Raw genomic sequence first — 57,671 nt, forward strand, 5'->3', positions numbered from 1 at the left:
AGAAGATCGTCTACGAAAACGAGGAATTCAACCTCCTCCAACACGCTTTGAATATTGAAGACGGTCTCGAGGGCCTGCGCTACCAGAAAATCGTCATCGCTACCGATGCCGATGTCGATGGGATGCACATCCGCCTCCTCTTACTGACCTTCTTCCTACAGTTCTTTCCTGAGGTTGTGCGCGAAGGCCACGTCTTTATCTTGCAGACGCCACTCTTCCGGGTGCGCAACAAGAAACACACATTCTATTGTTACGACGAGCAAGAACGCGAAGAAGCGATGCAAAAGTGTGGTAAAGCCGCCGAAATTACTCGATTCAAGGGGCTTGGTGAGATCTCACCAGACGAGTTCGCCTTCATGATCGGTGACGACATGCGCCTCGACCCCGTCACCATGGAAGAAGGTAAGAGCCTCAAAGAAATGCTCAACTTCTACATGGGCAAGAACACTCCAGACCGCCAACTCTACATCATCGACAACCTCCGTGAGGAAGTTGTTAGGGAAGAGATTGCTTAATTAATATCTATCTGGTAGTGGTTTCTCAATGAGAAATTTATGCCTGATCGTATATTCATTAGTTAATCTAACGCTAGTTGGTCCACTTTGGTCGAACTCTCTTTCCTTAGAGGCTATCGATCATGTAATTACATTGGATCAGTCTGATGACATTTCGGTTCACTATGTGGAAAATGAGCATGGCTACTCAGATGTATACTGCGTTTTTAGTGATAAAGTCTACGTGTGCCGTGTTAATTCAGACGGACAATTATTAAGTAGAGAATTATATGCAGCTTGTTTCGATCCTAATGATGAACTTGTAAGCTTACAATATCTATTTTGTAAATGGTGATGGCGATTTAGAAGAAGAGCCATTTGATATACTGTCCAGTTTTAGATCTCCCAACTCAGTGGGCGATATTGATGGCGATTACGATACTGACTTTATCTACTCTCAAAACGGTTTCACCTTTGTGGCTCGGAACCAACTCGTTGATAGTTCGAAAGATGAAGTGAAGCATGCGCTGGAGAATGGTTTGCATGCGGAAGAAGCGGCTCCTGAAGCAGATCCCGATGGCGATGGTCTCAATAATCTAGAAGAATATTTATTTGGTGGCAGCTTGGTACGTGGTGACTCGCGCGCTGATCTTTTGCCCACCTTATCCATTGATCGCACAGGAAAAACATTCAGCTTAGACGCTGCATTGCGTGACTCGATTGCCGATCGCTTTTGTGTGGAAGTGAGTGATGATCTCACGAATTGGCAAAAGGTCGACTGGAGCTCGGAGCCACTGACACCTATTGATAGTGATTTTAGTGCACTTGAAGTTGATGTGGATCCATCAGAGATCTTTCAAAGTAATGGTAAAGCTTTCATTCGATGGTGTATCGAGGATTAAGGTTTGTTAGTTTTTAGAACCTTATTGTGACTTAGGGTATCGAGTACCTCATTCCTGAGCCTCTCTAGCTTGTCTAGATAGTGATTGTGTGTCTTGATTAGTTCGGCGATGTGAGCTGCTGTGTTTGCTAACTTACCTTGGATCTCAGATTTTTTTGTGGCTTCGCGCTGGATCTCTGCGCTTTGGATGGCGTGGGCGAGCTCGGCGTCACTCTTCTTCCTGTCGACATCGATAATCGATTGTTCGAGCTCCTGGACTATCGATTTCCATTGTTCGATTTGCTTCTCTGGAGCAACCCTTGTGGGTAGATCGTCGAGAATCTGCAGCATCCGAATGCGTGCTGTGGTGTGAGCGCATCCGAGCCGCTTGGATCGTATCGCATTGGAGCAGTATTGGAATCTCTTAAAACCCTCACCGGATAATGAACAGGGGAGGGGATCGATGCCGTTGTTAGAACGCTGCACCTTCTCATGTTTCATTTCACAGCGGGTGATGTCAAAGGCTCTGAGTTGTGAGTCTAACTCTGCGAAATACTCAGATGCTGTCGGGGAGTGATTTGATGCCTCGCCCTTAACGGTTATGGAGAAATCAGTGGAATCAAGCATAAGCATAGAACTATGCGATTCATTGTGAGAGCGGTAGTAAATAGTTTCAAACTCAGAAGATTTTAGTATCTATTATGATGACTATCAGAAAGTTCTCGCCATACGACACGCATTAGGTATTGTGTTAGGTGATCTATCAATTTTTGTAAATTGTTAGAAAATCCTCATAAAGTTATGAAATTACGACAAGTACCCCTACAATGTGTTAGTCTAGTTGCAAGTATCGGGATGGCAGTGGCCGCGCCGTCTGTAGAGCAACTCCAAAAAGTGGCGGAAGCTGCCCATGCTAAATTCAAGGACCTCGATGAGGGCAAGAATGCAGATTACATTCCAGCATTGGCTGAGGTGCCGAGTGAGCTCTTCGGCATTGCGATTGTGACGAATAATGGTGATGTGATTAAGGTGGGGGACACGGATGCTGTGTATTCTATCCAGTCATGCTCCAAGGTGTTTACGATGTGTTTGGTGATGAATGAATCGGGTGCGAACTCAGTACTGACGAAGATCAACGTAGAGCCTACAGGCGAGGCTTTCAACTCAGTGCGAGCGATCGAAGAGGGGGACGGCCGAGCGGACAACCCTTTTGTGAATGCAGGAGCAATTGCCACAGTCAGCATGATCAAGGCAAAGGATGCTGAGGAGCGCTGGCAGAAGATTATTGATACTTATGAGGCGTTTGCTGGAAGCAAGCTCACGGTGTTGCCAGATATCTACAAGTCAGAGGCTGAGACCAATTTCCGCAACCGCGGGATTGCACACATTCTTTACAACTCAGGCAATTTGTTTTGTGACCCGCTCGAGGCGACAGAAGTTTACACCAAACAATGTTCGGTTGGGGTGAATACGGAACAGCTAGCCGTGATGGGGGGAACTCTGGCCAATGGCGGTGTCAATCCTGTTACGAAGAAGCGTTGTTTGCCTGAAGAGATGGTTCCTCAGGTGCTCGCGGTGATGACAATGAATGGATTTTACGATGGCTCTGGCCAGTGGGCTTGGAAGGCTGGTCTTCCAGCGAAGACTGGTGTGGGCGGCGGCATCGTTGCTGTGGTGCCAGGGGAGATGGCCATTGTTGGATTTTCTCCACCGCTCGATGAGTACGGCAATAGCATCCGTGCGCAGAAAGCGATTGAATACATCTCACAGGAGCTCGGTGTGAGCATCTTTGAAGATTAATAGTCAAGCCTACGGAGAATATACATGAATAAATTACTACCGATCCCAATCAAACATGCTGCGATGCCTTTGGTATTGTCGGCGGCCCTTTTACCTGCCGTGGTGCGAGCAGACGATGCTGCGGAAATTGCCGACTTACGCCAGTCCGCCGCGCAGATGCAGGAGATGATGAAGCAAATGCAGGCACGCATTGCCGAGCTAGAGCGCAAGCAAAGCCAGACCGCCTCGATGGCGGCCACTGCGGCAGCTGCCTCATCATCGATAAAGCCTAAGACGGTGACCCGTATGGAGCCTAATGTGATCCCTCCCAGCAACTTGGCTGAAGCCATGCGGGCGCCGCGTCTTAGTGGTAAGAGGAGTCCAGTCACTTACCGTAAGACGATGAACGATAGACAGGCTCCGGTGGCGCGTCCATTGGACTTTACCGTTGATCCAGACTACCGAGGTTTCTTTGCGATTCCGAACACTCCGGCAATCATTAAGTTGAATGCCAAGGCGCGCATTGATGCGACCTACGACAACAAGAATGCCGGCTCCAAGGCACGCTTCATTCCAGCCAAGTTTCCACTGGCTGGTGACCCTAGTGCTGGAGGAGGTGGGCAGTTCAATTTGAATGCCAATGGCACGACCTTGATGGCAGATGTGCGTGCTCCAGATCAACCAGGCAACTTCCGGTTTTACTACCAGAATGACTTTTTTGGCAGTGAGGAACGTATGGCCTACCGGATCAACCACATCTATGGTCATTACTTTGGCTTGAAGATTGGTTACACCACGAGTGCGTGGGAGAATGCCGATATCTGGCCGGATACTGTAGATTTTGAGGGTCCAAACTCGGTGATTTATGCTCGTCGTGCAGTGGCACACTATACCCATTCGTACAATGAGAACTGGAACTCTACTTTTGGTATTGAGCAACCAGATTTCTATGTCGACCTACCATCCTCAGATGGCTCGTTGAAGCAGACCCGCATGCCGGACTTTACCTTCAATACCCGATGGGAGAATGCAAAGTGGGGGCACGTGCAAGCCAGTACCATCCTACGTGATATCGGTGCGCGCCGCGATGGTGGCGAAGACCAACACGTCTTTGGTTGGGGGCTCAACCTAGGCTTCAACCTCAACCTCAGCGAGAACGATACCTTCCAGTTCCTCGGAGTTTATGGTGAGGGTGTGGGCGGTACTGGTAATGATACCAGCTTCCTCTCGAGTGATGCAGGTTACAATGCCAATGGCAGCCTCGAAGCGCTACCGTATTGGAGTTTGATGGGAGCCTATACCCACCGTTGGAACGAGAAGTACCGTTCGAGCCTTGTCTTTGGCCACGCCGACCTCTCGCCAAGCAATGGTATGGATGCTGATTTCTTCTCCTACAGTAATTACGGAGCTGTGAATACAATATGGCAAATTCGTGACCGTTGGTCCCTTGGTGCCGAGCTACTCTACGGATACAAGGAGGCTCAAAGTGGTAGGGATAGTGGCGACATTTTCCGATTCCAAGTCGGGATGGTCTATTCACTATTCTAGTTTTATAGCAACATTCTTGGTAATGTGTGCGGTCACCCAGTCGATGGGTGACCGCTTTTTTATAGTGAGTTCTTGAGCTCTCATCCAGCGACTGGCTGGCGGACTCTATGAGCAGCGCATGATCAATATGTAGGGTTGAATCTCTAGCATATGATGCTTCAATACCGTCAATGAGCGATACGACCATAGGGATCATTGCGGGAAACGGGATTTACCCAGAAACATTCATCGAGGCTGCTAGAAAAAAGGTCCCGGGCGCGAAGCTCGTGGTGGCAGGGTTCCATGATGAAACCAAAGCAGAGGTTGCTGATATTGCTGATGCGATGGAATGGTTCCGCGTTGGTCAGCTCGGTGGATTGATCAAATTTTTTAATAAACAGGGGGTGAATCAGGCCATCATGGTGGGGCAAATCGCACCGCGAAATCTGTTTGATCTTCGTCCAGATATGCGCACCTTGATGATGTTGTCTAAGGTCAAAGAACGTAATGCGGAGAGCCTGTTCGGTGCCGTCGCGAATGAACTTTCCAAAGATGGTATCGAGCTGATCGATGCCACCACCCACCTCGAAGAATTGCTGCCCGAGCCAGGTCATGTCTGCGGTCCGAAACTCAAGAAGCGCGCTGTGGAAGATGCCGAGTTCGGCTTCCGCACGGCCAAGGCCACCAGTGCCATGGATATTGGACAGAGCGTGGTAGTGCGTCACGGCACGGTGCTCGCAGTGGAGGCCTTTGAAGGAACCAATGCCTGTATCAAGCGCGGCGGAGAACTAGGTAGGGGTAAAAGCTGTACCCTCGCGAAGGTTTCCAAACCGAATCAAGATTTCCGTTTTGACGTTCCTTGCTTGGGGGCACTCACGATCGAGGCCTGTCTCGAGGCGGGCGTGACGGTGATCGTTTGTGAAGCTCGCAAGACATTGATGTTAGGGCGTGCGGATGTAGAGCGCCTTTGCGAAGAACAAGGAATCACGATTTATGCCTTGGAGGCTTAAATTGATACGCGGGAGCATCGGGTGATATTCGCAATCATCGAGCTTGCTTCGCTCCAGATCCTCACCTATCACTGAGCCCATGAAAATTAAGGCAGGCGTTGCTGGTACTGGATCGATGGGGCGCAATCACGCGCGAGTTTACTCAATGCTCGAAGATGTCGAGCTGACTGCTATTTATGATCAGGATCTTAGCCGAGCCGAAAAAGTGGCTGCTGAATATGGATGCAAGGCGGTGTCCTCACTCGAGGAATTGGCCGAACATGCCCAAGCGATCTCTGTCGCTGTCCCAACGGTAGTGCACCGCGAGGTGGGGTGCAAGTTGATGCAACTTGGCTGCGATGTGCTCATGGAGAAGCCAATCGCCAATAGCCTCGATGATGCCAAGGCCTTGATTGAGACTTCAGTGTCCGAAGACCGCATCCTACAAGTGGGACATATTGAACGCTTCAACCCAGTGATGCGCTCGCTCGAACAACGCCTGAATAAGCCTAAATTTATCGAAGCTCACCGTCTATCACCATTCCCGAACCGCAGCATGGATATTGGTGTGGTTCTCGATGTGATGATCCACGACCTAGAAATCATCCTCCACTTGGTGAAGAGCCCAGTGAGTAGTATTGATGCCGTGGGGGTCAATGTTCTCACACACCGTGAAGACATCGCCAATGCGCGTATTCGCTTTGAAAACGGCTGCGTGGCGAATGTCACTGCGAGCCGAATTTCGCCTGAAAAGATGCGCAAACTTCGGGTGTTTCAAGACGATTGTTACCTCTCGCTCGATTACCAAGAACAATCCGGCGAGATGTACTGGAAGGAAGGAATGCAGATCATGAAGAACGAGGTAGAAATCGAAAAAGACGAGCCTCTCAAGCTTGAACTCGCATCTTTCGTTGACTGTGCAGCCAAGGGGGAGACTCCTGCTGTCACTGGTCAGCACGGGGCCGAGGCTCTCAGTGTCGCTCTCGAAATTACCAACCTCATCGCTCAGGCAAACCAAGCCTAAGCTGGTTCTACTCATAACTCCCAACGATCAAACTCAGTGGATAGAATCGAGATCCCGCGTAAGGCCATCTACCGTATTTCCATCTACAGCCGTTGTTTACGCCGGCTGCAAGAGAAGGGAATCGAAACGATCAGCTCGACCGCGCTGGCTGCCGCCGCAGGGGTGAAGCCTGCCCAACTACGCAAGGACCTTGGCTATTTTGGTCAGTTAGGAACACGTGGGCTAGGGTACTCAGTGGAGTTGTTGCTCACCACGATCAGCAGCGTGCTAGGGGGCGCACGGTTGCACCCAGTGATTCTAGTGGGTGCGGGAAACCTCGGACGCGCCTTGCTACGCTACACTGGCTTTATGAAGGAAGGCTTTGAACTCATCGCAGCCTTCGATAAGTTCCCGGAGTCTATCGATACCTCACGCGTGCCCGTGCCATTGCACGGCGAAGAGGGGATGGTTGAGTTCATTGAAAAGCATCAGGTGCGCATGGCGGTAGTCTGTGTACCAGCTGAGCAAGCTCAACAAGTTGCTAACACCTTGGTAGAGGCTGGAGTGCAGGGGATCTTAAATTTCTCGCCTACCATCCTACAGACACCAGAGCATGTGGTGGTTACCCGCGTTGATCTGGCCATGGAGCTTGAGAACTTGAGCTTCTTCATCGATCAATAGATCGTTTCAGTTCATCAATTCAATTTTTGAATAATTCATCTAGCACAATCTATCTGCAATTAACTTAGCGTTAGGTTAGTGATGCTTCATTCCGATAGAATATCGATGTTAGTATTACATACTTTTGTACCGCGACTGCTTGACTTTATGTTCGGTTGTGTAAAAATTCCTATGTCGTTGCTTAGATCGACGAAATAACTACCCTTGTAAATTAGCCTAGCCACTATGAAAATTTCTGTTTTCGCCCTGCTGACAGCTGTATCTTGTGCACTGGTGACATCATGTTACCCGCCTGCACCACCGACACCGTCTTCTGCTCCTGTAACCTCTGCTCCTAACGAGCAACAAGTGATAAATGATGAAGGTCAGCGTCAGCTAGAAGCAGCACGCCAAAACATGGGCCTCGAATCTCAGTTTCCTGATTACCAGCAGCCTGCGCCAAATCAACCTACAGTCAACCGTGGTGGCACTGTGACATACCCATATGCGACTAAGGTACCTAACCGACCAGGCTTCGTCTTTAACCCATACACACAGAACCAAGTAGACGTACGTGGTATCCCATCCGGCACCTTGGTTCTTGATCCAAACGACAACAACACAGCGAACAAGTTCCGTGTGCCGTAAGTCAAGGATCTCGTAAAAAACGAAATTTCCTGCGCCAAGCCTTGCAAAATGGGCTTGGCGCTTTTTATATCGGTGCAGATGATCAACAAGCTTGCGATATTAGGACCAGGACTACTGGGGGGCTCCATCGCTCTGGCGGTGCAGCAGCAATGCCCAGAGCTTGAGCTCTCGCTCTGGGGGCGACGTGAGCAACCGATCGCGCTGGCGAAGTCGCTAGGCATCGCAGGTGCAACAAGCTCTCTGCAAGAAGCACTCGAAGGGTGTGACTTGGTGATTCTGGCGACTCCGGTAGGTGTGATGGCTCAGATGGTAGAGCAGATCAAATCTATCGTGGGGGATCGCCGCGTTCTTCTGACAGATGTCGGTAGCGTGAAGCGTTTGCCGCATGCATCGATAGCGCCGATTATAGAAGGTTCTCAAATAGAGTTTATTGGTAGCCATCCGATGGCCGGCTCTGAGAAGGCTGGAATGGAAGCCGCCACTGTGGGGCTGATCCAGGGGGCCACCTGTCTTCTAACGAATGACAACAAAGTGGCTGAGGAAAAGGTTGCAGCCTTGGAACAATTTTGGCGAAAGCTTGGCTGTAGCACTCGGCGCATGACAGCGGAAGACCATGATTACGCAGTGGCGCGAGTGAGTCACTTCCCGCACGTGCTAGCTTCTGTTGGGGCCTCAGTCGGGCTTTCTTTTGAAGATATCACTCCATTGTGCGGAGGGGGGATGCGTGACACGACACGCGTGGCTGCTGGTGATCCAGATCTCTGGACTGAGATTCTAATGGAGAACCGCGACGCCCTTCAGCGTTCGATGCGCGAGAGTATTGCTGACTTGTTGCGCTTGATGGACTGCCTGGAAAAGGAAGACCGTGAACAGCTCTATGAATACCTTGAGACTGCGAAGAAGAGGCGCGCGCTCATCTAAGACACATTTACTGAAACATTTTTTATATGGAATCTATCACATTGGAACCAATTACTCGCATCGATGGCGAGGTGAATATGCCGGGCTCAAAGAGCCTCTCTAACCGTGCTCTGTTATTAGCAGCGCTAGCCGAAGGCACTACAGAGATCACCAATTTGTTGCATAGCGATGACGTGGAGCGCATGCTCGAGGCACTTGCTGCCCTCGGTGTGAAATACGAACTTTCTGACGATGGCACGCGTTGCGTGATGCAGGGTCTGGGGCGTCCACTTGGTGCAGGTGAAAAGCTTGAGCTTTTCCTAGGTAATGCTGGCACCGCCATGCGTTCGCTAGCTGGCGCGATGACTTTGGGGCAGGGTGAATTCACCCTAACCGGTATTGAACGCATGGAAGAGCGTCCGATCGACGCATTGGTCGAAGCGCTGCGTTCGATGGGCTGTGACATCACATGTTTGAAGAATGAAGGCTACCCTCCGCTATTGATTAAAGCCAATGGTCTTAAAGGTGGTAAGGTTCGGGTTGATGGTACAATTTCTAGCCAGTTCCTCACTGCCCTGCTATTAGCTGCGCCCTATGCACAAGAGGATATGGAGATTGAGATTGTGGGGGAGTTGGTATCTAAACCTTACATCGACATCACCACCGACATCATGCAGAAGTTTGGTGTCGAAGTAGAGAATGACAATTACCAGCGCTTTGTGGTGAAGTCTGGTCAGGTGTATCAATCACCGGGCAAATTTATGGTAGAGGGAGATGCTTCATCGGCTTCCTACTTCCTCGCAGCAGGGGCGATCAAAGGCGGTCGCATCAAGGTGACTGGTATTGGTAAGAAAAGCATCCAGGGGGATGTGGCCTTTGCCAAAGTGCTCGAAGACATGGGCGCTAAGGTGGAATGGTATGATGAATACCTCATCGTGGAGGGCGCTGAACTCACAGCTGTGGATCAAGACATGAACCACATTCCTGACGCTGCCATGACCATTGCCACTACCGCGCTCTTCGCCAAGGGCACCACGGCGATTCGCAATATTTATAATTGGCGGGTTAAGGAGACTGACCGCCTCTTCGCCATGGCGACTGAGTTACGCAAGGTGGGGGCAGAGGTCGTGGAGGGTGAAGACTTTATCGAAATCACACCTCCTCAAAGAATTCAGCACGCTGCGATCGATACCTATGACGACCACCGCATTGCCATGTGTTTTTCACTGGTAGCTCTCGACCCAGAGTGTGGTGTCACTATCAATGACCCTGGTTGTACAGCCAAGACATTCCCAGATTATTTCGAGCGACTTGCCTCAGTTAGTAAGTAACATTAGAATCCAACAAAGAGCCCTATCATGAGCAATCATCACATCGCCGTCGCTATCGACGGACCAGCAGCCTCCGGTAAAAGTACAGTCGCCAAGCGATTGGCAAAGCAACTCGGACTTATCATGGTCAACACTGGAGCCATGTATCGCGCGGTGGCCTGGGCTACCATTCAGAAGGGTGTGGATCCATCTGATACGGCCGCTGTAGTAGCCATGCTATCGAGTGTGGAGTTCCGCTGTGGGGTGACTGAGATGCTGTCGACGGTGCTCGTTGATGGTGCCGACCCTGGCGAGGAATTGAGGCAAGATGCGGTGAATGGCCGTGTGTCCAAAGTAGCTGCAATTCCCGAAGTGCGAGCCTTATTGGTGAAGATGCAACGTGACTACCTTGAGCTCGGTTCGGTGGTGATGGAGGGGCGCGATATTGGCTCGGTAGTTTTTCCGGATACGCCATTCAAGATGTATATTGATGCTTCAGAATCGGTGCGTCGTATGCGCCGCGCTGCCGAGGGTATTATCGATGATCCAACGGCTCGTGATAAGGAAGATAGTGAGCGCAAGAGCTCACCCTTAGTGATTGCTGAGGGCGCGGTGGTGATTGATTCCAGCGAGCTGACCATTGAGGAAGTGGTGGAGCAAGCCGTCGGCGTTTTGGCTGAACGTGGTGCTCCTCAAGAAATTCTCGACCGCGTGCGTTAAAACGAAGTTTCAAGACAATGAAGACAGTTTACTGGGTAGGATACACATTTTTTCGCGCTGCGGGCAAAGCCTTCTTTAACCGCCGCATCGTCAACGAGCACAAGCTTGTTCAAGATGGAGGTGTCTTAATGTGCGCGAATCACGAGAGTTTTCTAGATCCTCCATTGATCGGGATTTCTTACCCAATGAATGTCACTTATCTTGCACGCAAGACGCTATTCAAGGGGTTTTTCAAGTGGCTTTACACGCAATGGGACGCGATCCCGATTGATCAGGAGAACCCGGATATGACTGGGCTCAAGAACATCATCAAGGCGGTCAAGTCAGGCAAGAAAGTGGTGATGTTTCCCGAAGGTGAACGCACCCTTCACGGTGGGCTCAACCCAGGCTTACCAGGTGTCGGGCTCATCGTTGCTAAGGCTCAGGCAACAGTTCAACCGATGCGGATTTTTGGGGCATTCGAAGCATTGCCTCGAGGGTCAGGTAAGATGAAATGCAATCAGATTGATATCGTTGTTGGTGATCCGATCCATTTCACCAAAGAAGAGCTCAAGGAATACCGTGGCAAGGACGGTTACCAAAAGATCTCTGATCGCATCATGCAAGCGATCAGTGAGCTCACTCCTGAGGGATAGGTTGTACCCTTGAGGAGGCGGTGCGTTCAAGCATGGTGCGGCTAGACATCAATAAAGGGTTCATTGTCGAAGCGTTTTTCTTTCTCGCCCATGTTCTGAGGCATCTCCTTGAGTTGCTTGAATTGTTTCCTCAAGTTGAGGGCAAGAGCGGTGAGTGAGAAGCCGATGATGATGGCGAAGATGGAGAACAGGCGTAGCATGGTAGCTGCAGCCGCTGCTGGATGGCTGATGATCCAGTAGCCGAAGAAGAAGCTCGCGATTGCGGCGAAAAAGAGAAACAGGCCACCGCGGTTTTTGAAGCCAATGTTGAGCCCAATGGAGCCGAAGACGAAGCCTTTAAAGATAAGAATCCAGCCGAGCATCATGATGATGAACTGGGCGATGAGTTGTGGGTTCAGCAGGAATAAGAGACCGATGCCGATGGAGAGGATGCCGGTGCCTTTAGTGATACCTCGTCCAGGGCTAGGCTTGCCACTCAGCGTGCTGGCTAGGCTGATGCCGCCATCGAATAAGAGGTAGATTGCCCAGTAGGTGATGAGGAAGCCAATGGTGAGCAAGGGCGTGGTGAAGGCGAGCAGTCCAAAGGCTAAAAATGCTAGACCTCGTATGAGGATAAGCCACCAGGTACTGGCGAGTAGGGTAAAGATCATCGATTGCATGGTTGTCAAAAGTAGTCGGTTAGTGGGCAATGCCAATCAGGGCGCTTGAGTTTCAGGCTGGCATGGGCTAGTAGCATGGCATGACTCAAGCACAACTAGGAATCCTCATTGGTGGGCTCTTGCCAGCAGTATTCTTCGGTATTTCTGGGATTTGTCAAAAGATCAGTAGCCAGTACGGCGTGGGGCCGGGTGCATTCTTAATCGGCACTGGTGTTGGTGTGATACTTGTTGGGGTTGGGGTGACTGTAGTGCAAGCTAGGCAAACGATCAACCTTGCATCTGGGTTGGCAGCGGGAAGCATGGGGGTGTTTTGGGGGCTTGGTGTGATGTGCGTGGTCACAGCGCTCAATCAATACAAGGCGCCATTGGCGGTTTTGGCTCCGCTGTACAACATGAATACTGTGGTGACGGTCCTGGGCTCGTTGATTCTCTTTTCTGAGTGGGATCAAGTGCATCCATGGAAGTTGGGAATGGGGGTGTTGATGATCATTGCTGGCGGGGTCTTGGTGTCGAATTGATTCCTCACTCTGATCTTGAGTGACTTAGCTTTGTTACGGTGAAGGGGTCATTTGATGAGCAATTCCATAGCAGAAAAAAATCTCACATTCCTCACAAAAAAGATCTTGCGTCGTGGGTAAATTTCAACATACTCCGCCCGCAGCGACAAGGTGCCTTGTCAAGTGGCCGGATTAGCTCAGCTGGTAGAGCAGTTGATTTGTAATCATCAGGTCGTCGGTTCGAGTCCGACATCCGGCTCCATTTTTCATTCACCACGTTGCATATGATCAGGTTCACCATCACGGTGGCACCACGATCGGCCGGATTAGCTCAGCTGGTAGAGCAGTTGATTTGTAATCATCAGGTCGTCGGTTCGAGTCCGACATCCGGCTCCATTTTTTAATCAATGAAGGTCAGTAAGCTCCCACGCTTGCTGATTTTTTTTGGTCTCTTGCCAGGCCTTTTGGCTCATCACTCATGCACGATGAAGTCGCGGATCCAAGACCTTGAGATGGATTGCATCTGCTTGAGGAGTGGGTCGCGTGGCTTGACGGATCGCGCCTTATCATAGCCTACCCAGAGCACAAAGGTGATGCTTTCGTTAGAGCCAAACGACCATAGTGCGCGCCCTCCAAAGGCGTGGGTGGTGATGCTGAAGTCGCTACGCTTTTTCTTTTTGCGCAGTAGCTTTAGTGATTGTTTGGCAGTTCCAGCTTGTAGCACCTCGTTGAGCTGCGGCGTGTGTTCATAGCCTTTGCTGTGATCGGAATAGCTGATGCTATCGATGGTGAATGGCTTGGCGAGTTGGCCGTCATTGGAGAGAGTGGCAAGTGCTGAGGCGAATTGTAGCGGGCTGGCTGTCAGTGAGCCTGAGAAGAAATCGCGTTTGTTGATGCTGGTGCCGAGGCCTAAGTGCTTGGTGAGCTCGATGCAGGCATCGGTATTGAGTTGCTTGCTTGTGAGCTGGGGCTTGCCGAGGATTGGGTGTTTTCCGTGCTCGAGTGCGATGGTGTAGATGAATGGGTAAAAGGCTGCTCCGAGATCCATGCGGCCATCGATGGCGCGGTTGAATTCTGAGGTGTCGGCATTGATCCCGCCGATGATGGAGCGGATCGCACCTGTGTTGTTATCGAGCACGACGCATGCAGCTTGGAGGTCTGGTAGTTTGGATTGTTCGATGAGAGATTGAATGTCTTGGTCACAGCGATCGAGGATGGCGAGGTCGAGGCTGCTGTGGATGGTGAGCTCGCCTGAGGTGATTGCGTTGTCGCGGAGAATGCTTGGGAGTTCTCGATCGATAGCCTGGATAGCGTATCCATTGGTGAAGGCGATCATGGCGCGTTTCTTCTGACCATCTTTGGCGAGGCCTAGAGGTTTAGACTTCTCGGCATCTGCGGTGCTGGCATTGATCATGCTTTCGTTGAGCATACGATCGATCACTTGATTGCGTTGTTCGACGGCGCCCACTGGGTTGCGCAATGGCGAATAGAGGTGTGGGCCGCGCACAATTCCTACTAGGGTGGCAGATTCAGCGAGGTCTAGCTGGCTGGCTGGCTTGTTAAAGTATTTGTGTGCTGCGGCATTGATCCCGTAGCAGCCAGAGCCGAAGTAGATTTTGTTGAGGTAGAAGAGGAGGATTTCTTTCTTGGTGTATTGTTCTTCGATGCGCAGGGTAAGCGCGATTTCGAGTAGTTTTCTGTGGATCGATTTGGCGCGAATGTCGTAGGTGTTGCGCGCTAGCTGCATGCTGATGGTGGAGGCACCTTGGGTGAAGGATAGGTCTTTGACGTTGCGCAGGGTGGCGCGTGCGAGTCCCAGGAGGTCGACGCCTGGGTGCTCGTAGAAGGACTGGTCTTCACGAGCTGTGAGTGCATCGAGCAGGTGCTGAGGTAGCTCGTCAGGGTTAGACACCAAGCGGGTGTTGTTGGTGTTGCCGATGAGTGGGATGCCGTGGCGGTCGACCAGCTTGGCTTTATGTTGCACTTGCTCCACCTTGTGGATGTCGTAACTTTGTGCCAGTTGGCGGTAGTAATATGCAGCACCGGCAATGGCAAGGCCCGCGACAACCGCCAAGACGAGGCTGAGCTTGATCAAGAGACTGAGGAACTCTGAGCGATGGCCACGGCGTGAGTCACGCCTGTTGAGGTGTTTGTTCGGCATCTGGTGGGTAGACGGGGGAATTAGCGGACAGGGACGGCGCGTGCGGGTGCTGGAGGTGTGTCTTCGACGACCGTGGCTCTTACTGGATGGTTGTCACAGGTGTGGCGTGGCACGAGATCGAGTGGAACCATCGCGGAGTAGGCCGAGCGTGCTTGGCGGCAGCCTGGGGTGGCGAGCTGAGAGCTGTAGCGGCAGAGGCTGACTTGCTGCATTTGCATGGTGGGTTCGAGTGAGAAGGCGGGGTAGAGTTGGCTGTCTGCTGACTTCATGAATTTGGCCCAAATCGGCATGGCGAGGGTGGAACCATACCCGCGGTTGAGTGTCTTCTGATTGTTGTCCATCCCGACCCAAACGGCGCAGGTTAGAGAGCTGCTGTAGCCTGCGAACCAAGCGTCGCGGTAGTTGTCCGTGGTGCCGGTCTTGCCACCGCAGGGATCTTTGTAGCCATATACAGAGCGGAGGCTGGCAGCGGTGCCGCGTTGGGTCACATCCTGTAAGGTTTTAGAAACGTTCCAGGCTGAACCTTCTTTGGCGGCCTGGTAGGAAATGACACCCGAGCCAGGGTAGACGATATTGCCTTCGCTGTCGGTGATTTCAGAGATGATGAATGGGCGTTGAATTTTGCCAGTATTCGGGAAGACCGTGTAGGCTTGAGCTACCTGAAGTGGTGTGGCTTCGAAAGCTCCTAGGTAGGTTGCGGGTGTGGTGGGGATTTTCTGGTGGAAGCCGACCAGGCGCGCGGTGTTGAGCACATTGTTGATACCAGCGTAGTTACCGATGCGGACGGAAGAGGTGTTTCGTGAGCGTGAGAGCGCCTCAGTCACGGTCATCATGTTTTGGTAGGTTTTATCGGAATTGGCAGGCGACCAAGAAGCCGGGGCGCCATCAATTTCACCAGGGCGGATGCGCGAGTCGCGTACCCAGCCACCTGGCTGAAGACCTTTATCGAAGGCAGACATATAGACAAAGGGTTTGAAGATTGAGCCGATCTGGCGGCGCCCGTGCATCGCACGGTTGAATTTGGATTCATCGGCATTGCGTCCGCCCACGATGGCTTTGATTGCGCCACTATGGTTTTCGATACAGACGAGGGCACCTTGGATGTAGGCTGGTGCTTTGTTCTGCTTGCCACTGAGGAACTGCTTGCGTGTTTGGTGGCGGTAGCCCGAGCGTTTCTCGATTTGACTGAGGTGACTCTCGACAGCGACTTCGGCGGATTTTTGAAGTTTTGGGTCGATGGTGGTGATGATGTGTAGGCCGCCCATGCTGATGTTGTGTTCCTCGAGGATGATATTGAGGTCGCGGCGGATTGCGTCCATGGCGTAGGAATCATGGATGATTCGGCGCGATTTCGGGCGTAGCACGACCTCTTCAGCCTTGGCCGCATCAGCCTGCGTTTGGCTGATGAATTCATAGTGCACCATGCGTGCGAGGGTGACATCGCGTTGGTTGATTGCCGCGGGGAGGTCGACAAATGGAGAGTAGGTGTTTGGGCCGCGGATGATGCCGGCAAGCATCGCCGATTCGGACAGGCTGAGGTCGGCCGCGGATTTTTCAAAGTAGGTACGCGAGGCGGCTTCGATGCCTTGGATTGAATGGCCCCAGAAGATCCTGTTCATGTAGTGCTGCAAGATCTCTTCCTTGGAAAAGTTGCTTTCAATGCGAAGAGCGATCGCCATTTCAAGGAGCTTGCCGTCTATCGTCTTGCCTGGGTAGGAAAACGAGTTGTCTGCGAGCTGCATGGTGATTGTGGAGGCTCCTTCTTTTTTGCCACGTGTGGCGTAGCGCATGATGACGCGGGCGAGCGAACGGATGTCGATGGCTCCGTGTTCGTAGAAACGGGCGTCTTCACGAGCAATGAGCGCCATGATAAACCATTCTGAAATGTCGTCGAATTCCAACATCAAGCGATTGTCGCCATGCACGGTGCCAATCTCGGTGCTGCCATCGCTTGCATAGACGATCGACCGCGCAGGCATTTCCTCGATCTGTGCAAGATCGTAGCCTTGGGCTCGGATGCCGTAAAAGAGGGTGGAAGCTAGTGAAAAAAAGATGCCAGCGAAGCCGCAGAAGACGATGCTGGACGCACAGAAACGCTTGAACGGGTGCCACTTTCTGGTGAAGTGTTGGGTCAAGTGGTAGGGCCAAAAACACAGCTTCCAGAACCAATGCACCTGCTTTTGAGGCTTTTTGGCTGGCTTGCGGGATGTTCGCTTTTTTGCTCTCTTGCGCGTTGTTTTTTTTGCTGCCATATTGATGCGTAGAAAATCGATCCAGCCCGCATGGTGGGAGGCAATCTCGACATGTATGCTATGTTCGATACACCGTGACTCTTCAACGCTTAATTCATAAAATTGCAAAAATTAAATAAATCTAAACGATTAGAATCGCTCTATCGGTATCGCACTATGATTAGATATAAATACACCGTATTGATGATGATTATTGCAGTGCTGGGTGTGAATTTCACTCAGGCTGTCATTGGCGCACCAGCGCCCCGGGGAATCGAGGACCTCAAGGCCCTTCAGAATAGGGTGCAGCAGGTGGTGGAAAAGAATCAAAAAGCGACTGTGGCTTTAAATTCCAATGAGAATGGCGCTTGGGGGAGTGGTGTTGTGGTGTCAGCGGATGGCCGCATCCTCACTGCTGCGCATGTGGTGCAAGGCGCCGAATATGTTTCTGTGATTTTTCCTGACGGTTCTGAAACCAAGGCGAAGGTGCTCGGTGCGAACCGCAGCAAGGACACAGCGATGCTGCAGATAGTCCGAGGTGGCGAATACCCATATGTCGAGATTGGCAATTCAGATTCTCTGGAGGTTGGGGATCTTTTGGTGGCAATGGGGCATGCGGGTGGTTATGACCCGTTGCGTCGCCCGCCGGTTCGCTTTGGGCGATTGATCTCACAAAATGTGGCTGACTTTTTCACCAGCGATTGCACCCTGATCGGGGGCGACTCAGGCGGACCTATTTTTGATATTAGTGGCAAGTTGGTGGGAATCAATTCTTCGATTGGATTTGATCTGAAGGCAAACAACCATGCAGGCATCAGTGGGATTAAGGCCGACTGGGACAAGTTGGCGGCATCAGAAACGTGGGGGAGCTTGAGTGCGAACCCATTTGCAAATAATGACTCACCCGTGCTGGGTGTCGTGATAGCAGGCAGCAACGCGCAGGGCGTGGTGCTCTCTGCGGTGGTGCCGGGTAGCCCCGCTGAGCATGCAGGTGTGCAACGAGGAGATGTGATCCGCTCGGTCGCGGGCATCCGCGTGCGCGACGGTGGCGAGTTGCTGGTTGAGATCAATCGTTTTCGGGCAGGACAAGAATTAGAAATTGAAGTGGTGCGCGGGCGCCGTGTGATCCCAATGTCGATCATGCTGACTCGCCGGGGTGAGCTTTATAAGCAATAAGAAAGGAATGATTTGATGATGGATTTGAAGCAGATAGTTGGAATCGGGTGGATGGCCACATTGCCATGGCTGGCTCAGGCGCAAGAACCTCGCGACCTCGCAGAGCGTGGTTTACCCTTTGTGCGGCCTTCCGATCAGCAAAAGTTGGTGGAGCAGGCAGATTCTTTTTTTCAGGCATTGGACCCCATTTCTGAGAGTCTTGGCAAGTACGCTGTGAATGTCTTTAGCAATGGCAAGATGGTGGCTCGTGGCACGGTGGTCGATGATGGAGTACTCACAAAGTGGAGTGAATTGGTCGCACGTGGTTCGGATATTTGGGTGCTTGGCCATGACGGTGTGAAGCGTGAAGCGCGCGTGGTTGCGGTGTATTTGGATTACGACTTCGCCTTACTGGACTATGGTGGTGGCTTGGACTCGGTGACTCAGGCTGAATTGAATGAATCCCTTGACTTAGCTTCCTTTATGATGGCGGTCGGGCCATCGGGGAAAGCGCATGGGTTTGGGGTCTTGAGTGTTGCTGAGCGCAGTCTGCGCGAGACGGATAAGGCATTCTTAGGGGTGCGGATGAGTATGAACCCAGTAGAGGGTGGTGGGGTCTTGCTCGAGTATGTTGAGCAGGACTCAGGAGCTGGCCGAGCTGGTTTACAGCAAGGCGACGTGGTCAAACGAATCAACGAAACCATGATCCATGGGATGCATGAGATGGGGGGGTATTTGCAGAAATTGACTCCGGGCACTCAGGTCGATATTGAAGTCATGCGTGACGGCCAAAACCAAGTTGTTGAAGTTTTGTTGGGAGCCCGTCCTGATTTAAAGCGTTTTTCACCGGAGCGGATGAAGCAAATGAAACGCATGGGTGGTACCATCAATGGAGTGGCTGAAGGCTTCCCTGATATTCTTCAAAGCGACATGCAGGTGGAGGCTCGGGATGCTGGGAGTCCGGTCTTTGATATCGATGGGAAATTTGTGGGAGTGGTGGCCGCGCGCTCGAGTCGCATCAAAACCTATATTGTGAGTGCTGATGATATGTTTGCTGAATTGGCTGGGGAGCCCGACAAACGCGTCGAGGGATTCACCAGTAGCCAGCAGCCGCTAAGCCCCACGGTAATGAATGCTGGCGAAAACCAACAACTTATCGAGGAACGCAACGAATTGCTGCGCTACATTGAAAAGGCGCAGCAACGTCTCCGTGAAATTGATGCGGCTATGAAGGAGTAACTTTTTCTCAACTTTTGCTTGAATATTACAGCAAATATTGCAGCTTGCTGCCGCGCAACGCGAAAGCGATGACGCAAAACGTTCCGGCATAGCTCAGCGGTAGAGCGGGTGACTGTTAATCACTAGGTCCTTGGTTCGATCCCAAGTGCCGGAGCCATTAATAAAGCTCATTTCCTCACAGGAAATGAGCTTTTCCTTTTGATGGATGTCTCACGCTTGCAATATGCTTGGCTGAGGCAGCGACCACCGAGCCAATTTTGTTATAAAAAATTAGCAACTCTCGTGATTTAATTACAAGAATTGCGGGGTGTGAGACGTAGCTATGCATGGCCCAAGTATGCTAGATCTTCCGCGCGTTGTGCAGCTACTGCATTTCTGCGATCGACGGCCAGATGAAAACTAGGATGATAAACAAAGCCCAGGCGGCTCAGCCTCAAGCCTCTAGAACAAGACCCATGACTATATCAACGCATCGCACCACAACCTATCGCCCCGCTGTTCATGTCAGCAGCTTGTTGGCGCTCTTTAGTTCATTGTTTCTGACTACCTTGTCCGCTGAGGAAGCCAAGCCAAACATCATATATGTACTTGCGGATGATCTAGGCTATGGCGATTTAGGGTGCTACGGGCAAGAGGTCATCCAGACCCCGCACATTGACCAGATGGCAGCTGAGGGGATGCGTTTCACCCAGCATTATTCAGGCAGCACAGTCTGTGCTCCATCACGCAGCACCTTATTGGAAGGAAAGCACACCGGGAATACCTACGTGCGAGGTAATGGCCGATTACAGATGCGAGAAAACCCAGATGAGATGATCTTTCCTGAGGCGCTGCAGCGAGCTGGCTACCACACGGCCATGATTGGTAAGTCCGGGCTAGGCTGTAATACTGATGATGCGACCCTACCCGCCAAGAAGGGCTTTGATTATTTCTTTGGTTACACATCACACACTGGGGCGCACTTTTACTATCCCGATTACCTTTGGAGGAATTCCAATGGTAAGGTGGAGAAAGTGGAATACCCGAACAACACACTGCATGAGGGGGATCAATATAGTTCCGAACTGGTGATAGACGAAGCATTGCAATACATCGAGCAACAACAAGATGGGCCATTTTTCCTCCACCTCGCGTTCCAGATCCCGCATGCGAGCCTCCGAGCAAAAGAAGAATGGAAGGAAAAATACCGCCCTATTTTAAAGGAAACACCTCTAGAGAATCCGGTGCAACAATACCATTACTCGATCGAGCGCGAACCCAAAACCACTTTCGCGGCGATGGTTTCCCATATGGACCACAACATGGGGTTGCTGCTCGCTAAATTACGTGAACTCGGGATTGCAGAGAATACCTTGGTCATGTTCGCAAGTGACAATGGGGCGATGGAGGAAGGGCAACATAAAATGGCGACATTCAATTCCAATGGGATTCTTCGCGGAGGTAAGCGAGATATGTGGGAAGGAGGCATCCGCACTCCGATGATTGCGTGGTGGCCAGGCAAAATTGCATCAGGCTCTGAAACTGACCACCTCTCTGCCTTTTGGGATGTTTCTCCAACTGTCCGTGAATTGTCTGGGGCCGATCCACAAGCTGACACTGACGGTATTTCTTTTGTGCCCACATTGTTGGGGCAGGGGGAGCAAGGCGAGCACGAGTATCTGTATTGGGAATTCTACGCTCATGGCGGGATCCAAGCGATTCGCCGTGGTGATTGGAAATTCATCCTCTACCACGGCAAAGGCGATAGGCCTCGAAAGGTTGAGTTATTCAATCTCGCTGAGGACATTTCAGAGACGACAAACCTAGCCCAGCAATATCCCGAGAAAGTCTCAGCTTTCTCAAAGGAACTCATGAATGCGCGGAGCAAACCAGAGTCACCTCACTATAAGTTTTCCACTGAAAGGGCAGCTCCAGCTGCCAAGTAACATAGTCTCGAACTACCTCATCAACGTTGAATTGGATATGAATAGAAAAAAATGGAATTTCATGCATGGCACTTGCGTGGCTGGCCCTCGATTGCAGCATTTGCTTCCATGGCACGCGACGCTGATCAAGTTAGTTTGTGCTTTGGCATTGGCCAGTCTGCCGGGTCAGTTGCTAGCAACTGATAGCAAGCAGCCAAATATCTTGGTTTTCTTGGTAGATGATCTTGGCTTCATGGATGTGGGTGCTAACAATCCTGATTGTTTTTATGACACTCCAAATATCGATGCATTGGCTGCTTCAGGGATGCGATTTACCGATGGTTACGCGGCCAATCCAGTTTGTTCGCCGACGCGCTACAGCTTGATGACTGGGAAGTACCCGACGCGAGTTGCGGCAACCAATTTCTTTTCAGGGAGGCGTGCTGGAAAATTTAAGCCAGCACCACTGCACGATCAGATGGATCTGGAAGAAGTCACTCTAGCGGAGGCATTGAAGACGAAAAATTACGCCACGTATTTTGCGGGCAAATGGCATATGGGACCCACGCGCGCTTTTTTCCCTCAGGCTCAAGGCTTCGACGTCAATGTAGGAGGCCACAAGGCTGGCGGACCATACACGGGAAATAAGTACTTTTCTCCCTTTGAGAATCCAGAACTCAAGCCCGATAGCCCTGAGGGGGATCACCTGCCTGATCGGCTTGCGCGTGAGACCGTGAAGTTTATCCAAGACAATAAGGATCGCGCATTCTTGGCGTACCTTTCCTTTTACTCAGTGCACACGCCATTGATGGGCCGGCCGGACTTGGTGGAAAAATATGAAGAAAAAGCGCGTTCGGTTCGGGGGAAAGAATTTGCCGAGGAAGAGCAGGTTCTGCTTATTGAGGAGAAGCGTGAAGTGCGGGTTTTACAAAAGCACGCGTCGTATGCCGCGATGGTCGAAGCGATGGATGAGGCCGTGGGCAATGTACTCGCTGGTCTGGATGAGGCGGGCGTCGCCGACAACACCATCGTTTTTTTCACCTCTGACAATGGTGGGTTATCCAGCTCTGAAGGCTCGCCCACTAGCAATATGCCGCTGCGCGGGGGAAAAGGATGGATCTACGAAGGTGGTATCCGTGAGCCGTGGATTGTGCGCTACCCAGGGGTGACCACACCTGGCTCAGTCAGCGAACAAATGATTTGTTCCATCGACCTTTTTCCTACCATCATGGCTGCGGCTGATATTGATGCAGGGGTTGCGGTGGATGGGATTGATCTTACTCCCGCCCTCGAGGGGAAGTCGCTAGACCGCGATACTTTATTCTGGCATTACCCGCATTACTCGAACCAAGGAGGCATGCCTGGTGGCGTCATTCGAGTTGCAGATTACAAACTCGTAGAACGCTATGAAGACGGCAGCGTGCATCTCTATAATCTCAAAGACGACATTGGCGAACAGCACGACTTAGCAGCAAAAATGCCAGAAAAAGTCTCGCAGATGCGCCGTCAATTGCATGCCTGGTACAAGGAAGTCGGGGCGATGTTTCTGCAGGAAAAAGATGGTATCAAACCATGGTCTCCTACGCTTGATTGAGTGGCGAGATGGAGCGAAGATCAATGTCCTGTATCGTTTGATAGCGTCGCAGCATGCTGTTGGAGATCGGGATAGAGGGCCAGAAAATGCTCTTCAAACTGCGCGTAGTGCCTGAGGAAGTCGTCGTAGCAATTTGCTACTGGGCTGATCCAGGATCGATTGCGCCTCGATATCCTATTGAGTGTGAGTTGGATCCCGTCCTTCTGCAGGTAGCAGCTCAGCCAGTCTTCGTCTCGCAGCATCTGGTAGACATTGCCAAATCCTCCAACCCACCATTGAGGGTGGGCTTCTAGAGTCTGGTAAAACTCGCCGATGAAGCTTTGTCGGGGCTCGTGATGAAAGCGGCTCCAGTGTTGACTCAAAAAGTGGTCGTAGAAGATGTCTATGGCAATGCCTCCGAGTCTTCTTCGGGAGGGATCGATCAGTTGCTTGGAGGCGATAAAGCTAGGGTGTGAGTCGGTGAAGGAGTCGATAGCGCGGTGCATCATCAGGCCATCCACGAGCTCATCAGGCCACTCTGCCCTGAGTGCTTCGCGAGTACCTTTGGCAAAATCGCCCAAGAAATTTCCCATCTGTGAGGCGGGGCTTGGGTGAGCTAGAGCAATGTGGGCGAGATAATTCATCGACATCCCACTCTTGCATTGATGCTGGGAATTGCAAGGTGTGAGCGCCGGACATCACCACATCATAGATCGCACCTTGGCTGAGCTTAGATCCATTCCTTACGTTCCAAGCTTGTAGTCGTTAGCCCAAGCTTGGTTTGCGACTGAAAGCATGTGGGGTATAGTAGCGTAGTAATGGTAAGGATGAGACACAGATGGATGAACTTGGTTGGCCTCGTGTGTGGGGTGGCATGGATGCCACTGGCCGCCACCGAGTTTGACTTGGGTCCCATCTATTACACGGACTCTGAAGACCACAATAAAGTGCACGACCTTGAACGTGATCTTCCCAAGCTTTTTTCAGAGAATGATCCTGAGAAATGTCTGGAGCTTTTGCTCGCGCACCTCGGGATTTCCGAGCATTCCCAAGTGTTGGTTTTTTCAAAGTCAAGCGAGCAAAATAGCCTGATCAGCCCGAAGACACCTCGTGCGATCTATCACTCAGAAGACTACTACGTGGGCTATGTAGCAGGTGGGATGATTGAGCTGATAGCAGCTGACGACCCAGTGGGGATGAAGTTTTACACCTTTGATCCACGCGCTCCGGAGGGAGAAAGAAAGGTGACGAGGGACAACACCTGCCTACGTTGCCATGCCACAGCACGCACCCGTGAGGTGCCCGGTGTGCTCGTCCGCTCGCTATCCACGCAGAAGGATGGACACCTAGAAATTTTTGGTGACACCTACCTGACGAGGCCTTCTAGCCCGATTGAAGAACGCTGGGGCGGGTGGTACGTGACCGGCCGTCATGGAGACGTGCCGCACTTGGGGAACCAATTTTCAGATGGTGACAGGGATGCTGAAAAGGTGATGAATCTGCAGAGCCTTGATGGGCTGGTAGATCTCTCGAATTACGCCCAGAAAACCAGCGATATCGTGTCGCTCATGGTGATGGAGCATCAGGTCGATGTGCACAACCTTCTGAGCTGGGTGCGCATGGAGTATGAGCGAGCGAAGTTTTTGGCACTCGCATTTGATCCCGAGCGCGACCTGAGCCAGAGTGCGCTATTGCAGCGCTTAGAGCAGGATTTTTCAGAGAAGTTGCTGAAGGCATTATGCTTTGATGGGGAGGCCAAGCTACCTGCGGATGGTATCGATGGCTGCGACGCATTTGCTCAAAGCTTTGAAGCACGAGGACCGCGAAGTAAGGAAGGGTGGTCACTTTATGATCTGCGCTTGCAGAAGCGCCTCTTCAAGTATCGCTGCAGCTATATGGTATACAGCAAAGGCTTTGAATTCTTACCACCTGAAATCAAGAGCCGAACTCTCAACTTATTGCATCAGCACCTTACTGCGGATGCTTTTGATGGCTTGCCGAAGATGAGTAAGCGAGAGAGAGAGCGTGTGCACGCCATCCTCAGTCAGACGCACCCCGACTACGCCAAGCTTTCCGCAAGCGCCTCGGTGTATTGAGTATTCTTCGAGGGTCTCTGGACAAATTTAGGCTGATTTGCTAGTGGTTAGCCCTTATGAAATCGTTTGCATATCAATCTGCCTTCAGCCTCGATTCTGGGCAGACCTTACAAGAGCTTGATCTACCACAACCAGTCGCTCAAGGGCATGACCTTCTGGTGGAAGTGAAGGCCATTTCAGTGAATCCAGTGGATGCCAAGGTGCGTCAATGGATGTCTGCAGAGCCAGGCAAAGCCAAGGTTCTCGGTTGGGATGCCGCTGGAGTGGTGAAAGCAGTTGGCGATAAGGTAAGTGATTTCAAAGTAGGTGATGAGGTTTGGTACGCAGGGGATCTCACCCGCCCGGGAAGCAATGCTGAGTTCCAGCTCGTGGATGCACGGATTGTAGGGCGCAAGCCAAGTTCCTTGGGGTTTGCTGAGGCTGCAGCAATGCCGCTCACCACGATCACAGCGTGGGAGATGCTCTTTGACCGCTTGGAGGTCGAACGCGAACATTCCGATAAAACGATTTTAGTGATTGGTGCAGCTGGCGGGGTTGGTTCGATCATGGTTCAGTTGCTCAAGCATTTCACCGCACTCAAGGTCATTGGCACCGCATCACGTGCGGAAACTGTGGCCTGGCTCAAGGAGCTAGGAGTCGATTATTTGGTGAACCACCGTCAGCCCGTTGCTGAACAAGTCCGAGCGCACGGGATCAAAGAGGTCGACTATGTCGTTAGCCTTACCAATACCGAAGATCACTACGAAAATATCGTCGATATTCTCAAGCCTCAGGGAAAGCTAGGTCTGATTGATGATCCCAAGGAACTCGATGTCGTGGCGCTCAAGCAAAAGTGCATCTCGCTCCACTGGGAGTTTATGTTCACGCGCTCGATGTTCCATACCGATGACATCAATGCTCAACACGAGCTGCTCAATCAGGTTGCCGAACTCGTGGATCAAGGGAAGATCAAATCCACATTGGGTGAGCATTTTGGCGAGATCAATGTCGACAATTTGATGCGCGCGCACGCATTGCTAGAATCCCAAGCTGCGAAGGGAAAGATTGTCTTAGAAGGCTTCTAGATTGAGCTGTCATTCGCAGCCTGCAGGAGACCCTAGGCATGATGCATTACGCTAATACTATCTATCAGTGAGGATCCTTGTTATTTCGAGTTGCGGGCATAGCATTCCTAGGCATACTTCTCCCATCAACGGAATGATCCCTATATGGAAAACGTAATTATTATTGGAACTGGGCCTGCTGGATACACGGCGGCAATCTACTCAGCACGTGCTGATTTCTCCCCATTGGTTCTCACTGGCGCGCAGCCAGGTGGCCAGCTGACCACGACGACCGATGTAGAAAATTTCCCAGGATTCCCTGAAGGTGTGATGGGGCCTGAGCTCATGCAGAAGATGCAGCAACAAGCTGAGCGCTTTGGTGCTCGCGTGCAGAACAGCGTGGAAGTGACGAGCGTGGAACACAATGAAGACAAATCCTTCACCGTCCATGCTAAGCAAATCTTTGGCTCCGAGACAATGAGTTGGGACACCAAGACCGTGATCATTGCTTCTGGCGCTTCTGCCAAGTACCTCGGTATCGAAGGTGAGATGGACCTCGTGAAGAGTGGTGCCGGCCTCACAGCCTGTGCTACCTGTGACGGTGCATTCTACCGCGACGTCCCGGTTGCTGTGATTGGTGGTGGCGACACTGCTGCTGAGGAGGCAACCTTCCTGACCAAATTTGCCAGCAAGGTGTACCTCATCCACCGCCGCGACGAGCTACGCGCCTCTAAAGTGATGGCACAGCGCGCATTGGACAACGAGAAGATCGAGCCAGTGTGGAATTCACAAGTGACGGACTACCTTCTCGATGACAACGGCCGCATCCGCGGAGTCAAACTGGAGAGCACCGTCGACGGTTCTGAGTCCGAGCTTCCAGTAGAAGGTGTGTTCATGGCGATCGGTCACAACCCGAACAGCAGCTTCCTCAGCGAGGAGCTAGTGGACAAAGACGAAAGCGGCTACTTGCTACAGATTCCTGGCAAGACAGCGACCAAGACTCCTGGTATCTTTGCTGCTGGCGACATCGCTGACACAGTGTACCGCCAAGGCATCACTGCTGCAGGCCAAGGTTGTGCCGCAGCACTTGAAGCTGAGCATTACATCGCGGCTCTCTAATTCGAGTAGAATAGATCCTTTTCAATCATCGCGCAGTTGGGCATTCCAGCTGCGCGATTTTTTTATGCCTCCGCTTTTCCTGGCTCCTTCTGCTCAAGTTCGCGCTTCGGGAATCTCTGCAGGTAATGATCGAGCCTCTGGCGCATCATCTCGAGTTGCTTCTCATACTCGGGGGACTTGGCGCGGTTGACCTTTTCGTTGGGGTCGTTTTTCAGATCGTAGAGGCATTCGTAGGGTTTTTCTTGGTCGTAATAGACGGCGTACTTGTAACGCTCGCTACGTACTCCATGCCAGTTTTCGAAAAGCTTAAAGTGGTGTTCTACAAAGGTATCTTGGCGCCATTGCTCAGGGGCTTGCCCTTTCAAAAATGGGGTGAGGCTTTTGCCTTGGTACCCTTCGGGAATTTCTAGCTCAGCCAGATCGACAATGGTGGGTGTGAGGTCGATGTTATTGACCAAGTGCTCGACCACATTGCCACGACTTTCTTGTGGTACACGTGGGTCGTAAATGATCAATGGCACGCGAAGTGATTGTTCGTAATGGTTCCATTTGCCCGCCATGCCGCGATCGCCCATCATCAATCCATTGTCGGCGGAGTAAATGATGATGGTATTGTCGGCGAGACCTCGTTGCTCTAGCACCTCGAGGACGCGTGTCATGGCATTGTCGATACCTGTGACCATGCGGTAGTAGGCGCGCATGTTTGCTGTGTACTTTTCAGGAGTGTCCCAGCGCCAGTAATAGCGTTTTCGATTCAGCTGGTCTTTGTCTTTGAGGAAGTCGGGTGCTTGGTCGTAGTATTCTGAAGATGCAAGTTTGGGAGCCGGAATCTCAATGTCCTCGTAGAGCCCGTCGGCTGATTCGGGCCATTGAAAGTGAAAGCCTGGGCGGCGGTCGCCATCTTCCGCATGGGTGGCATTGAAACCAATTGATAGGCAGAAGGGAGTGCCCTCGGGGACCGATTCAATAAAGGTGATTCCAGAATCCGCACAGAGGTCGGTTTCATGTCGTTTACTCCCATCGGCGAGGGTCTTAATAAACGGGTTGCGGTTGATTGAATGGTAAAAATCTAGGTAGGAATTCATCGTGGCACCTTCGAACTGCACCCCTAATTTTCCTGCGACTCCAATTTGGTATCCTGCTTCCTTCAGCAGGGCCGGGTAGCTTTGTTGCACAAGAGCCTTGGATACGGGATCCTCTAGAAAGTTATAGCCATGGGTGCGTTGGCTCACACCGGTAAGGATGCTAGCGCGGCTCGCGGCGCAGATGGGTACTTCGCAAAAGGAATTCTTGAAGCGTGTGCCTTGCATCGCCAAGCGGTCAATCGTCGGGCTCTGCACAATTGGGTTGCCATAGCAGGCTAGGGCGTCGTCACGTTGGTCGTCTGCCAGAAAAAAGATGATATTGGGGGGAGACGCAGCAGTGCTGATGGAGGATAATGAGAGCAGTGCCGGAAAAATAAGGCAGTGTGAGAAGTCTAAAAAATGACGAAGAAGTGGCATAGAGGTACTTATCGTATACGTCTATTCTGACCTTGTGTTTCATATGATTATGGAGCTTAGCGTGAAGTTGGCTTTTTGTTCGTTGATAGTACGAACATACGAACTTGATCGACCTTGCTTCTAGACTAGGCTGCGGTTACCCTGATAGATATGTTAGTGCGCCTATTCTCAGCGGCCTTGCAGGGGGCGGATGCGATCGAAGTCGATGTCGAAGTGAATCATGTGAATCGTGATAAGTCGTCGATGCAGATTGTTGGGCTGCCTGATGCTGCGGTGCGTGAGAGTGCCCAGAGAGTCACCAGTGCGGTGGTGAATACGGGCTTGCTGGTCGCGATGGGCCAACACACGATCAACTTGGCACCGGCTGACCTACGCAAAGAGGGACCCAGCTTTGATTTGCCTGTGGCCCTAGCGATTGCGAGTTGTGGGATGGAGGTAGTAATCCCATTTCCTGAGCGTTATTGTATTGTGGGGGAGCTCGCCTTGGATGGTCGGGTTCGGCCAGTCAAGGGGGTGATTTCAGTGGCACTGGAGGCAATGGCACAAGGGCGAACGCGTTTGATTGTGCCTTCTGCAAATTGTGAAGAGGCGAGTTTGGTTGAAGGGATTGAAATTTATGGGGTCGACACACTAGAGCAGGCCTGGAAGCTACTCATTGGGGAATTGGTGGCAGCGCCACACACGCGCCGAGAGCATGGTACAGTGGATGACTTGATGAAGGCAGACCTCTCAGAAGTCCGGGGGCAGCATCAGGTCAAGCGTGCGCTAGAGGTGGCTGCTGCCGGCGGGCACAATTTGCTCATGGTCGGACCGCCTGGGACTGGAAAGTCGATGATCGCCAAAAGGATCCCTAGCATCCTGCCAGAGATGAGTTTAGCCGAGGCAATTGAGACGACCAAGATCCATTCATGTGCTGGAGGCTTTGATCATTCCTCAAGCCTACAGCGTGAGAGACCCTTTCGGGCTCCTCATCACACGATATCGGACGCGGGGCTTCTGGGAGGTGGGTCAAACCCACTACCTGGAGAAGTGAGTCTTGCGCACCACGGGGTGTTGTTTCTTGACGAGTTGCCGGAGTTTCGGCGCCAAACACTGGAGGTGCTACGCCAACCGTTAGAGGATCGTTCGGTCTCGATTTCGCGGGCAGCTGGTTCGATCCGCTACCCCTGCAACTGTATGCTAGTGGCGGCGTTGAATCCATGCCCGTGTGGGTACTACGGCGATCTCAAGCGGATGTGTCGATGTTCGCCAAATCAGATCGAGAAATACCGCCAGCGAATCTCGGGGCCATTACTCGATCGCATCGATATCCACATTGAGGTGCCAGCGATAGAGTTTTCTGAACTCAGAGATGGTGAACGTGGAGAAAGCTCAGCATCGGTGCGCCAGCGTGTGGCGGCTGCGCGTCAGGTCCAACAGCAACGCTATAGTGGCTGCGGCGAAGTGCGTAGTAACAGCATGATTCCTAACAAACTAATGGACCAACATTGCGCACTGAGCCCAGAAAGTGTGGAGTATCTGGAAATGGTGATGCATGAGCTAAACTTCTCAGCGCGCGCCTACAATCGTATTCTCAAGGTCTCACGCACCATCGCCGACCTAGCAGCCAGCCCCAACATCGAGCTCAATCACCTGATGGAAGCCGTGCAATACCGCACCCTAGACCGAAAGATGATGGGGTGACATTAGTCAAGTTTGATAGCGAAAGGCGATGGTAGGTGTGGATTCTTTTCGCTGAAATTATGATACTGGATTTCAGCTTCATTTCTCCCCTCTAGCATAAGGGTTTCGAAGAATTCTTGTACGAGGTCGCTGGTTGTGCCGTAGCGTACCATCTTTTGGTATTCATTGTATGCAATACTGATAGGATTGGTAAGCACTTGATTGCGTACTGATTCAGCTCTTGGGTCGCTCGTGACTAGATGAAACACATAGTCGATAGGGGCAGAGCTATTAGGGAATTTACTATGGTACACTTTACTCGCTTTGAGAGCCTTATCCACATTCTCCAATTCAAGGATTGAGGGATCTTTTAAGACAAGCAGCAGAACCATCTCTCTGTGAGAAAGACTATTCTTAGCAATCGATAGCCATTCTTTGTGCGCTGGATAGGCTTCATAAACTTCAAGTATGGCATTGGCTGTGCAGAGTTCTGAGTATGCATTCTCAATTTCAGAGCAGTTTGCTTCTTTCATTGCGTTTTCAAGCGTTGCAATTGGCATACTCAGATCAACATTTTGACGCCATAAGGCAGCACTTCCTTGGCTGGTTGCTAGACGGCTAAGTTGAATGTGTTTACTCACTGGATCATTAAGCTGATCAAGTACATCTTGGTTATGTTTGATACGCACGTCGCTGTATTTGAGTACCTCTTGATGAGATTCTTTTTCTAGATTCGCTTCCCATTCAGAATAGTACTTGGCTTTCTCATTTGCTGTAGATTGTAACTTGGCGGCGAGTGAATTAATCTTCTCAGCGTCTCCCATATAATAGCTCCAGAAGACATACTGTCCGATAGAAGCCTTGTCTCGTGGTGCCAAAAGAATCGTTTTTTCGATGTATTGTTTCGCTTTCTGGAAATTAGGATGATCAGCCAGTGACTTCATCACCAAATCCCTTTCCGATTGATTACTATATAGAACTCTGAGGTCACTAATTGAACTAAGTTCAGGAAGGAATTCTTTTGAGAACTTTTTACCTAAAATGTCTAGTACTGCCGCCGTCATGAAATTGGACGCAGCGTTTGAACATAGAATACTATTGTTTGGCTCAAGTTTGAGAGCCTTCTCCATGTTTACAATTCCATCTTCATAATGAGTAAATTCACCAGTTAACGAAAAAAGGTTAAAGTGGACCAAAGCGGAGTTGTTCAGCATCGAGGAAGACTCAGGTAGGTCATTGTATCCAGCCAATGCTTTTCGATAACTGGCAATAGCTTCCTTGAGTTTACCGTCTTGCCATGACTTGCTTGCTTGGGCGTCATTCAGTCTGATTGCAATAGCTGGATCGTTTTGGTCCGCTTTCTTTAGCCATTCGATTGTTTCATCTTGATCACTCGCAAGAATCGATAGGAAAATAGCTGCTGAGCTCTTTTGTGGAGTATCTTGTGAGATAGCATAGACCTGTTCGAAAACTTCTTTTGAATTATTATAGTCTCCGACTTCGCGTAGGATCTGCCCGATCTGGCTGAGTGATTCGGCGTTATCTTTTTGAGTTTCGATAAGAGTGGTAAACAATTCATCTGCCTGCTCATTCTTTCCTAACCAATAATAAACCTGCCCCAAGAAGAATTGGTACTCCGAAGACTCACCTGCATAGCTAGAGATCTGTTTGAAGGTCGATTCAGCCTTCTCCAAATGAGCTTGTGATTTTTCATCGCTAGTATTTTGCCCTAAGCGTAGATAGGCTAAGCCCAGATCCATTAGAGCAGATGGTACATTCGACGTAGCTTCTAATTGAGCGTCTAAGGCATTTAATTTACTGCTGCGATCATAGTGTTGCGTGATATATTCGTCTACGAGCTTTTGTTGTCCTGCCTCATCCGCTTTTTCGTAAGAGGTGTAAAAGCTCTCTGGAGCCTTGCCGTCATTTAATTGCTCAATGGCTCGATTATAGAGTGAGTCAATGAGTGTTGAATACTGTGATTGTGCTGCATGCCATAGCTTTGCGCGCGGTCTCGTATATGCTTCAAGCTGTTCAGAGGCCTCTGCGAATGAGCCCAAACTGAGTAGCGCGCTGCCGTAAACACGTGCTAATTCAGAACCTGCATTGAATGGTTGTTGAGGTTTCAAGATTGTCACAACCCCCTCCGAGTTACCTATCATTTCGTAGAGTTTAGCAAGAGCGGAAATATCTTTGATAGATGGACTTGGGTTCTCTAGGACTAAACCCTCCAGTATTTCCTTCTGTAGATTCACCCACTCAATGTCGCTACCAGCATACCCTCTAACTAGCTTGATCATTGCTATTGCGGCTTCTGGATCAGTTGCCTGGAATGATTTAGCTTTTGATATTCCAGAGATGTATATGTCTTGGTGATGTTCTCTGAAATGCGAATCCCAATAGGGGGGGGACATCAACATCTTTGTGGCCTGTACTTGGTCGCTAGGTGAACCGTTCTCTATGATCAAAAGGATTTGGTCGTGATACAGTTGGATGATTTCGTTTTCCTTTTTATCTGAAATGTCAATTGCATCGGCAAGGAGCTGCGCAGCTTCGAAATACTTGCCATTCGTAGCAGCTATTTCAGCTTTGGAGATCTCTCTCCCAGCCTTCATTTCTGGTGAGTTATAATAAGAATTTCCTGAGAAAGTGAGGATACTCCCAAGAATCAATGCCGCCGCCACTTTGTTCCATAACCTGCCTTTAGAATGAAGAGGAACTGCTCCAACGAAATGCCATCCGCCATTTTCAGCATCGCTGACTACATAGGACTTTAGTCGAAAGATGGGGAGGAAGAGCGCTGTCAGAGTGTGATCCTTGATATAGAGCCCAGTTTCAGGGTTGTAGTCACGCTTACCATGCATCGAGAGTCCAAAGCCATTGAGTGTGTATGAGCTTGGAGCTGATTTAATCAGCTTCATATTGGGGAACTGGTAGTTGATCGTCTCTTCAAATTTTTTCAGTTCTGCTTCGTTGTCTTCGATGGTGTCCATATGAAATATAATTTATGGTAAACTGATGATATGTGTTAGTTCTGTCGATCTAAATCTAACAAAATAGTGGTGGAGGTGTTCATCTATATCTCTTGACAGAATCAGTTTGATACCGTTAGTACTCAGGCATGCTTCTGATCTTGTAAATCAGCTTCTTGGAAATATCGGGCTTCTGCTCGTCGGGTGGCTCCGTCATGCCAACCTTTTATAAAATTGCCTTTTGGCAATGTGTGTCGGCGATACAGTCGAACTATGTACACACGACAACTTATAAATTATTTTGAACTACAATAAGTCAGATCTTATCGATGCTGGGTTTCAAGACTGTCCTGCACTCGATATCATTTACCAACACGGTCTTGAAATGATCCATTCGGGACGAGTGAAATCGCTCTCTTATCTGATCAAGCAATTGAAGCGAGAGTTTCCGGAGCACCACGCAGTATTGAAGATGCGCAGTGAGCCTGCTACTTTAGAGTTATTAGTGACTATTGGAGCTGTGACTCTAGTATCTGGAGGGGCTGGAGGGGCTGGAGGGGCTGGAGCTTACGTGCCATCTGCATATGGCTCAATGCAGGTATATGTTGGTGGGAAGATGGCAACTACAGTCGTTGGTGAATTAGGTGCAGGGTTCATCCTGACTACTGGTACAGCGGGTTACATAGATGGTTATACAGGGGTAGGGCTACCTGTAGATAGTTTAGGTCATATGGGTAAAGCATATGAAGTGGGGCAAGCTGTCGGGACGTTATCGAGTCACTTGAAATCGACAGCTAAATCATCTTCAGGTAAAAAGAGCTGAAATGCAATATTTGCCAATACTAATAGTTATTTGGGCTTGTACGTTTCTTTTTAAGCTAGCCTTAAAAAAAGCGATTAATGTAGATCTCGGCATTATCGGGCACTTTTCTATATTTTTATTTATCGCATCTATTTTTATAGGAGGTACGTACAAAGAATTTTCAATGAAGCTTGTTGGAGTGTACTTTTTCCCTGATTTCCTTTTGTTTTCATTGATACTAACTATCTTATGGGGCCTTAGAATGAAGAGGCAGTAGATTAAAAGCCAACTAGTCAGTAGCAGAGCTTAGTTTTTTGACATCAGACAAGCCCATTAATGCAGCCTTCATTTTTAGCCTACTACTGACTATGTTTTCTTTCTTGTCTAGTCGTAGACTAGGTGTGAGGTAAGTTTTCGAAAGAACTTGATCTAACTACAGTTGAATGCGCGCACGATTATATGCTACAGACCAAGCTTATAACTGGCTGCTGCATCCCAACTCTCTTTATTTCTTATGTAGCGCATCAAACTGTCGTCTGATTTCCAATTGCCCTGGGTTTTGATGGATTGAATAGATGCTCCATTCTGAGCGGCCGTGGATGCAAATCCACTGCGTAGAGAATGGGGCGTGTACTTTTCATGATGCTCAAGTTCCAGCAATTGAGTGTACTTTTGTATCATTCGATACACAGCCATAGAGCTTAGTTGAGACTCACCAACCTTACCTGATTTGTTCACCGGTCGGAAAAGATATCCATCGTTAATCTCTGATAATCGTAGCCAATCTGTCATGGCCTGAACCGGACAGGTGATAGGGACTTGGCCACGAGCGATACGAATTATGTGACCGTGTCCCACTTGATCAGTCTTACTATTCGGGATGTAAATCTCGGCGCCTTCGATGACCATCCGAATATCACGAATCTGGATCCGAATAAGATCTGACCGGCGGAGAGCAGACGAGAATCCAATTAAGAGCATTGCTCGATCACGAGCACCAAGGACTACATTCTTCTCTTCACGAGTGAGAGTCACAATTGCTCTAGCAATGTCAGTTGTGATTTCTTTGGATTGTGAGGTACGCTTAATGCTCTTCCTTGGGGTAATGACTCTCGTCTTCCGCTACTTTGTTGGGAAATAGATCGTCACCATAGAACGCATCATTGAGATCTTCCAATGGGCCGTCGAAGTCTTCAGGAATACTTATGCCCAGATGCTTGCCGATGCCTAAGCTCCTTTGAGGTGCTTCCTCTTGCTCGATGGCCACAAGCTTCACGACGGGCTTGTGGCGATTGGCAATAATGACTTCCTCACCAGCGAGTGCCCGCTGAATCAATTTCGAGAGGTTGGTCTTCGCCTCATGAATAGTGGAGGTCATATTAGCTAAGTTAGCTAAAAGTCGTTTCTAAGTCAATAGGTTAGAGGGTGTCGAGAGGCTCGTTCGCCAGAAGCATGAGCCTTTGAATAGACACAAAAAAGCTCCGAGGAAAGATCCTCGGAGCTTTGTTTTGAATGATTTTAGACAGCGTCTAGAGCTTTACTTAGCAGCTGGTTGCTGTGGCTTCTTGAGGCCTTTCTCGTCCTTGTTTGCGGTGCTCTTGACGTAGAGTTCGCGGAGTTGCTTGAAGTCAACTTCTGCTGGGGAATCGGACATGAGGTCGGTGCCTTTGTTGTTTTTCGGGAAGGCGATGACTTCACGGATCGAGTCGGTGCCGCAGACGAGCATGGCGACGCGGTCGAGTCCGAGTGCGAGACCGCCGTGTGGTGGTGCACCGAAGGAGAAGGCATCGAGGATGTGACCGAACATGGTCTTCTTCTCTTCTTCTGTGACACCGAGGGCCGTGAACATGGCGTCCTGGAGCTCGGCTTCGTGGATTCGGATGGAACCACCACCGAGCTCGTAGCCATTGAGCACTACGTCGTAGGCTTGAGCACGGAGGCCTGCGTATTCGCCAGCTTTGAGTTTTTCTTCGTCTTCAGGAACTGGGCGGGTGAATGGGTGGTGGACAGCGTGCCAGCGGCCTTCTTCTTTGTCGAAGTGAAGGAGTGGGAATTCTGTGACCCAGAGGAAGTTGAGGTCGGTGTTGCCTTCAAGCAGGTTGAGGTAATCAGCACACATGAGGCGCACGCGGCCGAGGACGTCGCAGACGGTGTCCCAGTCGCCAGCACCGAAGAGCACGAGGTCGCCTTCTTCGATGTTGAGCTTGGTCTTGAGTCCTTGAAGTTCTTCTTCGCTGAGGAACTTCGTGATTGGTGAGCGCCAGTCCGCTGGCTCTGGGCCGCGGGCTTGGATGTAGGCGAGTCCCTTGGCGCCTGCTTCGATCGCAGCTTTGGTCATCTTGTCGATCTGACCAACAGAGGCGGAGTTGAGTCCCTTGGCATTGATTGCTTTGATGCAACCGCCCGCTTTGAGTGCGCCAGAGAATACCTTGAATTGTGAGTTGGCGAAGACGTCGCCGATGTCGGTGAGGTGGAGACCAAAGCGTGTGTCTGGCTTGTCGGAGCCGTAGGTGTCCATGGCATCTTGGTAGGTGATGCGCTCGAAGGATGCTGGGGCATCGGCTCCGATGGATTCTTTGAAGACGCGGCCGAGGAGCTTCTCGGTGAGGCCGATGATGTCGTCTTCGGTGACGAAGGATGCTTCGATATCGATCTGGGTGAATTCTGGCTGGCGGTCAGCGCGGAGATCTTCATCGCGGAAACAACGTGCGATTTGGAAGTACTTTTCGACACCACCACACATGAGGAGCTGCTTGTACTGCTGTGGCGCCTGTGGGAGTGCGTAGAAGCTACCCGGAGTGAGGCGTGATGGTACGAGGAAGTCGCGCGCACCTTCTGGTGTGGACTTGGAAAGGATGGGAGTCTCGATCTCGAGGAAGCCATCTTCGTCGAGCACGTCGCGCGTGGTCTTGGTGATGCGGTGGCGTAGCTGCATGTTGCGCGCCATTGCTGGTCGACGGAGGTCGAGGAAGCGGTACTTGAGGCGGAGGTCTTCGTTGTTGACTGGCTTGTCGAGTGGGAAGGGGAGGACTTCAGCACGGTTGATGACCTTGACTTCGGAAACGATGAGTTCGACTTCGCCGGTGGCGATCTCGGTGTTGAAGGTCGACTGGCCGTCGATCTCTGGGCGTTCTTCCACGGTGCCAATTACTTGGATCACGTCTTCCGCGCGGAACGACTCAGCGAGCTCAGAATTCTCTTTAGAGTTCTCAGGCTTGAAGACCACCTGGGTCACACCTTCACGGTCGCGAAGGTCGATGAAAATGAGGCCAGCGCCTTGGTCGCGCTTGGATTTCACCCAACCGATGAGGGTGACGGATTTGCCGATGTCGGCACGGCTGATGCCATTACAAGTATGAGTTCTCATGATGAAAAATGATTATTTGAAAGTGTGTGTACCTAGATACGTGGAATTGTCGAGTCTAAGCTGTTTATGATTAGAGATGCTTGAGCAAAGCATCAAAACTAGGGATGGAAGTTTTCTCACGTGTGCTTAAGTCATTGACTTGGAGTTCTGGGAACTCGTCACCGATAATGACTGCTTTCGTGGCACCTAGTTTTTCTGCGGTCTTGAATTGCTTGTTAAATTTGGCTGGGGTGAGTGGGTACTCTACCTTGTGGCCTTGGTTGCGGAGCTCGGTAATGAGCTTGAGTGCGTTGGGGCGTTGTTCTTCATCTGCGATGACTACGAAGATGTCGCAGGGGGCCTGGGTTTTGAGCCAGGTATCCATCTTGGCTTTGGCATGTGGTGTTTCTTCGATGAAGTTGCGAATCACCACATCGCCCATGGCGAAGCCGGTGCAGGGGAGGTCGACGCTTCCGTCTGAAAGTGTCTTGAGTAGGTCATCGTAGCGGCCACCACCAGCGATGGCACGCATGCTGTGTGAGGTGTCGAAGATCTCGAATACTGTGCCAGTGTAGTAGGCGAGACCACGTACAATGGTGAGGTCGAGCTTGATGTAGGCGCCTAGGCCTCGAGCCTCAAGGTTTGCTTGGATCGCTTTAAAATCGTCAGAAGCATTCTCGGGGTTATTGATGAAGCCTTTGACTTCGTCGGCTGTGAGCTTGAACTTAGAAAGTTTCTCAGCGAGCACCTCCGGCTTTTCGCGCTCGATTTTGTCGATGATCGCGAGGAAGCCCCCGACGTCTTCGATGTTTTTCTCTGTGCAGTAATTGAGCCAAGATTGGCGATCTGAGGCACGGATGACGAAGTCGTCGGCAGTGAAGCCAAGTGCGAGCATGGTATCGATAGCGAGTGCGATGAGTTCGGCATCCGCAGCTGGATCACTTTCCCCGATAATGTCGGCATTGAACTGGATAAACTCACGGGTGCGGCCTCGCTGCTGACGTTCGTAGCGGAAGCAAGAGCCGATCTCGAACCATTTCATCGGCTTCGGGTAGTTGCGCTGATGTCCAGTGACGATGCGCGCAAGTGAGGCGGTGAGCTCTGGGCGTAGGGTGACATCGCGGCCTCCCTGGTCTTCGAATCGGAATAGCTGGGTGTTGAGTTCCTCGCCAGTCTTCTTCTGGTACAGGGCGGTAGGTTCAAGCATGGGAGCTTCGTATTCTACAAAACCATAGCTCTGTGCAGTCTGGCGCCAGATCGCAAAGAGGTAGTTGCGTACCGCACAGTTGTCTGGTGTGAAGTCGCGAAATCCAGGTAGTAGTTTGATGCTCTTATCGGCCATAGGCCGCAGACCCTGCTACTAATGGTTTGAATTTTCAAGACCAGATCTGAGCTCCTTGGAGAATCCCTGAAAATTTCTGATTAAGCTTGTGCCGTAGAAATCAGGACTTAGATTGTTAGCTACATTAGAAATCCTTTTTCTCACCGTCATGGTTTCACCCACTCCTCAGACAAGCGACTACGCTTACGATTCAAAAATTGAAGGCAATGTGACCTTCACCCAACTGGATGCAGCCATCAACTGGATGCGTAAAAATTCGCTTTGGCCGATGCCGATGGGCTTGGCATGCTGTGCAATCGAATTGATGGGAACGGCAGCATCTCGCTATGACATTTCTCGCTTTGGTGCTGAGGTGATGCGCTTTTCTCCGCGCCAGGCAGATGTGATGATCGTTGCTGGAACCGTGACCTACAAGATGGCGCTTGCCGTGAAGCGTGTGTGGGATCAAATGCCGGAGCCGAAGTGGTGTATTGCCATGGGGGCCTGTGCCTCTTCTGGCGGGATGTACCGCTCATACGCGACCTTGCAGGGGATCGACCAATTGATCCCAGTGGATGTCTACATTTCTGGATGCCCACCGCGTCCTGAGGCTCTGTTGGAAGGGCTCATGCGATTGCAGGCGAAGATCGAAAAGGAAGAGTCCGTGAGCAATTTAAAGAAATCTACTGACCAGGCATAAGTGATGAGTTCGATGATTGATGCGATTCAAAATATGTTTGGTGATGCGGTGTTAGGCAGCCAAATATTTCGAGGTGAAGACACGATCTCTGTGTCCTTAGAGAGAGCTCATGAGCTTTTAGCATATTGCCACGGCGAGCTTGGCTTCAACTTTCTTGTGGATGTATGCAGTATCGACCACGAGTCGAGCGACCCACGATTTGAAATGGTGTACGAGTTGGCATCGATTGATGATTCTCAACACTTGCGGGTGAAGGTGCCTGTGGCCGAAGATCAATCGGTACAATCGGTGATCGATATCTGGCGTACAGCTGATTGGCATGAGCGCGAAGTGTACGACATGATGGGGATCAAGTTTGATGGCCACCCGAACCTCAAACGCATCTTGATGTGGGAAGGGTATCCATTCCACCCATTGCGCAAGGAATTTCCCCTGGCAGGGAAGCCATCTGAAATGCCAGATGTTGCTTTTACTGGTGTCGCGCCAATGGAGGGCGGGCCATTTGTGACCTGTTCCACAGCCACGGATACGGTGTCTGGTGAGCCTCGCGCTAAGGGAGAAAGTTAGTGTGATCTAGCTTGAATTGGTGGCACCGATGTTGCTATTCAGGCCTAGGTGTGACCTAGGCCTCTTTTGTTCTTGGCAGCGGGTAGAACATGGGTGTTAGCTGTGGCATGCAACACCATGTCTATTTCTGGTTGAAAGAAGAATTTCAAAACGATGCCTCACGCGCCGCATTTGAAAAAGGTCTCCACAATGTGAGTTCTGTCCCAATGATTGCAGGAGGCGGCTGGGGAAAACCGGCTCCTACGCCTGAGCGCCCAGTGACCGATAAGTCATTCGACTACGGTCTTTACCTTAGCTTTGACAACATGGAAGACCACGATGCGTATCAGATCCATTCAGAGCACGATGTCTTCCTCGATGACTACAAGCATATGTGGGAGAAAGTCTTGGTCATGGATGTGGATTAGACCGCAGCGAGTAAAATGATAGAATCAATGAATGATCACTCCAACACTGCCTAACGAGCTGTTGGAGTGTTTTTTTAGCCATGAGTATTAGTACAAAACGCGGTGATTCCGGGGAGACCGATCTGATGTTTGGCAAGCGCGTGCCAAAGACGCACCCAAGAGTGCGGACCTGCGGCGCTGTGGATGAACTGAATGCCCAGCTAGGGGTGGTGCGAGCATCCGATGTGTCCGATGCATTAGAGCAATGCATTGATAAGATTCAGAGCCATTTGGTTGGCCTGATGGGGGTGGTGGCTACCGATAGTGATGACCATCAAAAGTATGCTGATAAAGGATATCAGGGGATTGCCTTGTGTGATGTTGAGTGGCTCGACGGGATTGTGCACGAGGTGGAGACGGTTCAGGGGCACCGCTTCCGCGGTTGGTCACGACCTGGGAGCCAAGGCGCCCTTGCCGGAGCAGCCCTTGATGTTGCCCGTACGGTGAGCCGCAGAGCCGAGCTCATGAGCTGGGAGATTGATGATGCAGAGCTATCAGTGGCGCGCCAATTTCTCAACCGACTTTCCGATGTGCTCTGGCTGTTGGCGCGAAGTCGCGAAGCCGGTGATGCATCGTGAGATTGGGGTGCTCCCGTTCTTTATTTAGACAGCAGCTGCGGGGCAGGTAGAAACAACAAAGGCCTTCAGAGTTACTGAAAGCCTTTTGAAAGAATGGTGCTCGAGGGGGGAATATCCATCGCTCCGCTCAGGCTCTGCGGTCAGCCCATTACTCCACCGCAATGGGGAGCTTAGGTCGCGAGAGGCTCGCTGATGCAGTCAAACCCGGGATCCTCGCTGGGCTCGTCAGGGGGGTCTCATCCCCCCTCTGGAGGTGTCAGAGAGATAGAAACAACAAAGGCTTTCAGAGTTACTGAAAGCCTTTTGAAAGGATGGTGCTCGAGGGGGGAATCGAACCCCCACGGCCGCAATGGCCACTAGATCCTTAGTCTAGCGCGTCTACCAATTCCGCCACCCGAGCAAGGTGTTGTTTGGTGTGGCGGTGTTGTACTCTGAATTGAATTTGAGGCAAGGATTTTTTGCATCAAATTCTGAAGTTTTTTTGACTGTGGTATGGCTAATTTGTTCTGTGGCACTGAGCTTCTGGGTGCTAGACAAAAAATCGCCAAACCAAGAGAATGGTTCGGCGATTGGGAATGGATTGATCGATGGCATTTGGATGCCATCTGATGGAGGTGACGGTTTAAGCCAGCACGCTATTCCAATCGGCAATGCGGTCAGCTTGCGCTTCGAAGAGAGCTGCTGTGTCGCCGTGGATGGTGATTTTTTCGATGTTGTCACCTTGTTGGATGGAGTCGATGACGTCCTGACCTTTGGTGGTTTCACCGAATACGGTGTGGCCTCCATCGAGGTGTGGTGTCGGAAGGTGGGTGATGAAGAATTGTGAGCCGTTGGTGTTTGGTCCGGCATTGGCCATGGATAGCATACCTGGCTTATCGTGCTTGCGGATGGCTGGCTTGCACTCGCATTCGAACTTGTAGCCTGGGCCGCCCATGCCTGAGCCAGTTGGGTCGCCACCTTGGATCATGAAGTTCGCAATGACGCGGTGGAAAACAATGCCGTCGTAGAAACCGCGCTGCGCGAGGTTGAGGAAGCTGGCACAGGTTACGGGTGCGTCAGCTGGGAAAAGTGTCAGGTCGATGTCGCCTTTGTTGGTAGTGATAGTGATGTTAATATCTGCTAGATCGCTCATAGTGGGTACGACTCTAGTGGCTTTGGCCTCAGAGGAAAGAGGAAAAGGGAAAAATAGCGGGATCTAGTACAGCGAAGCCATTCGATTGCGTTTGAGTATTGGTAGTAGCTGGTTTATGTAGGCGACATGCGCATGACTGTGTTTCAGAAGGTGGCTTTATTGGCCTTGATCTTCACGCTATTGTTGATGTTTGTGGGTGCGATTGTACGTGCAACGGGAGCAGGCATGGGATGTCCAGATTGGCCAAAATGTTGGGGGCAATACATCCCTCCGACTTCGGTTGAGCAAATTGATCCAGATTCCTTGCCAATCGAGAAGTATCAGGAAAAGGCTGAACGCCATGGTCGTGATCCTGCGGAAGTGACACGTGAGAATGTGCTGGCGGAGTTCAACCCAGTGCACACGTGGACGGAATTTATCAACCGTTTGTGCTCATTGCCAATTGGGCTTTTCACCTTGTTGACCTTGATCCTTTCGTTCCAGTTTATTCGCAAGCGGCCATGGCTGCCAATGTTAGCGACGTTAGCGACATTTTTAGTAGGCTTGAATGCCTGGATGGGGGCGCGCATTGTGTATTCTGGCTTGAAGCCAGGTACGATCACCACGCACATGGCCTTAGCGATTTTGTTGCTGTGCGTGCAGGTGACGATTGTGTGGTTGGCCAGTGAGACGCGCTGGAGGATCCAGGTCAAAGAAAGTGGTAAGCACCTCAAGTGGGTTGGCCTCGCCGCATTTTTGTTTATCATTGGTGAGGGGATCCTTGGGTCTCAGGTGCGTGAGATGACTGATGAACTAAAGAAGTCTCATGGGGATGCTCCTCGCATTGAATGGTCGGCTGAGCTTGAGCAAACTTGGATGTATTTGGTACACCGCAGTTTTTCTTGGGCAGTATTGTTAGTGACGGCGGTGTATTACTGGACATCGCGTAACGAACGTGTCGGTGGCGCAGGTTGGCACGAAAAGCTGATGGCTGGTTTCATCTTTTTACAGATGGTGTTTGGTTTGATTCTATCACAGGTCGGGATTTTACCGGTGATCCAGGTACTGCACATTGGGATTTCGTCGTTGATGGTGACGGTGTTTTTTCACTGGTTGCTCGGGGCGTTTGCGAGGCATTCTGAGTGAGTCACTTGCTGGGCTCGGTGCTCAAGCATTTGAGAAAGGCGACGAGGGCCGCTTGGTCATCGAGGCTGAGTTCGAGCCCACGCTTTGGGTGCTTTGCCAGGTTGGGGTCGAGTGTGGGGCTTTGGTGCATCGGCCCACTGTAGTGTTGGACAACTTCCTCGAGCGAGGCGAAGCGTCCGTCGTGCATGTAGGGGGCTGTGAAGGCGAGTTGTCGCAGGCTGGGGGTAGAGAATTTGCGCATGTCGCTCTCGATTCCAGTGACTTCATAGCGTCCTAGGTCGTCACCCTTGGGGCTGAGCCCATTGTTGTGGAATTGGTGGTCTGAAAAGTTTGCTCCACCGTGGCAATGAAAGCAATCAGCGCCGAATTTACCATTGCGTGGTTCATATTCGGTAAAGAATAGCTGCATGCCGCGTTGTTCAAGTTTATTGAGGGTGGCTTTGCCGGCCATGGCTTTGTCGAACTTTGACTGATAGCTGGTGAGGCTGAGAAGGAAGTTTTCGAGTGCGAGTGCGATGGTTTCTGCAGTGATAGGTTCAGCCCCGAATGCTTGGTGAAACTGAGCGGGGTAGTGCGGATGTTTTTCCAATCGTAGCACCAGTTGTTCGATCCCTAGATCCATTTCTAAGGGGTCTTCGATCGGCATCAAGACTTGTTGGCGCAGTGAGGTGGCTCGGCCGTCCCAGAAAAATTCGGATTTCCAAGCGAGGTTGAACAAGGGCATGGAGTGGCGTTTGCCGAGGGCGCCGTTGACGCCGGCTGACAGTGGGCGAGGGTCGGAAAGTGCGTGCGCGTCTTGGTGGCAGCTAGAGCATGAAATGCTGTGATCTTTGGATAGCAGCTTGTCGTGAAACAATGCCTGGCCCAGGGCCACACGTTCTACGAGTAGTGGATTGTCTCTGGGGAGGGCAGGTTTGGTGAAGAAGCGGCTGGTCTTGAAGGGGTAGGGGGTGAACGTTTCAGGTAAATACAGCGGGGCTACTTTCTTTGCGGGTGCCTGCCCGGCAGGGTAGTGCACTCCCAGAATGGTGAAGCAGCTTGGTAGGTTGTTGGTTAGGGCGCTGGCAATGCTATCACCTGGACCAGAGTGGGTGGATGCGCCGTCATGCACAAAGGATATTGGTCGTGTGGATCCTAGCAGTTTTTCTAAATCAAAGCCAATGCTTAGGGCGCTGTGGTCTTTGAGCTGAAACGCACCAGGGAGGCGGATCTGCGTGAGGTTTGAGTCGTTGGCGAGGTGGTAGACAAAGCCGGAGTGCTGGGAGGTATTGCGAAACTTTCCCTCGAGCGCTAGGAAGATGTAGCCACCCTGCCAGTTCCAATGCAGTTGGTTGAGGTTCGGGTTCAGTGGGTGATTGGCATCATATTGGGCAGGATCTCCATGATTTTGTTTTTTAGGGAGCCCAAGCTTCATTCTGAGTCCCTTGTATTGTCCGCTGGGGACGTCTTTGAGGGTGAAGCTACTGCGTCTTTTACTGTGGTCGATCCAGGCAAATTGTTCTGGAATGTCGATCCAGCTACCGTCCTTACTTTGCAATTCAAAGCCGCTGAGTAGGTAGCTGAGCCGACTGATCGAATAGGTCTCACCGGCATGCGTTTGATAACGCAGTGAGTGGGTCATGAGTGGCGCATTGCGATGGAGGTGGTTGATGTGGATGCTCAGCTGCCCGGCCATGAGGTGTTGGAGGCATAGTAGCTGGATTGCTAGGATGGTTTTGAGCATGGGAGGCTGGGGCTAGTTGAGATGGATTAGGTGCCTGAATTGTAGGTGTTCTGCGATTGCAGGACTCGCTCGCTCTGCCCTTGAGGGGTGAAGCGGAGCTCGAGGCGGTAGCTATCAATGCTGAGAGCATCAGGGTCAAAGCTTACGTTCACCTCTCCGGTACTTTCGTCATATCCCATGATGAGTGCTTCAGCAGTGTCGGCACTGACGCCTGTGGCGCTGACGACGGTGACTGACGAATACACGTCTTCGGGAGGCAGGGCTGGGGTGGTGCTGAAGGTGAAGGTGTAGGACAGTTGGCCTTCTAGTTGGTCTTCTATCCCGAAACCAGTGTCGTCGTAGGTGGGGTTGTCGGTTCGTTCGATGCGGTAGAAGGTGTTACTGGTTGTGAGGCTTGTGTTGATGGTCAAGCTGTTGCTGTCGGCCACACGATTGAGTTCATAGTCGGACCAGCTGTCGAGATCGTTGCTTTCTTCAATGGTGTAGGTGCCACCCTCGACTGCAGTCCAGGTGATGGTGATGCTATCACTAAGCTCGATGGAGGCAGGCTCTTCCTGGAGCTCGACCCCACCCTGGTCGTAGAATACTTCGATGGTGCCGTCGTCCGTAGGGACGAAGTCCACATTGTCGCTGTTGTCTGGGTCAGCAAAGTATTGTTGTGCGACATTGTAGGGGAAATAGAGTTCACCACTTTCGTCGATGTTGGTGAAGTAGGCCCAGGTTCCTTCGGGGAATTCTGGGGTCACGCAGAATCTGACATTCCACTGGTTGAGGTCGTAGTGTTGGTCGTCGTCAAAGTTGCCCACGCCTTGGTAGAGTGTGTAGCCGATGTCGCCCTTGAAGGCGTAATCTTCCATGAAATAGCCTAGGAAGTAATCACCATCTGTTGCGGGGCCATATTGGTTGATGTCGAGCGCGGCGTTGATTCCCTGAACTTCTGCAGCCCAATCAGGGAGCCTGTCACGGCCATTGCTATTCACATCGTAGGTGCCGTGATTGCCGTCACGTAGGATGAAGCCACTACGCATTCTGCGCACGCCACTTTCCGGGTCGTTGGGGTCGCTATATCCATAGGGACCATAGAGCGGGATGCCATCGCGAAGCCAACCGATGATCGGGCTGTGCGCCCCATTGAAGGATGGGTCGGTGTCGAGGACCTCGCTGTAGGTATTTGTCGCAGCATCGTAGTCGACGTTGTCGCCAAGTAGGTGGCGGATCCCGCTTGGGCTGGCGTGGTAGTGGAATTGGTCGCCAGCTGAGTGGCTATTGGATGGGTCGAAGGTGAAGCCTTCGGTGACTTTGGCATCGTGGTTCCAGACGCCATCGCCATTGCCCGCATTTTCAGTTGGGCCAGTGGGGATGCCATTGCCGCTGCCATCTTCATCGTTGTCCCAGGAATAGGTGTCTGATGAGGAGAAGAATACAGCGCCGTCGACCATGAGGCCGATCATCCCTCCCGAGAAATCAGTCTTGCTTGTGGTGAGGGTGGGAACGCGGGGGAATTTGTAGATGGATGATTGATTGCCAGGTAGATTATTGAAGAGTTCTCCGCCATTGCCGTACCAGGGACCCATGATGTGGGTGGAAAGGGTGGAGCCTTTGATGAACACGGAGTTGTCGGTGTAGGATATGTGTTGGGGACCAGCAAAGACTGGCGTGCTGACACCGTCCCAGGTGGTCATCGAGGTGCCAGCAGTGACGTCAGAGTTCTCACGGTAGATGCGTGCAAACTTGCTGGAGTAATCCGTGATCCATGATGCGAGGACTTGCTTCAGGCTGTCCGCTGGAGCGTATGTGTCGATGAGTTCGACAGTGAAGCTGGTACTGATCTGGTAACCATCGGTATCGCTCGCTGTGACGGTGATGACGGTTCTACTTCCGACGCTGGAGAATGGTGGTTCTAGGGTTAGAGTGCCGGCTTCTTCATCGATGTTGTAGCTGGCAAACACCCCAGCAGTTTCGACGTCGGCGACATAGCTATAATCCCCACCAAAGAGTGCATCGAGGTCGACAGCAATGACGTCTTCATTGGAGTTAGCATCGACCTCAATGTTGTTGCTGATTGGGGTGGTGACGATAGGGCCAGAATATTCATAGGCTCCGAGGTCCATGAGCGCATTGATGACGCGAGTGTGGCCGCGTATGTCGTAGGGGAGGACTTCTGCCGAGTCTCCATCTTGGTCCAGATCTGCAAGATCAGTTCCCAAGGAAAGTGCGTCACCGGCATCCACAGCCATGGAATCTCCAGTGAGGCGGAAATCGCCAGCGGAACTTGCCGAGGCGCTGGCCGTGATGGTGGTGAGGAATTGTGGGTCATTGGCTGAATTTGTCCCATCGAGGCTGCCGGAGCCAGTGGCTACTTGGCCCTCGATGAGCATGTTGCCTTGGGTGGTGATGCCGTAGACATTGGCATTGGAGGGTGAACTGTTGCCCCAGATGATGCTATTGTAGGTGGAGGCTGTGGCTGAGCCGTCGGCACCGAGACCACCGGCATAGCTTGTGATGCTGGATGAAGAGGCATAGTTACTTGCAATGGTCGAATTGAGTAGAGTGAGGTGACCGCTATTGGCGATGTAGATACCACCATAATAGAGCGCAGAGTTCCCTGTGATGACGCAGTTGTCTACCGTGGCGTCCTCATAGCCAAGGTACAAGCCCCCGATGCTACGCAGGGTTGAGTCGGTGGCTGAATTCCCTTGAATGAATGATGAGGTGATGCGGAAGCCTTCAGCATAGTTTGCACTCACCCCGCCGACTTGTTTGCCTACGTTGTTGATGATCTGGCATTCTGTGATGAGCAGCCCTTGGCCTCCTTCGGTGAGACTGATCGCGCCTGTTGTGCCGAAGTTCCCTTGGAAGATGCAGCGGCGGAGGTGGCCTCCGCCAGTCATAGCGCCCGCGTCTCCACCGTTGCCGGCGGTGATGGTGAACCCGTCGAGTGAGCTGTTGGGCGCGGAGGTGATGCTGACCACTGTTTCGGCGTTGGTGCCTTGAATGTTTGTCAATGGGTCGCTGAGTACCACATGGTTGACCATGGTGTCATTTTGATCGATATCACCTGAAAGAATGGTGATGTTAGCCTCCCAGTCACGTTGGCTACGTTCGCTTTCGCTGCCATCAAAGCCGCCGTATACTGCAAGGTTATTGGGTAGCTCAAAGCGACTAGAGCTGGAGTTTGCGGTGACCGTAGCAATGCCAGCTTCTGCTTCATCTGGATAATAGACTCCCGCGGCGACCCAGACTTCGTCGGCTGAGGCGGCTGAGGCAAGCGCGTCGTTGAGGCTGGCAAAGGCGGTGCTCCAGGACTGTCCGTCTTGAGTGGCTTCACCACTGCGATCGGCGTCTACATATAGAACGCTGAGTGTCTTGCTGAAGGCGCTAGTATCGCTTTGGGATGAGGTCACTGTGGCCGCAATCGCTGGGTCATAGGTGGCGATGCCGCTGCGTGTGATTTGCACATAGCCACTGCCATCATCGTCCGTAAACACTGCGTTCTCATCGGTTTGATTGGCAGTGAAGCTGGATTGTGTCGCCCAATTGCTATTGTCGCTGGAGGATTCCACGAGATAGGTACCTCCTTCGACAATATTCCAGGTGATGGTGACTTCATTGCTCGAATCTGATTCGGCAGATTCGATATTCAGGCTAGCGTTTGGCCCCGCGACAAAGTGGGTGGTGACGGATTCATTGACCGAGCTCACTGAGCCGTATTGGTTTGAGGTGTCGCCGTAATACTCAAAGCCGATGATGTATGGGAAACAGGGGGTGAGGGTGTCGTCTAGGGTGATGAAGTAGGCGTAGGTACCGTCAGGGAATTCCGGGGTTTTACACCAACGCAGGTTTTGTTCGTTGAGGTCGAAGTCTTCTCCATAGACATAGCTTTGGCTGTCGGCTGGGTTGATGAGATCGCCAAGGTATTCAAAGTCCTGCGCGAAGCTGCCGAGGACAAGGGTGTCTACCGTGGGGCGCGCGCCATAGTCTGCAGCTGAGGCATCAGTGCTCTGGCTGACATCCAAGCCCTGATTGAAGCGAAAGCGCGCGTACCATGTGGGGAGCATGTCCCTGTTGTCGTTTACCACATCGGTGCCATTGGCGCCGTCCCGGACGACGTAGCCCGATACCATGCGACGGATCGTGCTGTTGTTGTCATTGGGGTCGTCATAGCCGTACGGGCCGTAAATCGGGTAGCCATCTTTTGCCCAACCAACGATAGGAGAGTGGCTGGTCGGGGCGCTTGAGATTTCAGTGTAGCTGTTTGTGGCCGCGTCATAGCTGACGTGATCACCAAGTTGGTAGCGGAGTGCAATCGGGCTTTGGTGTGCGTGATAGACTCCGCTTGGTGGTTGGTGAGCATTTCCTGCGTCAAAGTTGAACGCCTCCTCAACTGGGGCGAGCTCAAACCAATAATATTCAGATTCGGTGGTGACGTGTTGTCCACTGGCTTCCTCAGTGTCAGCCCAGGCCTTGCCGTCGAGCGGGCCGTATGCAGCCATGCCATTGACGAAGATGCCAGCGTAGCCACCACCTAGGTTTTGGCGTGGGATACCAGAGACACTGGGTGAGCGCGGGATGCGGAAAATGGTTTGTTGATTGGTCGGGTAATTGATGTACTCGGTGCCATTCGGCTTGTACCAAGGCCCCATGGTGTAGCTGGCTAGACCACTCGAATAGACGTAGACGGAGTCGGTAGAATACTGCAGCATTTGGACGTCGGCGTAGACGGGGTCGGCTTGCTCGGTGCTGCTATCGGCTCCCCAGGTGGTGTTGCTGCTGCTGAGGTCTGGAGTGCTGTTGGAGAGGTAGGGGAAGACGCGGGCATAGCTTCCTGAACGGTCATCCATCCATGTATCTAGTTGGGGATCAGCAGTGAGTGACTGGAGGGTGAGGGCGGCGGTGTGTAGGTATAGGAGGCTGTGCTTCATGCTATGGTAGGATCGTATAATGTGGTTGTAGCAGATTAAAGATTAACACTGCATGAGTCGTGACAAAAAAAAGCGCACCATGCAGTGGTGCGCCTCTTGTTAAAATGGATTAGGAATCTAGCTGTGTTTAGTTCGTAGCAGATCCTGGGAGGAAGCGGTAGTACACCTCGAGCATCAATGTCGCAAGCGCAGTACGGTAGTGGATCGATTGCGGATTGTTGGCTGCGAATGTGGTAGCCACACCATTGATTGGGCCGCCATCAGCGGGTTGCTTGTAGGTGCCATCGTCAAGCTGGGCATTGATCAAGCTGTCGCGGAAAAGTTCGTTGTAGCGTGACCAGTACTTACCACCGACATTGATGAGTGCCTGACCGTAGTAGTAATGAGCGTAGAGGTCAGAGTCTGCGGTGTTGTAGTCAAAGGTGATGTTGTCGTGGATCCAACGGATACCTTTCTTCGCTGGGCCGCGTGTGCCTTTGCCCCATTGCTGCCAGCAAAGAACAGCACCGCCGGTCATGGTTGGTGAACCGATCACTGGAGTGTAGTGCACTGCGCCAGAATCACGCTGGGAAGCTTCGAGGTACTTGAGCCCCTTGGCTGCTGAAGAATCGATTTTCTTGATGCCCTCGATGCCTGTGTACTTTGCGGCTTTGATTGCCTGAAGCTGCCAGCAGGATACGGAGGTATCGACGTGGTAGCCTTCGGCGCCTTTCTTGATGTATCCATAACCCCAGCCACCTGATGCATCGTCTTGGCCGTCGATGAGGTAGTTCGCTGAGCGGCGCACGGCTTCTTCAAGGTTAGGGATTTCGAGGTTTTGTTTGCTACAGAGTGTGTATGCTTCAGCAATTGCGTAGGTGCAAATGGCGTGCTCGTAGGTCCAGTGCTTGTTCTTAAAGTCAGAGCCAAGGCGGCCTTCGTTCTTCATTGAAACATTGACGAGGTAGGAAATCGCTTTTTCAACGGTGATGCCGTACTCAGGTGAGGTGGGCGTCTCACAGTGGCCAAGGTAGCAAAGGAGTGCCATGCCAGTGTAGGCTACTGGGTAGGGGCTTTGGTCGTACCAGCCACCGTTGTCTTCTTGAGTGCGCTTGAAGTGGTCGAGTGAACGCAGCACCGCATCTTCAGACTTTTCTACACCGCCAGCTTTGAGGAGGCGTTCGATGCGGTCTTCTTTGGAGCAGCGCTTCTTCATGCTTTTTGGAAGGTCGCCCCATGAACCTGCATCTTCCTCAGCAAGGTCGGACCAATCTTCTTCAAATTCTTCGTCCGCACCGAAGTCCATGGCAAAGTCAGTGACTGCAAGATCTGGCTCTGGGATCGCGGTGTTGTCAAATGCGTTGGCTGAGATCACCTGAGCGATGTTTGGGGTAGGAGCCGTCGGCTTGCGCTGCACATTATTCTGTGTCTTAGGCTTCTTGGTTTGCTCTTCAGCAATGCTTGGCGGGTTGTAGGAAATCAATTCGGGTGGATTCTTGACGACCACCGCGAGGGAAATGATGTATAGGAGGAGGCCAATCAATAGGACGGCGAGGATCGAAATGATGATCGAGGAAATGGTAGATACCCTCTGCTGCGCCGCTAGGGCAGCCTTGGCTTCTTGACTGATTTCTGCGTGTAAACTCATGGCTTTATTGGGGTGGGACGTTAAAGTCTTTTGAATTGGCTGTCACTATTAAAGATTAATTAAGCAGTTCAGCCACGTCAGCTGGAACTCGGGGAATCTCATGAATGACAGTCTCATGGGGTGGGTTGTTTTAGACGCTCATTGGGGGCGTGACGATGATTATCAGTAGATTATGCAGAATTGGAAACAAAAAAGCGCACCTGTTAGGATGCGCTGGGTGAATTCCTTAATAAAATGAAAGGATTATTGTGAGAAGGAAGTGGGGAGAAAGCGGTAATAGACTTCGAGCATGAGGGTGGCGAGAGCCGTTCTGTAGTGGATTGCGGCTGGTGATTGGGCGCTGTATGATTCTGTTGCTACGCCATTGATTGGGCCGCCATCACCTGGTTGTTGGTAGGTGCCATCGGCGAGCTGTGCACCGAGCAAGCTATCGCGAAATAGCGCATTGTACTTGGTCCAGTAGGAACCGCCTACGTTCATGAGGGCCTGGCCGTAGTAGTAGTGGGCGTAGAGGTCAGATTCGGTGCCATGGAAGTCGAAGCCAATGCTTTGATCGATGTAAGCGATGCCTTTTTTGGCTTGGCTGCGGCTGCCTTTGCCCCATTGCTGGAAACAGAGAACAGCACCACCGGTCATGGTGGGGCTGCCGCCATGCGACGTGTATTGGAAGGCGCCATTTCGGAGTTGGGCGCTGGCAAGGTATTCGAGTCCTTTCATGGCAGCGGTATCTGGGCGTTTGATTCCCTCGATGTTGGTGAATGCAGCGGCTTTGATCGCTTGTAGTTGCCAACAGGATACCGAGGTGTCGACGTGGGCGCCGGCTTTCCCCGTTTGGGTGTATCCGTAGCCCCAGCCACCTAGTTGTTTGTCTTGGTTTTGAATGATAAAGTTGGCGCTGCGTCGCACGGCTTCCTCTAGGTTTTGGCTGAGGTTGACTCCGTCGTTTTTGCAGAGGGTGTAGGCTTCAGCGAGTGCGTAGGTGCAGATGGCATGTTCGTAGGGCCAATGATTGTTGTTGAAGTCTGAGCCCAGTCGTCCTTCATTTTTCATGGAGACATTGACGAGGAAGGCGATGGCTTTTTCCACTTCATGACCAAAGTTTGGTGAGGTGGTGGTTTCACAATGGCCGAGAAAGCTGAGGAGTGCGAGTCCGGTGTAGCCCACGGGATAATTGCTCTCGTTGTGCCAGGCGCCATTCTCTGCTTGGGTGCGGGCAAAGTGCTGGAGTGAGCGAACGACTGCGTCTTCACACGCTTCATTGCCACCACTTTCATTGAGTCTTGCAAGGCGCTCTTCCTTGGAGCAGCGCTTCTTCATGCTGGTGGGCAGGTTTTGGTACGGCTCGAGTGTGTCCTCGAGGATGTCTTGGAATTCTGATTCGGGCTCGTCGAATTCGATGAAGGTGACGAGTGGTGCATCTGCTGGGGGAGTCGGCACGACCATGTCAGGCGTGCTGAGTTCCGGAGTGAAGTCGGGTGTGAGCGCCGGCGTGGGCAGGCTTGGGCGCTTGGGGACTTGGTTGGCAATCTTTGGCTTTGATGGTTTGTCCGGTTCTTGGACGGCTTGAGGAAGGGAGGTGAGGAATGTTGGTTCCTTTTTTACCGTGACTACGAGGTTCACCAGATAAAGCAACAATCCCAGCAACAAGGTGGCTAGGATTGAGATCGTGATTGAGGAAATGGTGCTGATGCGCTGCTGTGCGGCCAAGGCTGCTTTGGCTTCATTGCTTGGTGGGGTGTGTAAACTCATAGATTGGGGTGTTTTGTTTCCTTGATCCATCAGGGGATGAGACAAGATCGAACACCTTACCAATCAATTGCTTACGTAATCAAGAACCAAAGTGGTTCTGTGATTTGGATTCGAGGATCGACTGGATGTCTTGGAACAAGGTGTCGATCTCTGGGGAGTCGCTGCGAATGGATTCGAGCGCACTCCAATCAATGTGCGGGCTGAGCTTGGGGGCTGCGATGCGCTGGACGTCGAGTCGCTCCATCAGCGCTTCTGTCTCGCGTGGATGAGCGTTGAGAATGTGTTCAGCGCGGGGTAGGTCATCGAGTTGTTCTTGGCCTAATCCAAAGCAAGTGATGCCGATCCCAAAGTGGGCACTGAGTTTGCGCAGAGCGTCGCTGAGTGCTTCGTCATCGATCGCGCAGGCGTAGAAGAGCTCGCCACCATTGGCCCATGCCGAAGCACTGAGTGCCTGGAAAAAGTCTTCGCGGATGCTGTCCACTTGCGCCTGAATCCGTAGGCGGGATGCGGTCAAGATGAAGGGGGGGAGTTGCAGGTGTTGTTTGATCTTGAGGATTGGGTCGAGCTGGCCATCGAGGCCGAGGCCTTGCCAATCGATCATCACCATTTCAGGAAATTTCCAAAGGTTCCCCATCGGTGAGTTCGCCTGAAATGGTTCGCTGAACAAGAAGGTGTCGCGGCCATTATTTTCGCTCCAGCGCTGGACGATCGCGCGGAACTTTAGCATGCGTAGGAGGGCGAGGTCGGCTTGGCTTTGATTGCCAGAAATATCCTCGAGGCGGCCTTGAGTCATCGAGAGTAGCTCTTGTGCTCCAGCCAGCGCGGGGAGCCCAGCGCTGCGGCGGTAGTAGCCTTGTCCGTGCTCTACCTTAGCAATGGTAGAGCTTGGATCACAGGACATGATCGAAAAATGGTAGCGCAGTGAGGCGTCGGAGTAGTTCCCATCAATGCGCAAGCGGATTAAACGGATCAGCTCGGTGCCTTTCATTGCGTCTTTCGGGGACGCTGGTAGGATTTCAGGTAGGATGGTGTTGAGTTGATCGCGCAGGCTCATATGCTTGCTAGTTATAAGTGCTTGAATGATTCAGCCTTTCAAGCACAGAGTGTGGGAATCACGGAGAAATCGAACAAGCTCGTCAATCTGCCTGAGTCGCTCAATCATCGGGTGTCTAGATTTGGCAAATTTCGGCGTCCTTCAAATTGATTTCGAATTTGTTGAAGGAAACACTAGCTGGTTTGCGTTATTTGTAATAGCGAACTATATTCACACCCATGGAAGAGCGTAACTTTAAGATCACCCTCGAGTACGAGCACCGCATTCGATTCACCCGCGACGTTTTTGCGGAAGGCAACCGTATGCTGGCGCGTCTACTTCAGACCAATGGACATGCCAAGGTCTTGGTGTTCTTGGAGCAAGCAGTAGCGGCTGAATTTCCTCAACTGGAATCTCAAATCCATGAATACTTTGAGAGCACGCCTGGGCTGCAGCTAAAGCGAGTAGTGGTCGCTCCTGGAGCTGAGGAGTGCAAGCGTGATGAAGCAGTGCTGCACAGCGTTTGGGATGCGGTGAATGAAGAAAAAATCGACCGCCATTCTTACGTGTTCGCGATTGGCGGCGGGGCCTTCCTCGATGTGATTGGCTTTGGTGCGGCGACCGCACACCGCGGGATTCGCCTGGTGCGCTTCCCGACCACCACACTCTCTCAAGACGACTCGGGCGTGGGCGTGAAGAATGGAATCAATGCCTTTGGTAAAAAGAACTGGCTGGGTTCCTTCACGGTGCCCTACGCCGTGGTCAACGACTTTGCCTTCTTGCATTCCCAGCCAGCAGGAATCCGCCGCGACGGACTGGTGGAGGCTGTGAAAGTTGCCCTAGTACGTGATGGAGCATTCTTTGAGTGGCTCGAGGACAATGCGGGGCTCTTGAAGAAGCTCAAACCACACGCCCTCGAAGAGGCTGTGGAACGCTCTGCAATCCTGCACGCCGAGCATATTGCCTTCGGCGGTGATCCCTATGAACTTGGATCGAGTCGCCCGCTTGACTTTGGCCATTGGGCTGCCCACAAGCTGGAGCAATTGACTGGTTTCGCGCTTTCCCACGCACAAGCGGTGAGCGTCGGGATTGCTCTAGATTCTATTTATTCATGGAAGACTGGGCGTCTGCAGCGCGAAGATGCTCAGCGGATTCTCAAAATCTTATCTGAGCTCGATTTGCCCTTGTACCACGAGGGACTGGAGATCGAGAAAGAGGATGGCAATCTTGCGGTTTTTGATGGGCTGGAAGAATTCCGTGAGCATCTTGGTGGCGAACTCACGGTGCTCTTACTCAAGGGTGTTGGCGAGGGGGAGGATGTGCACTTCATGGATACTTGTCTGCTCAAGCATTGCATTGGGCTGATGAAGGCTTATGCAAATGAGAAGAGTGAAAGCTTGCGTGCCCAGCTCTTTCTTACAGACTAATAGCATAACAACACTATCATGAAGCGTACGATTGTCCTCAATGTGGTGGGGCTCACTCGCTCTGTCATCGGTGAACACACTCCGAAGATCCAGGCGTTCTTGGAATCTGGGTCTTGCTCGCAATTCCAGCCAGCCTTTCCGGCACTCACATGTACTGCGCAGTCGAGCTACGTCACGGGGCGTCCGGCAGCGGAACACGGGATTGTAGCCAATGGGTGGTATGACCGAGAGGGGGCAGAAGTGAAGTTCTGGAAACAGAGCAACAAGGTTGTCCGCGGTGAAAAAATCTGGGATCAGCTTCGCCGCGAGAATCCTGACTTTACCTGCGCTAAATTGTTTTGGTGGTACAACATGTATGCTGATGTCGATTGGTCAATCACTCCGCGACCGATGTATCCGGCAGATGGTCGTAAGGTTTTCGATGTGTACACCCAGCCGATGGAAATGCGTGAGCAGATCAAGGCTGATCTAGGTGAGTTTCCATTCCCAACGTTCTGGGGTCCTAACGCGAGCATTCCATGCTCGGAGTGGATCGCAGAGTCCGCCAAGTGGGTGGAGCAGCGTGAGCAACCAACGCTCAGCCTCGTCTACCTTCCGCACCTCGATTATGGGCTTCAAAAGTATGGGCCTGGCGCGCCAGAGATGGTGGCCGAGCTGCAGCATATCGATCGTGTGGTTGGGGATTTGATTGCATTTTTTGAGGAGCGAGACGTGGCGGTTGTGTTGCTCTCTGAGTACGGTATCAGCAAGGTCGATCAACCGGTGCACCTCAACCGCGAATTCCGCAAGCGAGGCTGGATCACCCTCAAGGACGAGCTTGGTAAAGAAATGATCGACTGCGGGGCCTCCAAGGTATTCGCTGTGGCAGATCACCAAGTGGCGCATGTCTACGTCAATGATCCAAGCTTGCACGCCGAGGTGCGAGCATTGCTTGAGCAGGTCGACGGAGTCGAAGAGGTGCGCAGTCCAGACACCTTTGGAGCGAACACATCTCGACCTGGGCTCAATGCTGCAGAAGAACGTGCGGGTGATTTCATCGCGGTGAGTGCCGAGAATGCTTGGTTCACGTATTACTATTGGGAGGACGATGCTCTTGCTCCAGACTTTGCACGCTGTGTCGATATTCATCGCAAGATTGGTTACGACCCGGTTGAGCTGTATTTTGATCCAGAGATCAAATTCCCAATGCTCAAGGTGCTGAGTTTTCTGGCGAAGAAGAAGTTGGGCTTCCGCGCTCTGATGGAGGTGATTCCGCTGGACGCTTCGCTGGTCAAGGGCTCTCATGGCCGAGACTCCGTTTGCCCTGAAGAACAACCGATTTTTGTGACTCGCGGAGAGCATCTACCAGTGCGCAGAGCCGAAGATGTCTATCAGAGGCTGCTGGAGATTGTGCGTGCTTGATCATTGAAAACCGCGGCGCTCGAGTGGACTTTCTACCATTGACCCCAGACGACGATTTTGTTGTTAGTGTTACATGCTAGATAAGCTCAAAAGGTTTGGGTACGAACGAGCCTACGATATTCTCAAGACTAAGGGGGCGGACTGCCCCCAATGTCACGTTCCTCTAAATTTACCGCCCAGGCTCCCTGAGGGTGCAGGTATTCTGTCTTGCGAGCCATGTGGATGGCGAGGTGAATTGATGAGTTTGATGAACGTGTTAGGATCTGAGCCTGAAGTGCATGTGCAGCCTTCGAGTTCTAAGATTGTGCGCAAGGAGGAGCAGGATGGATCCGTGGTTTGGCTGATGCCTGCGAAGAAGATGCCGAATGCCTTGCTGCTGTTTGGTCTGGTGTGGTCGGGGTTTGTTGGGTTTAT

The 57,671-nt window shown here is 51.6% G+C and carries 46 protein-coding genes, 4 tRNA genes and 1 pseudogene (2 of these 51 running past the window's edge); 33 read left to right on the forward strand and 18 right to left on the reverse strand.

From position 1 onward, the window contains the following. Together F454_RS0102140 and F454_RS0102145 are read left to right on the forward strand one after the other, a co-directional pair. Window positions 1-515 carry the 3' end of a DNA topoisomerase IV subunit B gene (locus tag F454_RS0102140; protein ID WP_018968975.1) on the forward strand. The gene continues 1,333 nt to the left of window position 1, outside the view, so 515 of the gene's 1,848 nt are visible here — the last part of the coding sequence; its start codon lies beyond the left edge, outside the window; its stop codon occupies window positions 513-515. Between the two features lie 392 nt (window positions 516-907). Further along, complete coding sequence (locus tag F454_RS0102145; protein WP_018968976.1) at window positions 908-1,396, forward strand: hypothetical protein; 489 nt, start codon at window positions 908-910, stop codon at window positions 1,394-1,396. Here the strand turns inward: F454_RS0102145 and F454_RS0102150 are convergent. After that, window positions 1,393-1,875 carry a hypothetical protein gene (locus F454_RS0102150; protein WP_156817092.1) on the reverse strand — a complete coding sequence of 161 codons (483 nt, stop codon included), beginning with the start codon at window positions 1,873-1,875 and terminating at the stop codon, window positions 1,393-1,395. The two genes, F454_RS0102145 and F454_RS0102150, sit on opposite strands and share 4 nt — an antisense overlap. A gap of 300 nt (window positions 1,876-2,175) precedes the next feature. Between F454_RS0102150 and glsA the strand changes: the two genes are divergently transcribed. The 10 genes and pseudogenes from glsA to F454_RS0102200 all read left to right on the forward strand — a co-directional run bounded on the left by glsA (window position 2,176) and on the right by F454_RS0102200 (window position 11,545). Beyond that, window positions 2,176-3,174, forward strand: a complete 999-nt coding sequence (gene glsA, locus F454_RS0102155; RefSeq protein ID WP_156817093.1) for a glutaminase A — start codon at window positions 2,176-2,178, stop codon at window positions 3,172-3,174. Between the two features lie 24 nt (window positions 3,175-3,198). Beyond that, a complete protein-coding gene (locus F454_RS0102160; RefSeq protein ID WP_018968979.1) occupies window positions 3,199-4,701 on the forward strand; it encodes a DcaP family trimeric outer membrane transporter in 1,503 nt (500 codons plus the stop codon). A gap of 170 nt (window positions 4,702-4,871) precedes the next feature. Then, window positions 4,872-5,690, forward strand: a complete 819-nt coding sequence (locus F454_RS0102165) for an LpxI family protein (protein ID WP_018968980.1) — start codon at window positions 4,872-4,874, stop codon at window positions 5,688-5,690. Between the two features lie 79 nt (window positions 5,691-5,769). Next, the gene (locus F454_RS0102170) at window positions 5,770-6,693 is read left to right on the forward strand and encodes a Gfo/Idh/MocA family protein (protein ID WP_018968981.1); all 924 of its coding nucleotides are present in this window, start codon (window positions 5,770-5,772) and stop codon (window positions 6,691-6,693) included. Window positions 6,694-6,726: 33 nt separating this feature from the next. Then, window positions 6,727-7,353, forward strand: a pseudogene (locus tag F454_RS0102175) (redox-sensing transcriptional repressor Rex); the annotation flags it as partial. A gap of 225 nt (window positions 7,354-7,578) precedes the next feature. After that, the gene (locus F454_RS0102180; protein WP_156817094.1) at window positions 7,579-7,980 is read left to right on the forward strand and encodes a hypothetical protein; all 402 of its coding nucleotides are present in this window, start codon (window positions 7,579-7,581) and stop codon (window positions 7,978-7,980) included. 78 nt (window positions 7,981-8,058) lie between these two features. Further along, window positions 8,059-8,901: a prephenate dehydrogenase gene (locus F454_RS13860; RefSeq protein ID WP_018968984.1), complete on the forward strand. Its 843-nt coding sequence runs from the start codon at window positions 8,059-8,061 to the stop codon at window positions 8,899-8,901. Window positions 8,902-8,927: 26 nt separating this feature from the next. Beyond that, entirely contained in the window at window positions 8,928-10,211 is a 1,284-nt protein-coding gene (gene aroA / locus F454_RS0102190) for a 3-phosphoshikimate 1-carboxyvinyltransferase (protein WP_018968985.1), read from the forward strand. Window positions 10,212-10,238: 27 nt separating this feature from the next. Next, window positions 10,239-10,910 carry a (d)CMP kinase gene (gene cmk / locus F454_RS0102195; protein WP_018968986.1) on the forward strand — a complete coding sequence of 224 codons (672 nt, stop codon included), beginning with the start codon at window positions 10,239-10,241 and terminating at the stop codon, window positions 10,908-10,910. A 17-nt stretch (window positions 10,911-10,927) separates the two neighbouring features. Further along, a complete protein-coding gene (locus F454_RS0102200) occupies window positions 10,928-11,545 on the forward strand; it encodes a lysophospholipid acyltransferase family protein (RefSeq protein ID WP_018968987.1) in 618 nt (205 codons plus the stop codon). A gap of 41 nt (window positions 11,546-11,586) precedes the next feature. Here the strand turns inward: F454_RS0102200 and F454_RS0102205 are convergent, their stop codons facing one another. Beyond that, window positions 11,587-12,204, reverse strand: a complete 618-nt coding sequence (locus F454_RS0102205) for an HdeD family acid-resistance protein (RefSeq protein WP_018968988.1) — start codon at window positions 12,202-12,204, stop codon at window positions 11,587-11,589. A gap of 80 nt (window positions 12,205-12,284) precedes the next feature. Here F454_RS0102205 and F454_RS0102210 point away from each other — a divergent pair, with 80 nt between their 5' ends. The 3 genes from F454_RS0102210 (at window position 12,285) to F454_RS0102220 (ending at window position 13,097) form a co-directional block, all read left to right on the forward strand. Beyond that, entirely contained in the window at window positions 12,285-12,722 is a 438-nt protein-coding gene (locus tag F454_RS0102210; RefSeq protein ID WP_018968989.1) for a hypothetical protein, read from the forward strand. A 165-nt stretch (window positions 12,723-12,887) separates the two neighbouring features. Beyond that, window positions 12,888-12,963, forward strand: a tRNA-Thr gene (locus F454_RS0102215). Window positions 12,964-13,021: 58 nt separating this feature from the next. Further along, window positions 13,022-13,097, forward strand: a tRNA-Thr gene (locus F454_RS0102220). 76 nt (window positions 13,098-13,173) lie between these two features. On the opposite strand, the gene F454_RS0102225 is transcribed toward F454_RS0102220, so the two are convergent. Both F454_RS0102225 and F454_RS0102230 read right to left on the reverse strand, forming a co-directional pair. Continuing rightward, window positions 13,174-14,862 carry a transglycosylase domain-containing protein gene (locus F454_RS0102225; protein WP_018968990.1) on the reverse strand — a complete coding sequence of 563 codons (1,689 nt, stop codon included), beginning with the start codon at window positions 14,860-14,862 and terminating at the stop codon, window positions 13,174-13,176. 20 nt (window positions 14,863-14,882) lie between these two features. After that, window positions 14,883-17,114, reverse strand: coding sequence for a transglycosylase domain-containing protein (locus tag F454_RS0102230; protein WP_018968991.1), 2,232 nt, complete (start codon window positions 17,112-17,114; stop codon window positions 14,883-14,885). A gap of 156 nt (window positions 17,115-17,270) precedes the next feature. Here F454_RS0102230 and F454_RS0102235 point away from each other — a divergent pair, with 156 nt between their 5' ends. The 5 genes from F454_RS0102235 (at window position 17,271) to F454_RS0102255 (ending at window position 22,985) form a co-directional block, all read left to right on the forward strand. Then, the gene (locus F454_RS0102235) at window positions 17,271-18,269 is read left to right on the forward strand and encodes a S1C family serine protease (RefSeq protein WP_083912854.1); all 999 of its coding nucleotides are present in this window, start codon (window positions 17,271-17,273) and stop codon (window positions 18,267-18,269) included. Between the two features lie 51 nt (window positions 18,270-18,320). Next, entirely contained in the window at window positions 18,321-19,487 is a 1,167-nt protein-coding gene (locus F454_RS0102240) for a PDZ domain-containing protein (protein ID WP_169334295.1), read from the forward strand. 82 nt (window positions 19,488-19,569) lie between these two features. Then, window positions 19,570-19,644: transfer RNA gene (locus F454_RS0102245), tRNA-Asn, on the forward strand. A gap of 298 nt (window positions 19,645-19,942) precedes the next feature. Beyond that, a complete protein-coding gene (locus F454_RS0102250; protein WP_018968994.1) occupies window positions 19,943-21,412 on the forward strand; it encodes an arylsulfatase in 1,470 nt (489 codons plus the stop codon). 37 nt (window positions 21,413-21,449) lie between these two features. Next, the gene (locus F454_RS0102255; RefSeq protein WP_018968995.1) at window positions 21,450-22,985 is read left to right on the forward strand and encodes a sulfatase; all 1,536 of its coding nucleotides are present in this window, start codon (window positions 21,450-21,452) and stop codon (window positions 22,983-22,985) included. Between the two features lie 20 nt (window positions 22,986-23,005). Here the strand turns inward: F454_RS0102255 and F454_RS0102260 are convergent, their stop codons facing one another. Further along, entirely contained in the window at window positions 23,006-23,608 is a 603-nt protein-coding gene (locus tag F454_RS0102260) for an acyl carrier protein phosphodiesterase (RefSeq protein ID WP_018968996.1), read from the reverse strand. A gap of 198 nt (window positions 23,609-23,806) precedes the next feature. On the opposite strand from F454_RS0102260, the gene F454_RS13865 reads away from it, so the two are divergent. The 3 genes from F454_RS13865 (at window position 23,807) to trxB (ending at window position 27,222) form a co-directional block, all read left to right on the forward strand. After that, window positions 23,807-25,060, forward strand: coding sequence for a hypothetical protein (locus tag F454_RS13865; protein ID WP_018968997.1), 1,254 nt, complete (start codon window positions 23,807-23,809; stop codon window positions 25,058-25,060). Window positions 25,061-25,116: 56 nt separating this feature from the next. Next, entirely contained in the window at window positions 25,117-26,124 is a 1,008-nt protein-coding gene (locus F454_RS0102270; protein ID WP_018968998.1) for a zinc-binding alcohol dehydrogenase family protein, read from the forward strand. A gap of 144 nt (window positions 26,125-26,268) precedes the next feature. Beyond that, the gene (gene trxB, locus F454_RS0102275) at window positions 26,269-27,222 is read left to right on the forward strand and encodes a thioredoxin-disulfide reductase (RefSeq protein ID WP_018968999.1); all 954 of its coding nucleotides are present in this window, start codon (window positions 26,269-26,271) and stop codon (window positions 27,220-27,222) included. Between the two features lie 62 nt (window positions 27,223-27,284). Here trxB and F454_RS0102280 read toward each other — a convergent pair whose 3' ends face one another. Then, the gene (locus F454_RS0102280) at window positions 27,285-28,724 is read right to left on the reverse strand and encodes a sulfatase family protein (RefSeq protein ID WP_018969000.1); all 1,440 of its coding nucleotides are present in this window, start codon (window positions 28,722-28,724) and stop codon (window positions 27,285-27,287) included. 150 nt (window positions 28,725-28,874) lie between these two features. On the opposite strand from F454_RS0102280, the gene F454_RS0102285 reads away from it, so the two are divergent. Next, window positions 28,875-30,407 carry a YifB family Mg chelatase-like AAA ATPase gene (locus F454_RS0102285; protein WP_018969001.1) on the forward strand — a complete coding sequence of 511 codons (1,533 nt, stop codon included), beginning with the start codon at window positions 28,875-28,877 and terminating at the stop codon, window positions 30,405-30,407. Window positions 30,408-30,409: 2 nt separating this feature from the next. Here F454_RS0102285 and F454_RS0102290 read toward each other — a convergent pair whose 3' ends face one another. Next, window positions 30,410-33,379, reverse strand: a complete 2,970-nt coding sequence (locus F454_RS0102290) for a tetratricopeptide repeat protein (protein ID WP_018969002.1) — start codon at window positions 33,377-33,379, stop codon at window positions 30,410-30,412. 280 nt (window positions 33,380-33,659) lie between these two features. Between F454_RS0102290 and F454_RS0102295 the strand changes: the two genes are divergently transcribed. Beyond that, window positions 33,660-34,181, forward strand: a complete 522-nt coding sequence (locus F454_RS0102295) for a hypothetical protein (RefSeq protein WP_018969003.1) — start codon at window positions 33,660-33,662, stop codon at window positions 34,179-34,181. Window positions 34,182-34,622: 441 nt separating this feature from the next. Here F454_RS0102295 and F454_RS13870 read toward each other — a convergent pair whose 3' ends face one another. From F454_RS13870 to hisS, 4 genes are all read right to left on the reverse strand, one after another. Further along, window positions 34,623-35,195, reverse strand: a complete 573-nt coding sequence (locus F454_RS13870; RefSeq protein ID WP_156817095.1) for a site-specific integrase — start codon at window positions 35,193-35,195, stop codon at window positions 34,623-34,625. A gap of 49 nt (window positions 35,196-35,244) precedes the next feature. Beyond that, the gene (locus F454_RS13875) at window positions 35,245-35,538 is read right to left on the reverse strand and encodes a type II toxin-antitoxin system Phd/YefM family antitoxin (protein WP_018969006.1); all 294 of its coding nucleotides are present in this window, start codon (window positions 35,536-35,538) and stop codon (window positions 35,245-35,247) included. A gap of 159 nt (window positions 35,539-35,697) precedes the next feature. Further along, window positions 35,698-37,527 carry an aspartate--tRNA ligase gene (gene aspS, locus F454_RS0102315; protein ID WP_018969007.1) on the reverse strand — a complete coding sequence of 610 codons (1,830 nt, stop codon included), beginning with the start codon at window positions 37,525-37,527 and terminating at the stop codon, window positions 35,698-35,700. A gap of 70 nt (window positions 37,528-37,597) precedes the next feature. After that, complete coding sequence (gene hisS / locus F454_RS0102320; protein ID WP_018969008.1) at window positions 37,598-38,848, reverse strand: histidine--tRNA ligase; 1,251 nt, start codon at window positions 38,846-38,848, stop codon at window positions 37,598-37,600. 148 nt (window positions 38,849-38,996) lie between these two features. On the opposite strand from hisS, the gene nuoB reads away from it, so the two are divergent. From nuoB to F454_RS0102340, 4 genes are all read left to right on the forward strand, one after another. Continuing rightward, entirely contained in the window at window positions 38,997-39,527 is a 531-nt protein-coding gene (gene nuoB, locus F454_RS0102325; protein ID WP_018969009.1) for an NADH-quinone oxidoreductase subunit NuoB, read from the forward strand. A 3-nt stretch (window positions 39,528-39,530) separates the two neighbouring features. Continuing rightward, window positions 39,531-40,094, forward strand: coding sequence for an NADH-quinone oxidoreductase subunit C (locus tag F454_RS0102330; RefSeq protein WP_018969010.1), 564 nt, complete (start codon window positions 39,531-39,533; stop codon window positions 40,092-40,094). Window positions 40,095-40,201: 107 nt separating this feature from the next. Further along, window positions 40,202-40,501, forward strand: a complete 300-nt coding sequence (locus F454_RS0102335; RefSeq protein ID WP_018969011.1) for a Dabb family protein — start codon at window positions 40,202-40,204, stop codon at window positions 40,499-40,501. Window positions 40,502-40,581: 80 nt separating this feature from the next. Then, a complete protein-coding gene (locus tag F454_RS0102340; RefSeq protein WP_026292652.1) occupies window positions 40,582-41,118 on the forward strand; it encodes an ATP:cob(I)alamin adenosyltransferase in 537 nt (178 codons plus the stop codon). Window positions 41,119-41,430: 312 nt separating this feature from the next. Here F454_RS0102340 and F454_RS0102345 read toward each other — a convergent pair. Both F454_RS0102345 and F454_RS0102355 read right to left on the reverse strand, forming a co-directional pair. Beyond that, a tRNA-Leu gene (locus F454_RS0102345) sits at window positions 41,431-41,518 on the reverse strand. 222 nt (window positions 41,519-41,740) lie between these two features. After that, the gene (locus tag F454_RS0102355; protein WP_018969013.1) at window positions 41,741-42,250 is read right to left on the reverse strand and encodes a peptidylprolyl isomerase; all 510 of its coding nucleotides are present in this window, start codon (window positions 42,248-42,250) and stop codon (window positions 41,741-41,743) included. A gap of 132 nt (window positions 42,251-42,382) precedes the next feature. Here F454_RS0102355 and F454_RS0102360 point away from each other — a divergent pair, with 132 nt between their 5' ends. After that, the gene (locus tag F454_RS0102360) at window positions 42,383-43,375 is read left to right on the forward strand and encodes a COX15/CtaA family protein (RefSeq protein WP_169334296.1); all 993 of its coding nucleotides are present in this window, start codon (window positions 42,383-42,385) and stop codon (window positions 43,373-43,375) included. 1 nt (window position 43,376) lies between these two features. Here F454_RS0102360 and F454_RS15470 read toward each other — a convergent pair whose 3' ends face one another. The 5 genes from F454_RS15470 to F454_RS0102385 form a co-directional block, all read right to left on the reverse strand. Then, window positions 43,377-45,098 (reverse strand): MbnP family protein, encoded by a 1,722-nt coding sequence (locus tag F454_RS15470; protein WP_018969015.1) that lies wholly within the window; start codon window positions 45,096-45,098, stop codon window positions 43,377-43,379. 26 nt (window positions 45,099-45,124) lie between these two features. Continuing rightward, window positions 45,125-50,020 carry a YHYH protein gene (locus F454_RS0102370; RefSeq protein ID WP_018969016.1) on the reverse strand — a complete coding sequence of 1,632 codons (4,896 nt, stop codon included), beginning with the start codon at window positions 50,018-50,020 and terminating at the stop codon, window positions 45,125-45,127. A gap of 127 nt (window positions 50,021-50,147) precedes the next feature. Then, the gene (locus F454_RS0102375) at window positions 50,148-51,647 is read right to left on the reverse strand and encodes a prenyltransferase/squalene oxidase repeat-containing protein (protein WP_018969017.1); all 1,500 of its coding nucleotides are present in this window, start codon (window positions 51,645-51,647) and stop codon (window positions 50,148-50,150) included. Window positions 51,648-51,890: 243 nt separating this feature from the next. Then, the gene (locus tag F454_RS0102380; protein ID WP_156817096.1) at window positions 51,891-53,396 is read right to left on the reverse strand and encodes a prenyltransferase/squalene oxidase repeat-containing protein; all 1,506 of its coding nucleotides are present in this window, start codon (window positions 53,394-53,396) and stop codon (window positions 51,891-51,893) included. A gap of 79 nt (window positions 53,397-53,475) precedes the next feature. Continuing rightward, the gene (locus F454_RS0102385; protein ID WP_018969019.1) at window positions 53,476-54,450 is read right to left on the reverse strand and encodes a hypothetical protein; all 975 of its coding nucleotides are present in this window, start codon (window positions 54,448-54,450) and stop codon (window positions 53,476-53,478) included. A gap of 218 nt (window positions 54,451-54,668) precedes the next feature. Here F454_RS0102385 and F454_RS0102390 point away from each other — a divergent pair, with 218 nt between their 5' ends. From F454_RS0102390 to F454_RS0102400, 3 genes are all read left to right on the forward strand, one after another. Continuing rightward, entirely contained in the window at window positions 54,669-55,856 is a 1,188-nt protein-coding gene (locus F454_RS0102390) for a 3-dehydroquinate synthase (RefSeq protein WP_018969020.1), read from the forward strand. 18 nt (window positions 55,857-55,874) lie between these two features. Further along, window positions 55,875-57,257, forward strand: a complete 1,383-nt coding sequence (locus F454_RS13880) for an alkaline phosphatase family protein (RefSeq protein ID WP_018969021.1) — start codon at window positions 55,875-55,877, stop codon at window positions 57,255-57,257. Between the two features lie 247 nt (window positions 57,258-57,504). Further along, window positions 57,505-57,671, forward strand: partial view of a hypothetical protein gene (locus F454_RS0102400; protein WP_156817097.1) — the beginning only. 946 nt of this gene lie beyond the right edge of the window; 167 of the gene's 1,113 nt are visible here — the first part of the coding sequence; it begins with the start codon at window positions 57,505-57,507; the stop codon falls past the right edge of the window.

The sequence above is a fragment of the Rubritalea marina DSM 17716 genome (genome assembly GCF_000378105.1).
GTDB lineage: Bacteria > Verrucomicrobiota > Verrucomicrobiia > Verrucomicrobiales > Akkermansiaceae > Rubritalea > Rubritalea marina.

Coding starts and splice junctions, on each gene's coding strand:
- F454_RS0102260 (WP_018968996.1), bottom strand. CDS start 23,608: ATGAATTATCTCGCCCACATTGCTCTAGCTCACCCAAGCCCCGCCTCA.
- F454_RS0102255 (WP_018968995.1), top strand. CDS start 21,450: ATGAATAGAAAAAAATGGAATTTCATGCATGGCACTTGCGTGGCTGGC.
- F454_RS0102170 (WP_018968981.1), top strand. CDS start 5,770: ATGAAAATTAAGGCAGGCGTTGCTGGTACTGGATCGATGGGGCGCAAT.
- hisS (WP_018969008.1), bottom strand. CDS start 38,848: ATGGCCGATAAGAGCATCAAACTACTACCTGGATTTCGCGACTTCACA.
- F454_RS0102380 (WP_156817096.1), bottom strand. CDS start 53,396: ATGAGTTTACACACCCCACCAAGCAATGAAGCCAAAGCAGCCTTGGCC.
- F454_RS0102360 (WP_169334296.1), top strand. CDS start 42,383: ATGACTGTGTTTCAGAAGGTGGCTTTATTGGCCTTGATCTTCACGCTA.
- F454_RS0102385 (WP_018969019.1), bottom strand. CDS start 54,450: ATGAGCCTGCGCGATCAACTCAACACCATCCTACCTGAAATCCTACCA.
- F454_RS13875 (WP_018969006.1), bottom strand. CDS start 35,538: ATGACCTCCACTATTCATGAGGCGAAGACCAACCTCTCGAAATTGATT.
- F454_RS15470 (WP_018969015.1), bottom strand. CDS start 45,098: ATGCTCAAAACCATCCTAGCAATCCAGCTACTATGCCTCCAACACCTC.
- F454_RS0102285 (WP_018969001.1), top strand. CDS start 28,875: ATGTTAGTGCGCCTATTCTCAGCGGCCTTGCAGGGGGCGGATGCGATC.
- F454_RS0102330 (WP_018969010.1), top strand. CDS start 39,531: ATGAGTTCGATGATTGATGCGATTCAAAATATGTTTGGTGATGCGGTG.
- F454_RS0102390 (WP_018969020.1), top strand. CDS start 54,669: ATGGAAGAGCGTAACTTTAAGATCACCCTCGAGTACGAGCACCGCATT.
- F454_RS0102225 (WP_018968990.1), bottom strand. CDS start 14,862: ATGCCGAACAAACACCTCAACAGGCGTGACTCACGCCGTGGCCATCGC.
- F454_RS0102235 (WP_083912854.1), top strand. CDS start 17,271: ATGATTAGATATAAATACACCGTATTGATGATGATTATTGCAGTGCTG.
- F454_RS0102180 (WP_156817094.1), top strand. CDS start 7,579: ATGAAAATTTCTGTTTTCGCCCTGCTGACAGCTGTATCTTGTGCACTG.
- F454_RS0102355 (WP_018969013.1), bottom strand. CDS start 42,250: ATGAGCGATCTAGCAGATATTAACATCACTATCACTACCAACAAAGGC.
- F454_RS0102250 (WP_018968994.1), top strand. CDS start 19,943: ATGACTATATCAACGCATCGCACCACAACCTATCGCCCCGCTGTTCAT.
- F454_RS0102205 (WP_018968988.1), bottom strand. CDS start 12,204: ATGCAATCGATGATCTTTACCCTACTCGCCAGTACCTGGTGGCTTATC.
- nuoB (WP_018969009.1), top strand. CDS start 38,997: ATGGTTTCACCCACTCCTCAGACAAGCGACTACGCTTACGATTCAAAA.
- F454_RS0102200 (WP_018968987.1), top strand. CDS start 10,928: ATGAAGACAGTTTACTGGGTAGGATACACATTTTTTCGCGCTGCGGGC.
- F454_RS0102335 (WP_018969011.1), top strand. CDS start 40,202: ATGCAACACCATGTCTATTTCTGGTTGAAAGAAGAATTTCAAAACGAT.
- F454_RS0102150 (WP_156817092.1), bottom strand. CDS start 1,875: ATGAAACATGAGAAGGTGCAGCGTTCTAACAACGGCATCGATCCCCTC.
- F454_RS0102280 (WP_018969000.1), bottom strand. CDS start 28,724: ATGCCACTTCTTCGTCATTTTTTAGACTTCTCACACTGCCTTATTTTT.
- F454_RS0102290 (WP_018969002.1), bottom strand. CDS start 33,379: ATGGACACCATCGAAGACAACGAAGCAGAACTGAAAAAATTTGAAGAG.
- F454_RS0102370 (WP_018969016.1), bottom strand. CDS start 50,020: ATGAAGCACAGCCTCCTATACCTACACACCGCCGCCCTCACCCTCCAG.
- F454_RS13860 (WP_018968984.1), top strand. CDS start 8,059: ATGATCAACAAGCTTGCGATATTAGGACCAGGACTACTGGGGGGCTCC.
- aroA (WP_018968985.1), top strand. CDS start 8,928: ATGGAATCTATCACATTGGAACCAATTACTCGCATCGATGGCGAGGTG.
- cmk (WP_018968986.1), top strand. CDS start 10,239: ATGAGCAATCATCACATCGCCGTCGCTATCGACGGACCAGCAGCCTCC.
- F454_RS0102240 (WP_169334295.1), top strand. CDS start 18,321: ATGGCCACATTGCCATGGCTGGCTCAGGCGCAAGAACCTCGCGACCTC.
- F454_RS13865 (WP_018968997.1), top strand. CDS start 23,807: ATGAACTTGGTTGGCCTCGTGTGTGGGGTGGCATGGATGCCACTGGCC.
- F454_RS0102340 (WP_026292652.1), top strand. CDS start 40,582: ATGAGTATTAGTACAAAACGCGGTGATTCCGGGGAGACCGATCTGATG.
- F454_RS0102230 (WP_018968991.1), bottom strand. CDS start 17,114: ATGGCAGCAAAAAAAACAACGCGCAAGAGAGCAAAAAAGCGAACATCC.
- trxB (WP_018968999.1), top strand. CDS start 26,269: ATGGAAAACGTAATTATTATTGGAACTGGGCCTGCTGGATACACGGCG.
- F454_RS0102160 (WP_018968979.1), top strand. CDS start 3,199: ATGAATAAATTACTACCGATCCCAATCAAACATGCTGCGATGCCTTTG.
- F454_RS0102375 (WP_018969017.1), bottom strand. CDS start 51,647: ATGAGTTTACACGCAGAAATCAGTCAAGAAGCCAAGGCTGCCCTAGCG.
- F454_RS13880 (WP_018969021.1), top strand. CDS start 55,875: ATGAAGCGTACGATTGTCCTCAATGTGGTGGGGCTCACTCGCTCTGTC.
- aspS (WP_018969007.1), bottom strand. CDS start 37,527: ATGAGAACTCATACTTGTAATGGCATCAGCCGTGCCGACATCGGCAAA.
- F454_RS0102270 (WP_018968998.1), top strand. CDS start 25,117: ATGAAATCGTTTGCATATCAATCTGCCTTCAGCCTCGATTCTGGGCAG.
- F454_RS0102165 (WP_018968980.1), top strand. CDS start 4,872: ATGAGCGATACGACCATAGGGATCATTGCGGGAAACGGGATTTACCCA.
- glsA (WP_156817093.1), top strand. CDS start 2,176: ATGAAATTACGACAAGTACCCCTACAATGTGTTAGTCTAGTTGCAAGT.
- F454_RS0102210 (WP_018968989.1), top strand. CDS start 12,285: ATGACTCAAGCACAACTAGGAATCCTCATTGGTGGGCTCTTGCCAGCA.